Consider the following 56956-nt stretch of genomic DNA (forward strand, 5'->3'; position numbering starts at 1 on the left):
GGCCAGCTTCCAGCGCCAGCTCGGCCAGACGCAGGGCGGAAAACGGTGATTGCTCCGCGGGTTTGAGAATCACCGAATTGCCCGCCGCCAACGCTGGCGCGAGTTTCCACGCGGCCATGTCCAGCGGGAAATTCCAGGGCACCACGGCAGCAACCACGCCCAGCGCTTCGCGGGTGATGGTCGCCAGTACGTTCTGCGCGCTGGGGGCGATCTGGTCGTAGAGTTTATCGAGGCTTTCGGCGTACCAGCGAAACACCCCGGCGGCGCCTGGCACGTCGATGTTGTAGGCGTCCATCACCGGTTTGCCCATGTTCAGCGAATCGAGCAGCGCCAGTTCTTCGCGATGGGTCATGATCAGGTCAGACAGGCGCAGCAATACTTGCTTGCGTTCACCCGGCGAACGGGCCGACCAGGTGCCGGCCTCGAACACCTGCCGCGCATTGCGCACCGCGGCGTCTACGTCTTCATCGCCGCACGCGGCCACGTTGGCCAGGCACTGGCCGTTGGCGGGGTTGATTGCGGCGAAGGTCTGCCCCGACTGCGCCACACAGGGTTTGCCGTCGATCACGGCCTGATCGGGAAACCGCAGCGCAGCGGCTTTGTTTTGCCAGAATGTAAGCTCGAACACGTTCAGATGCTCCATGGGCTTTCTTGTGGATTGGATGGTGGCCCAGGCCTGTGTCGAGGAAAAATAGTAAAAATGTCTTCGCAGACCATGAAAAAACTGGGCAGCCAATCTCCCCGGTGGCGCGGTATGTGGTTATTGTTCAGGCATAACAACACCGTCGTCAGAACGAATGCAGTCGGCGAGAAAATTGCCTGGATGTCGAAATCATCCACCTCGAGGTTTGCCGTGGCTGCCTACAACCTGCGTCAATTGAAGTACTTCATCACCACCGTCGAATGCGGCAGCGTCGCCGAGGCGTCGCGCAAGCTGTACATCGCCCAACCGGCGATTTCCACCGCGATCAAAGGCCTGGAAGACAGCTTCGGCGTGCAACTGTTGATCCGTCATCACGCCCAAGGCGTGTCCTTGACCCCCAGCGGCGCACGCTTCTACCGCAAGGCCCAGGAACTGCTGCGCATGGCCAAGGAGTTCGAACAGAACGCCCTGGCCGACAACGACGTGGTGGCCGGGCAAATCGATATCGGCTGCTTCGAAACGGTCGCGCCGCTGTACCTGCCGCAGTTGATTGCCGGGTTCTCGGCGTTGTATCCGGGGGTGAAAATCCGCATCCGCGACGGCGAACAGCAAGAACTGGTGCAAGGCCTGACCTCCGGCACCTTCGATCTGGCGATCCTGTATGAACACGACCTCGACGCCACCATCCAGACCGAACCACTGATGCCGGCGCAGCGGCCTTATGCGTTGCTGCCGGCGGATCATCGCTTTGCTCAGCTGAAACAAGTGTCGCTACGTGATCTGTGCCTGGAGCCGATGATTTTGCTGGACGTGCAACCGAGCCGGACCTACTTCGTCAGCCTGTTCGAAGAGTTGGGACTGACGCCGAACATTGCCTTCAGCTCACCGTCGATCGAGATGGTCCGGGGAATGGTCGGGCAAGGCTTCGGCTTCTCGATCCTAGTCACCCGGCCGCATTCGGAATGCACCTATGATGGCCAGAAAGTGGTGTGCGTGGACATCGTCGAAGACATCACCGGCTCAGGGCTGGTGGCGGCGTGGCTGAAGCGCGGGCAGTTGACCAAACCGGCGCAGTTGTTTGCGGATTATTGTCGGGAGCAGCTCACCGCGAAGGCCGCCTCTTGAACATCAATGTCAAAAGATCGCAGCCTCGTTTCACTCGACAGCTCCTACATGTACCGCGTATCCCTTGTAGGAGCTGTCGAGTGAAACGAGGCTGCGATCTTTTGATCTTCAGCTTTTACGGGGTTTGATCCGCGCCGTCGCTTCGGCCACCAGCGGGTCATCCGGCCAATAATGTTTCGGGTAGCGCCCTTTCAAATCCTTCTTCACCTCGGCATACGTACTGCGCCAGAAGTTCGCCAGGTCCTGGGTCACCTGCACCGGTCGTCGCGCCGGGGACAGCAAATGCAGCTTGACCACCTGCCGGCCACCGGCAATCCGCGGGGTCTCGGCCAGGCCAAACAACTCCTGCAACCGCACCGCCAGAATCGGCGGCTGCTCGCTGTAGTCCAGACGAATCGACGAGCCCGACGGCACGCTCAAATGATGCGGCGCCAGTTCATCGAGCCGTTGCGGCAGCGGCCACGGCAACAGGTTATGGACGATGCTCGACAGGTCCAGATTGGCGAAGTGACTGAGCCGCGAAACTTTGCCCAGATACGGCATCAGCCAATGTTCGAGGCTTTTGAGCAGGGCGGCGTCGCTGACATCCGGCCATTCACTCTGCTCTTTACTGCCGAGATCCAGCTGCCGCAACAACGCAACCCGCGCTTGCCACTGACGCAGCTCTGGCGTCCATGGCAACAGCTCCAGACCTTTGCGTCGTACCAGATTCACCAGTGCCTGACTGCGAGCAGTTTCGTCGAGTCCGGTCAACGGCTCGCGGCTGAGGATCAACTCGCCAACCTTACGCTGCCGCTCGGCGCGCAACACGCCTTCGCGCTCGTCCCAATCCAGTTGATCGACCACGCGCACTTGCTCGGCCAGCACTGAATCGAACAGCGCCGGATCGAAATCCGCCGCCAGATAAATCCGTTCTTCACGCTGGCCCTGACGACTGCCGAGATCGGCGATCACCAGCCACGGTTGCTTCATCAAACTGTCGGCTTCGGCGAACAGCGCTGCGCGACCGTTGGCCAGGCGATACTCCGCGCCCCCCGCACGACGTTGCTGAGCGACCCTATCCGGATAAGCCAGTGCCAGCAACGCGCCAAGCCAACGCGGATGATCTGGATCGCCGACGGGTTCCGACGCCTTGCCCCGCAGGTAACCGCGATATTGCCGCGCCAGTTGCCGAGCACGTTGCACGCCGCCCTGAGCACCGCGTGCGGCGCGCTCTTCGCCGGACAACAGCACCAATCGACTGTGCAGATCCGCTCCGGCGCCACGCAAAATATCTCGTTCGCCGAGCAAGGCCGCGACATCGCAGGCCATGTCGGCCAAGCCGAGCGCCTGACCGCGCAACAGCAAATGCGCGATGCGCGGATGGGCCGGCAGTTCGGCCATGGCCTGACCGTGGCGGGTCAGCGCTTCGCCGTCCAATGCGCCCAGGCGATCAAGCAAGTCCTGAGCCTGTGCATAAGCGGCCGATGGCGGCACGTCGAGCCACACCAATTGCCCCGGTGTCACGCCCCAGCGACCGAGCTGCAACGCTAATCCGGCAAGATCCGCCGAGAGGATTTCCGCGCTGGCGTAGGCCGCCAGTTGTTCGTGCTGATCCTGCGACCACAAGCGATAACACACGCCCGGTTCCAACCGCCCTGCCCGACCCGCGCGCTGAGTGGCACTGGCTTTGGAAATACGCTGAGTGTCGAGGCGGGCCATGCCGCTGCCCGGGTCGAAACGCGGCACCCGCGCCAACCCGGCATCGATCACCACGCGCACGCCGTTGATGGTCAGGCTGGTCTCGGCGATGTTGGTCGCCAGCACCACTTTGCGTTTGCCGGTGGGGGCCGGATCGATCGCGGCGCGTTGGGCGGCGAGGTCCAGTTCACCGTGCAACGGGCAGAGTAGAACCTGCGTGTTCTCGCCCAGTGCATCGGCGAGTTGCTGATGCACCCGACGGATTTCCGCTTGTCCCGGCAGGAACACCAGCACGCTGCCGGTTTCATCATTCAAGGCTTCAAGGATGGTCTGCACCAGACGCGGTTCGATGAATTCACCGGGCTGGAACGGCCGGCCCCAGCGCATCGCCACCGGGTACATGCGGCCTTCGCTGCGCAGGATCGGCGCGTCATCGAGCAATCCAGCCAGGCGTTCACCTTCCAGCGTTGCCGACATCAACAGGATTTTCAGCGGTTGATCGTCACGAAACAGCTCGCGGCCATTCAGACTCAAGGCCAGCGCCAGATCGGCGTCGAGACTGCGCTCGTGGAATTCGTCGAAAATCAGCAACCCCACGCCTTCGAGCGCCGGGTCGTCCTGCAAGCGTCGGGTGAGGATGCCTTCTGTGACCACTTCGATGCGGGTTTTGGGGCCGACCTTGCTGTCGAGACGAATGCGATAGCCGACGGTTTCGCCGACCTTCTCGCCCAGCTCACTGGCCAGCCGCTCCGCTGCTGCCCGCGCAGCCAAACGGCGCGGTTCAAGCATCAGAATGGTCTGCCCGGCCAACCAGGGCTCGTTGAGCAAGGCCAGTGGCACGCGGGTGGTTTTACCGGCGCCGGGCGGTGCTTCGAGCACGGCTTCGTGGCGTGTAGCCAAGGCTTCACGCAGGGCGGGTAAAACTTCATCAATCGGCAAAGAAATCATGCTGGCTCCAAAACAGAGCGGCGAGTATAACGGCGAACTGCTCGGCGTTAATGACGGTCCTAATTCATACAGGCGTCCTTTCGTTTTGAAATTACCCAGGAGATTTCATATGCGTGTTCCCTTTCGCTTGATTGGCGGTGTATTGGTCGCGACGTTGCTGACCCAGGTGACCGCTTGCGGATCGATTTTCTACCCTGACCGTCGCGGTCAGATTGACGGCAAGATCGACCCGGCCATCGCCGCGCTGGATGCCGTGGGCTTGCTGTTCTACATCATTCCCGGCCTGATCGCGTTTGCCGTGGACTTCGCCACTGGCGCGATTTACTTCGAGCCCGGCAAGACCGCCCAGGTGGCCCCGGAAAAACTCAAGGAAGCCATCGGCGCCGACGGCAAGGTCGATAACCACAAGTTGCAGACTATTCTCGAAACCGAACTGGGCCGCAGCTTCCCGCTGGATGACCCACGCCTTATCCAGCACAAGGGCAGCGCGCAGCAACTGGCCATGTTCGGCCTGCAACCTGCCGCGTAATCCGTGCACTTAAAGGAATAGCCGCACTTATGATCTCCAGCTCCGAACATGCCCGCCTGCTGCGGCTGGCGACCCGTGCCTCGGTGGCGGTGGCATGCACGCTGATCGTCGCCAAAGCCATTGCCTGGTGGTTGAGCGGTTCGGTGAGCATGCTCGCCGGGTTGACCGACTCGACCCTCGACGGCGTCACCTCGCTGCTCAACCTGCTCGCGGTGCATTACGCCTTGCGCCCGGCCGACGATGATCATCGGTACGGGCACGGCAAGGCCGAGTCGCTGGCGGGCATGGCTCAGGCGTTGTTCATTGGCGGCAGTGCGGTGCTGATTGCCTTGCAGGCGATTGATCGACTGAAACACCCAGAACCGGTGGGGGCGCCATGGATCAGTATCGGGGTGATTGTGTTTTCCCTGGCACTGACCCTGGCCCTGCTGATGTTGCAACATCGGGTCGTCAAGGCGACCGGTTCCAACGCGGTGCGCGCCGACTCCCTGCATTACCGCTCGGACCTGCTGCTCAACGGCAGCATTCTGGTAGCGCTGGTGCTCGCCGGGTTTGGCTGGCATCAGGTCGACCCTTGGTTCGGTTTGGGGATTGCCGCCTACATTCTCTGGAGCGCGATTCATATCGCCCGGGAAAGTTTTACGGTGCTGATGGATGAAGAGCTGCCGTCGGACGTCAGCCAGCACATGCTCGAACTGGCCTGCGGTGTACCGGGAGTATTGGGGGCGCACGACCTGCGCACGCGGATTTCCGGCAACCAGTGGTTCGTGCAGTTGCACCTGGAATTGCCGGGGGATTTAACCCTGTCAGTCGCTCACGGTATCAGCGACCAAGCCGCCGATGCGATTCACGCGGCTTATCCGCGAGCCGAAGTGCTGGTGCACGCCGACCCGCAGGAAGTGGTACTGCCAGGCAGGGCTCAGAAAGAAACCTGATACCCGCGACTGCTCAGGCAGTTGCCCTGGGCCTGACGGTAGGCTTGCACCACCGACGGATCTGGCTGGTAGGTGGCTGTTCGCGGATCGAAGCCACTCTGCTGCACCGCGTATTGATAGCACTCGTAACCGTCCTGGTTGACCTGCTCTGGCGACTGACCGTTGGCCGGATACGCCACCACGTCATACCCATTGCTGACCGGTTGCGGCTGCGGTTGTACGGGCGGCTCGACCACCACGTAATCCTGAGTGCTTTCCTGATAGGCGTAATAGGAACCGGCCGCCAGGAACAACAGCGCACCGCCGATCCACACTTCACGGGCGTAATCGGGCAAGTAGCTGACGCGAATCCCGCGTGGCGGCTGCACTACCACGTAGCGCGGGCCTTGTGGGCGATACCAGTAGCCGCCGGAGAAGAAGTAATCCTGACCACGGTATGGCACGCGGTAATCACGGTCCGGGAAGCGATCGATCACATGACCGGGACGGTACTGCGGGCCTGCGCCCCAGCCATTACCGTGCCCGTCCGGGCGACCGGCCCAGCGATGGTCATCGGGACGCGGACCATTGTTCTGCCAATGCTGGTTGTAATCGTTGCGCCGCGGCACGTCCTGGTAGTAGCCACGCTGCGGCTGCTGGGTCTGGCGCACGGTGTCGGGCCGACCCTGAATCGGCAGGTCGTTGGCTGGTAACTGCGGAGGTGGCGGCGGCGAGCGAACCGGATTGTTGTAATCGTGCTGCGGCCGGGGCTGGTTCTGCCACTGGCCGTTGTTCTGATTCTGACCGTTGTGCTCGAACTGGCCACTGTTATCGCCACGAATGATTTCGTTATTCTGCGCACGCGGCTGGTTCTGCTGCGGATTGTTCTGCGGGCGCGGCTGATTATTGCCGCCATGGCCCTGATTGTTTCCCTGATGACCGTCCGAGTCACGTTGTCCGCCATCGGGACCACGATTTTGCGGCTCATCGGCCAGCGATTGCGCAGTGACACTTACACACAGCAAACCAACACCGGCCAAACGCCAGATGCGCGACTTCATGCTTTTCCTCACTGCGGGTTAGGGCCTGTACGTAAGACTGGGAAAGCACAGGCCGGTTCTGCAACAGGTTATCAGTCGCGCAACTTATTTATTGAGGGCAGTCGGCAAATTCCGGGCAAAAGAAAAGGGAGACCCGTCGGCCTCCCTTTGAGAACTTCGTCCGTGCTCGACGCTTTTGACGTCGGCTCACCTCACGCCGTCTTCTGGACAGTGTGTAGCTCGGGGGCCGGCTCATCCCCTGTGGGGGTGGCGACCGCAGCTGGCCTGATTGGGCGAGCCGCTGTGGACTGTTTGTCCGAGCAGTGATTCTGGTGATAAGAATAGGCTCGCGGCGCCGGCAGAGGATTGCGAAGATTGCTCAAATAAACATCACTTGCGCAATTTTTAACCCTGGATAGATAATCCACCGCAATAGTTATGACAAAGGCCTGATTGATGAGCAAACTCGACCGATACGACCTGAGCATTTTGGCGGAATTGCAGCGTGACGCGCGCATCTCCAACCAGGAGCTGGCCGAACGCATCGGCCTGTCCCCCTCGCCATGCTCGCGGCGGGTCAAGCAGCTGGAGGACGACGGTTACATCTCCCGCCAGGTGGCCCTGCTGGACCGCAAGATGCTCGGCCTTAGCCTGACGGCTTACGTGTTGATCGGTATGGACCGCCATACGCCAGAGCGGTTCGAGAACTTCGAAGCGGCGATTCGTACGTTGCCGCAGGTGCTGGAATGCAGCCTGGTGACCGGGATGGATGCCGACTATCAGCTCAAGGTGGTAGTGCCGGATATGGACCATTATCAAAAATTGCTGCTGGGACACCTCACCCGGATTGAAGGGGTGACGAGTGTGCGGTCGAGTTTTGTGCTTAATCAGGTGCTCAACAGTACCGAGTTGCCGTTGACCCATCTGCGCAGCTGATACTGCTTCTGTAGGAGCTGTGTAGGAGCTGTCGAGTGAAACGAGGCTGCGATCTTTTGACTTTGATTTTTAAGAACAAGATCAAAAGATCGCAGCCTCGTTTCACTCGACAGCTCCTACACGCTCCTACACGCTCCTGCAAGTGCGAGCCGGGCGACGAATGACTGCGGCACACCGACGCAGGTCAATGCCCCACCAATCCCTCTGACGTATACTCGCCCCGCCCTTTTAGCCGCGCCCGCGCTGGAGATGTACGATGGATCCTGCAGTATTCGAAGAGTGGATGATGACCGGACTGGTCAGCATTCTGATCATTTTCATGGGTTTCATCGTCTGGGATCTGGCGAAGAAGTCCAAGGCCGGCCGCTTTGGCTCGTTCATCCTGTTCTTCGTACTCGGTCTGGGCGTGGCCGCGTTCGTGATCAAAAGTGTGGTCATCGGCCTGATCGAATCCGGCACGCTATAAACGCGCCGGCACTTCCTTCCACTGGCCCTGATCGAGCCCTTCGATTGACCAGTCGCCGATTCTGACCCGTACCAGACGCAACGTCGGCAACCCGACCGCCGCGGTCATGCGCCGTACCTGACGGTTACGCCCTTCGCGAATCACCAATTCCAGCCAGCTCGTCGGCACGCTTTTGCGAAAGCGTACGGGTGGGTTGCGTGGCCACAGTTCAGGTTCTTCAAGTTGCCGCGCTTCAGCCGGTAGCGTCATGCCGTCATTCAGCTCGACGCCATCGCGCAATCGCTGCAATTGCTCGGCGCTCGGCTCGCCTTCCACCTGCACCCAATAGGTCTTGGCCAGTTTGTGTTTCGGGTCGGCGATCCGCGCTTGAAGCTGGCCATCGTTGGTCAGCAGCAGCAAACCTTCACTGTCGCGGTCCAGCCGCCCGGCCGGATAAATCCCGGGAACATCGATGTAATCCTTGAGCGTCGCCCGCCCTTCGCCGTCGCTGAATTGCGTCAGCACATCGAACGGTTTGTTGAACAGAATCAGCTTCGGCTCGGCCGGCGGCGCTTTGGCGACACGGCGCGGGGCTGAAGACGATGGCGCAGGCTTCACGCCAGGGCGGCGGGAAACGGGACGTTGAGGACGAGACATGGGAAAAGGAACATCTAACGGTCAGGGCTGCTAATGCTAGTGCCCCGACCGCTAAATGACCATGACTGTTAGCGGAACGGCGGTTCGTCAAAGCTGCGCAGTTTGCGCGAGTGCAACGAGTTGAGTTCGGTGCGCAACAAATCCACCGCCTCGATCCCGATCTTCAAGTGCTGGCTGACCGCGCGCTCATAGAAGGCGTTGGCCGAACCCGGCAGTTTGATTTCGCTGTGCAACGGTTTGTCCGACACACAGAGCAACGTGCCGTACGGAACCCGCAAGCGATAACCTTGCGCCGCGATGGTGCCGCTTTCCATGTCCACCGCCACGGCGCGAGACAGGTTGATCAGCGGACGCTCCTGGGCCCAGCGCAATTCCCAGTTACGGTCGTCGTAGGTCAGAACCGTGCCGGTGCGCAGGCGTTTTTTCAGTTCGTCGCCCTTCTCACCGGTGATATTGGCCGCCGCTTGCTGCAACGCCATTTGCACTTCGGCCAGGGCCGGAATCGGAATATTCGGCGGCACAACCCGATCGAGAATCCCGTCGCGGCGCATGTAAGCGTGCGCCAGTACGTAATCGCCAATCGTCTGCGACTGACGCAAACCGCCGCAGTGGCCGATCATCAGCCAGCAATGCGGACGCAGCACCGCCAGGTGGTCGGTGATGTTCTTGGCGTTGGACGGACCCACACCAATGTTCACCAGGGTCACGCCATGGCCGTCGGTGGCGATCAGGTGATAGGCCGGCATCTGATAGCGGTGCCAGACCACACCGGCGGCAATCGCCGAGGCTTCGCCGTGGTCCATGCTCTTTTCGATGATCACGTTGCCCGGCAAGACCATGCGCACGAAACGCGGATCGCTGCGCAACTGTTCCAGGCCATGGACGATGAACTGGTCAACGTAGCGGTGGTAGTTGGTCAGCAGAATCCATGGCTGCACATGACGCCAGTCGCTGCCGGTGTAATGCACCAGGCGGCGCAAGGAGAAATCCACCCGCGCGGCGTCGAACAAGGCCAACGGCAGCGGATCGGTGTTTTCCCAATCGTACAAACCGTCGGCGATGCCATCGGTCGCGGCCGACAGGTCGGTACTCGGGAACACCCGCGCCAGCGTCGCTGCGGTGACGCCGGAGCCGGCCAGCTCATCGCCCTGCTCGACCACGTACGGATAAGGAATGTTTTGCTGGCTGATGCCGACTTCCACCGTCACGGTGAAGTCGTGCATCAACGGCACCAGCTGTTCCAGCAGGTACTTACGGAACGCCGCTGGATGGGTGACGGTGACGCTGTAGGTCCCCGGCAATTGAACCTTGGCATAGGCGCGCGTGGTCTGTGGGACTTCGCCCTGGCAGAGGTAGGTCAGACGCAGTTCGGGATAACGAAACATCGCACGCTGTTCGGCGTCCGGTTCGACACGATCCTTGAGGTAACGCTTGAGCGCCTGGTTCAGCGCGGTGGTTGCACGATTGTGCAAGAGCGCAAGCCGGTCAACGGCTTGCTCGGCGGTTTGAACGACAATAAAAGCTTCGGTCACGATCAGCATCCTGTGTTCTGACTTGCAGGCCTTCATCTTGCCTGCATCGTCGTCTGACGGGAACAGTGGCGTGTTGATACGCAAATGCTTTGGTCACCGCAGATCAAATGTGGGAGCGAGCTTGCTCGCGATAGCGGTCTGTCAGGCGACATCTATGTCGGATGTTAATCAGTCATCGCGAGCAAGCTCGCTCCCACAGGAGTCGGTGTCGATCATAGAAGTGGGGTCGACCGGGCGACAATCGCTTCCACATCCAGCCCACGTGGCAACGCGCCATACACCCGACCAGCGGAACCGAGGCGACTGGCGATGAAGGCATCACTGACGGCGGCGTTGCCCGCCTCCAGCAACAGCTTGGCCTGAAGGCCCAAGGCGATGTCTTCGGTGAGCTGGCGGGCGCGGTATTGAATGTCGCTGGTGTCTTTGAAAGCCGCCTGCAATTGACTGATGTGCGCGGCCAGGCGTTGGTCGCCATGGCCGTCTCCCAACTCGCTGAACAACACATCGAGCACACCCGGCTCCTTCGACAACGCTCGCAACACGTCGAGACATTGCACGTTGCCGGAACCTTCCCACGTCGAATTGACCGGTGCCTCACGGTACAACCGCGGCAGGATGCTGTCTTCGACATAACCGGCGCCGCCCATGCATTCGGCGGCTTCGTTGATCATTCCGGGCGCGCGTTTGCAGATCCAGTACTTGCCCACCGCCGTGACCAGCCGAGCGAATTTGGCTTCATGCTCGTCATCCAGATGATCCAGCGCCTGGCCCATGCGCAGGCTCAAGGCCAGGGCGGCTTCGCTTTCCAGGGCCAGGTCGGCCAGTACGTTCTGCATCAAGGGTTGTTCGCTGAGTAACTTGCCGCCGACCTTGCGGTGAGCGCAGTGATGGCTGGCCTGGGTCAGGGCCTGGCGCATCAGCGAACTGGAACCGACCATGCAATCGAAGCGGGTCATGGCGACCATTTCGATGATGGTCGGAACGCCCCGTCCCTCCTCGCCGACCATCCACGCCAGCGCACCACGGAACTCCACTTCGCTGGAAGCGTTGGAGCAATTGCCGAGTTTGTTCTTCAGACGCTGTATGTAGAACTGATTGCGCGTGTCATCCGGGCGATGGCGCGGCAGCAGGAAACAGGTCAAACCCTTGTCAGTCTGGGCCAGGGTCAGGAACGCATCGCACATCGGCGCGGAACAGAACCACTTGTGGCCCACCAACTCGTACGCCTGGCCCGGACCACTGGCGCCAACCGGAAAAGCCTTGGTGGTGTTGGCCCGCACGTCGGTACCGCCCTGTTTCTCGGTCATGGCCATGCCGATGGTGACCCCGGCCTTGTGGGCCATGCCGACGTTGCGCGGGTCGTATTCGGTAGAGAGGATTTTCGGCAACCACTGCTCCGCCAGATCCGCTTGCAGGCGCATCGCCGGGACGCTGGCGAAGGTCATGGTCAGCGGGCAACCACTACCGGCTTCGGCCTGGCTGTGCAGGTAAGTCATGGAGGCGCGGGCAACGTGGGCGCCGGACTGCGGATGCGCCCAGGGCAATGAGGTCAAACCGTGTTCGACCGCTGTGCGCATCAACTCGTGATACGCCGGGTGAAACTCCACAAGGTCGATGCGATGACCGTAACGGTCATGGCTGCTGAAAACCGGCTTGTTCTGATTGGCCAGGAACCCCGCTTCCATCAGCGGCCCGCCGGCCAGGGCGCCGTAAGCGTCGATCCGCGACTCGGCCCAGCCGGCCCCGAAACGCCGCGACCACTCCTGCAACGGCAGGTCGATGCGATACAGGTTGGCGCCGTCCAGCGACGGTGGCTGGTTGGTGACTTCGTGGGTTTCGGCGAACTGATGCAGGTTCATGACGGGGCTCCTTTGGTCAGCCAAGGAACTCCAGTTAAGCACCGCCCCTTGACCGAACAAAGTGTCATATCTGCCTAACTGCCGGCGCTTTCGCCTTGTCGCGGACACAGCACCCGGCGATAGAGCGCTGCCTGCAGGTCTTCGAATTTCACCGGTTTGTTCAGATAATCGATCAAGGCACCGGTCGGGCAGCGTTCCCGATCAATGCTCAAGGCAATCACAAACACCGGCAGTTCGGCGCAGCCCGGCAACGCGCGGATCTGGCAACAGAGGGACGTGCCGTCCAGCGGAGGAAGCTGGCAGTCGAGCAATACCGCATCGAAGGTTTCGCGCTGCAAGTGATCGAGCGCGGCAGCCCCGTTGTCGACGGAGCGCACCCGGAACCCAAGCTTGAGCAACATGCCGCGCATCACCAACTGATTGATGCTGTTGTCATCAACCAGCAGTACGGTGCAGTCCTGAGGCAGTCGCAGGCGAGGAAATTCCCGGTTCATCAGAGGCACTGGCGGCCGCTCCACCACGGGCAGTTCGAACTCGACGTCGAGCTGGAAGCGGCTGCCACGACCAGGCTCGGAGCGGTGGGTCAGTTTTCCACCGAGCAGTTCGACCAGTTGCCGACAGATCGCCAGGCCGACGCCCAGACCGCCGTATTCACGGGTCATCGAGCCATCGAGCTGGAAGAACCGCTGATACAGTGTCGCCTCCCCCAGATCGGTGAAGCCGATGCCGGTGTCGATCACCGCAAAGGACAGCGCCAGTCGGTCGGGCGCCACGGGTTTACCCGTCACCCGCAGCGCCAGTCCGCCGATCCGTGTGAACTTGATCGCGTTATCCAGCAGGCATTCCAGGCATTGCGCCAACTTGGCGCTGTCGCCGTGCAAGCGATCCGGCAGCCCTGGCGTGACCTCGACTTTGAAGTCCAGCGACTTGCTCAACGCGTTGCCCTCAAACTGCAGGCGCAAAGCCTCGACCACGCCGCGCAAACTGAAAACGGCCGGATAGGTCTTGAGCTTGCCGGCCTGCAACTCGGTCAGGGTGAGGATTCCGTTGACCATACGCATCATGTCTCGCGCCGAACCGGCGGCTGTTTGCTGATATTGCTCCAGCTCCGGGTCCATCTCGACGGTCTGCATCAGCTCAAGCGAACCGATCACACCGTTCATGGGCGTGCGCAGTTCGTGGGTCAAGGTGGCGAGGAATTCGTCCTTGAGCTTGTTACTGCGAGCCAGTTGCTGGTTGAGCACTTCAAGCGTTTGACCTGCATCGAACAGGGTCTGCGCCTGTTGCTCGCGCATGGCGTTGATGCGATCGGCCAGCGCCAGGGACAGCAGCGCCACCTCAATCGCCGAGCCGATCTGGCTGGAATACATGGTCAGGAACACGTTTGGCAGGTAACCCAGCACCATCAGGGTGTTAACGATGCCGCCGAGTAAAAACGCCGACCAGGCAATGATGAAATACCGCGCCACTCGCAGGCCACGCAGCCAGGCGAAAACCCCTGCGGCAAAAATCACTACGGTGAAGGTCAGTGCCAGCGCCGTCGCCAGGCGCAGGGCCAGGGCGTAACTGGTCATCAGCGACAAACCGACCACCACCGCGCTAAACGCAATCAACGCCAGCAGCAAGCGGTCGAGCCAACGACTGTGGGTCGCCGTCTGCAAGAAGCCGCGCGCGAACTGGCTGCCGAACAGGCCTGCGCAACCGATGAAAAACGGCGTCGCTGCGTTCGCCCACCAGGGATTGTTCGGCCAGAAATACTCCACGGCCGCGCCGTTCACTGACAGCTGATACAAGCCGAACGAGGCGATATAGAAGATGTAATAGAGGTAGCTGGTATCGCGCACGCTGAGATAGATGAACAGGTTGTACACCAGCATCCCCAGCAACACGCCGTAGATCACCCCCAGCACATAGAGTCGGATCGGTTGCTCTTCCAGGTAGGCAGTGCTCGACCATAGGGTGACCGGCGCCTGGATCGACCCTTCACTCTGCAGGCGCAGGTACAGGGTTTGCGCTTGATCAGGGGTGAAGTTCAGATCGAACAGGTAGTTGTTCTGGCGGATCTCGCGACTGTCGAACGGCAAGGCATCGCCGGTCTGACGTGCCAGTTGATAGCCACCGGCCGCATCGGGCAAATAGAGATCAAGGTGATCAAGGGGCGGATAGGCCAGTTCGAGCAACCAGGTGCGTTGCACCGCGGGGTTGTTCGGGCGGTAATGCAGGTCGATTTTCAGCCAGAACACTGAACGCGAGTAACCGGCGTTGAGGGTGGCTTTGTCGTGGGGCTTGAAGTTTCCGGCCGCGGCTTGTGCACGGACATCGGCGATGGTCGCCTGACCGCCCGCGTCTTCGAACACTTGCAGGATTCGGCCCAGGGGAAGGCTTTGAGTGAATTCGTCGAATTCGACTGCACTCGCCATGAGGGGCAAGTACAACAGCAACATCAGCAAATAGCGCATTTAAGCCCCAGCGTGGCCTGTCCGGTTATCTCAGGAAGCCCCTCATTCCTTTTGAGTAGACGTAAAACCGGTATTACCTGTTATTGGTTTGGATCCACTCTAGCATAGCCGTTGGTGGCCATTGAACACCATTGAAATTTTTCCTACAAAGGCTCTAGCACGGGCGTTCAAGCTACATGTGTTGGGCTAGAGCTGTTTCGCCGGTCAGTTTGTGACAACGCCCCACTCCGTGTAGCAGCTGCCGAAGGCTGCGTTCGGCTGCGCAGCAGTCGTGAAATCAGGCACAACGGTGTTCAGGTAAATTGTGGATGCCGGTTTGACGACTGCTGCGCAGCCGAACGCAGCCTTCGGCAGCTGCTACATGGACCGTCATGACTCGTCGGTCGACTGGTGGTAAGCTCGCGCACCATGAATATCTACAGCTCTCGCCCCGTTGTCCTCTGTCTCTCCGGCCACGACCCAAGTGGTGGCGCCGGCTTGCAGGCAGATATCGAAGCCCTGCTCGCTCAGGGTTGTCATGCGGCCCCGGCCGTCACCGCCCTGACCGTGCAAGACACGGTCAACGTCACGGACTTCCGCGTCCTCGACCGTGAGTGGGTGTTGGCTCAGGCCAATGCCGTGCTCAACGATTCCGAAGTCGCTGCCGTCAAACTGGGCATGCTCGGTTCCCTGGAAATGGTCGACACCGTAGTCGAACTGCTCTCGGCGCACCCGCATTTGCCGGTGGTCTGCGACCCGGTGCTGCGCGCCGGTGGCGGCGGACGCCTGGGCAAGGACGAAGTCGGCTACGCCATGCGCGAGCGCCTGCTGCCTCTGTCGATCATCGCCACCCCAAACCTTCCCGAAGCCCGCATCCTCGCCGAACTGCCCGAAGGCACCGCGGACGAGTGCGCTGAAAAACTCCTGCCATTCGTCAAACACCTGCTGATCACTGGCGGCCATGGCGATGAACACGAAATCCACAATCGCCTGTATAGCCGCGACGGTCACCGCGAAACCTTCACCTGCCAGCGCTTGCCCGGCAGTTATCACGGCTCCGGTTGCACGCTGGCCAGTGCCCTGGCCGGTCGTCTGGCCCTCGGCGAAAATCTCGCCAGTGCCGTGCAGACCGCGCTTAACTACACGTGGCGCACCCTGCGTGATGCGGAGCAGTTGGGCAAAGGCCAGTTCGTGCCGCGCCGCCTGCCGCTGGATTTCTGTTCGTAACTGTCCATGCGTAAAGCAAAAAGGATTGCCCGATGAAGCTACGTGGCCTGTACGCCATTACCGATAGCCAACTGCTGGCAGGTAAATTTCTTTCGTACGTGGAGGCGGCGCTGGAAGGCGGCGTCACCCTGCTGCAATACCGCGACAAGAGCAGCGACGAGGCCCGCCGTCTGCGCGAGGCCGAAGCCTTGCGCGATCTGTGTGAACGCTACAAGACCCAGCTGATCATCAACGACGATGCCGAACTCGCTGCACGCCTGAACGTCGGCGTGCACCTGGGCCAGACCGATGGCCCGCTGATGCCGGTTCGGGCACTGCTCGGTCGCCAGGCGATCATCGGCTCGACCTGCCACGCGCAACTCGAACTCGCCGAGCAAGCGGCCAAGGAAGGCGCCAGTTACGTCGCCTTCGGTCGTTTCTTCAATTCCAACACCAAACCCGGTGCACCGACTTGCAGCCTCGAATTGCTCGACCAGGCCCGCAGCAAACTGCACCTGCCGATCTGCGCGATTGGCGGCATCACCCTGGAAAACGCCGCGCCACTGGTGGCCCACGGGGTCGATCTGCTGGCGGTGGTCCATGGTCTGTTTGGCGCCGAGAGCACGGCTGAAGTGACACGCCGCGCCCGCGCATTCAACGCCCTGCTTTCTATTTAAGTAGCTTAAAAATCTGATTTGAGAGCCCGATCATGTCTCGTTCCGAAACGTTGTTTGCCAATGCCCAGAAACACATTCCCGGTGGCGTGAACTCGCCTGTTCGCGCATTCAAAAGCGTTGGTGGCACGCCATTGTTCTTCAAACACGCGGAAGGCGCCTACGTCACTGACGAAGACAACAAGCGTTACGTGGATTACGTCGGTTCCTGGGGGCCGATGATTCTCGGCCACAGCCACCCGGACGTGCTGGACGCCGTGCGCAAACAGCTTGAGCACGGATTGTCCTACGGCGCGCCGACCGAGATGGAAACCCAGATGGCGGATCTGGTCTGCTCGATCGTGCCGTCGATGGAAATGGTGCGCATGGTCAGCTCCGGCACCGAAGCAACCATGAGTGCTATCCGTCTGGCCCGTGGTTTCACCGGCCGCGACAGCATCATCAAGTTCGAAGGCTGCTACCACGGTCACTCCGACAGCCTGCTGGTCAAGGCCGGCTCCGGCGCCCTGACCCAAGGCGTGCCGAGCTCGGCCGGTGTGCCGGCGGCCTTCGCCAAACACACCCTGACCCTGCCGTTCAACGACATCGACGCCGTAGAAACCATGCTCGCTGAAGTCGGCCAGGACGTGGCGTGCATCATCGTCGAGCCAGTGGCCGGCAACATGAACTGCGTACCGCCTGCGCCAGGTTTCCTCGAAGGCCTGCGCACCCTGTGCGACAAGCATGGCGTGGTGCTGATTTTCGACGAAGTGATGACTGGTTTCCGTGTCGCCCTTGGCGGCGCACAAGCCCACTACGGCGTGACACCTGACCTGACCACCTTCGGCAAAATCATCGGTGGCGGCATGCCGGTTGGCTGCTTCGGCGGCAAGCGCGAAATCATGTCGCACATCGCGCCACTGGGCCCGGTCTATCAGGCGGGCACCTTGTCGGGTAACCCGCTGGCCATGGCTGCGGGCCTGACGACCCTGCGCCTGATCAGCCGCCCGGGTTTCCACGCAGAGTTGACTGACTACACCAGCCGCCTGCTCGATGGGCTGCAACAACGCGCCGATGCCGCGGGCATTCCGTTCGTTACTACACAGGCCGGCGGCATGTTCGGTCTGTACTTCAGCGGCGCCGACGACATCGTGACCTTCGATGACGTGATGGCCAGCGACGCCGCCCTGTTCGGGCGCTTCTTCCACCTGATGCTCGAAGGCGGCGTGTACCTGGCGCCGAGCGCCTTCGAAGCCGGCTTCACCTCGATCGCTCACGGCGAAACCGAGCTGAAACTGACGCTGGATGCCGCCGAGCGCGCATTTGCTGCATTGAAATAACGCTGTGCCGCTGACGTTGGCGGTTGCCAGCGTCAGCTTTCACCTGCATTTCCGCCCTTATTCCTACGCTTCTGCTCAAAATCCCCAGCAAAGTGGGCGATATATTCCCCGCGCAGCAGAAAAACGAGTAAAGACTTTGTAAGGTTGCCCCTGCTTATTTCATAATGCGCGCTTATTGGATCCCTCGATGGATCCGCGCGCCCTTCAGAGGTAAGTCGATTCCCATGAACCGCACCGGCCGCGCCCTTGCATTGGGCTGCCTGTTGCTCCTTCAGCCCCTGCTCGCGCTCGCACAAGCAGGCGGCAACTCGTTGTTAATCCCAGCGATGGGTCGTTGCACCCTCAATACTCAGCCGCAAGACCTGGCACAGGCTCTCGCCGCCTGCCAGAAAGCGTCGGATGAAGGGGATGCCCAAGCGCAATACGAGTTGGGTGAGTTCTACTACGACGGCAAAAATACGCCGCGCGACCTCAAAAAAGCCCTGAGCTACTTCGAAAAGGCCTCGTTGCAAGGCCATGCTCAGGCGCAATTCAAACTGGGCACCATGTTCTTCCACGGTGAAGGCGTACCGGCCAATAACGTCCAGGCTTATATCGTGCTGAAAATGGCGGCGGTCAATGGCGCTGAAGAAGCATTGGACACCGCCGACGAAGTCGCCGAGAAAATGCCCCGCGAAGAACTTGAGGTGGCTACTCAGGTACTGGGGCAAATCTTCCGCAAGTACCTGATGGAATTGCAGAGCGCCGATGGGCGTACGCCGTTTTCGCCACTGCCTTGAATTCTGCTTCGATCTTTCTGACCCCTTCGCGAGCAAGCCCGCTCCCACATTTGATCTGCGTCGTACACAAATCAAATGTGGGAGCAACTCGGTCTTGAGGCTTACTTCTCAGGCATCGGCATCGGAAACGGCATGACATTGCCGACCGCGCCGCGGGCTTCGCTGATTTTCGGTGTGCCGAGGCGCTCGACTTCGTCGATCCGCACGATCGAATGCATCGGCACAAAGCTGCGCACAACGCCTTCGAACTGAGCCTTGAGCTTCTCTTCGCTCGGATCGACGACCACTTGCGTGCGCTCGCCAAAGACGAACTCTTCCACTTCCAGGAAGCCCCACAGATCACTTTGATAGATCTGTTTGGCATACATTTCGTACACCTGGCCCTGATTGAGGAAAATCACCTTGTAGATTGGAGCTTCACGTTTGGTCATGGTGGGCGAGCAACACATCGGGGATAAAAATGAGGGCGCGAACTATAGCATAGCCGCCGGACGCACAGCGGTAGGAACCTTGGGACATGTTCCCTATAATGCGCGGTTCTTTGAATCACGTGATGACTCTGTCCATGGCCAAGAAGCTTTACATCGAAACCCACGGTTGCCAGATGAACGAGTACGACAGCTCGCGCATGGTCGATCTGCTGGGCGAACATCAGGCCCTGGAAGTCACCACTCGCGCTGAAGATGCTGACGTGATCCTGCTCAACACCTGCTCGATCCGCGAACGCGCCCAGGACCGGGTGTATTCCCAACTCGGCCGCTGGCGCGAACTGAAACTGGCAAACCCGGACATGGTCATCGCCGTTGGCGGTTGCGTGGCCAGCCAGGAAGGCGCGGCTATCCGCGATCGCGCACCGTACGTGGACGTAGTCTTCGGTCCGCAGACCCTGCACCGCCTGCCGGAAATGATCGACGCCGCCCGCGCTACCAAGCTGCCGCAAGTCGACGTCTCGTTTCCGGAAATCGAAAAGTTCGACCACTTGCCCGAACCGCGCATCGATGGCCCAAGCGCCTACGTGTCGGTCATGGAAGGCTGCAGCAAGTACTGCACGTTCTGCGTGGTGCCTTACACCCGCGGCGAAGAAGTCAGCCGACCTTTCGATGACGTGATCGCCGAGATCATGCACCTGGCCGAAAACGGCGTGCGTGAAGTGACCCTGCTGGGGCAGAACGTCAACGGTTACCGTGGGACCACTCACGATGGACGCCTGGCGGATCTCGCCGAGTTGATCCGGGTGGTGGCCGCCGTCGATGGCATCGACCGCATCCGCTACACCACCTCACACCCGCTGGAGTTCTCCGACAGCCTGATCCAGGCTCACGCCGACGTGCCGGAACTGGTCAAACACCTGCACTTGCCGGTGCAGTCGGGTTCGGACCGAATCCTGGCGGCGATGAAGCGCAACCACACCGCGCTGGAATACAAATCCAAACTGCGCAAACTGCGGGCCGCTGTGCCGGGGATTTGCATCAGTTCGGACTTCATCGTCGGCTTCCCGGGTGAGACCGAGAAAGACTTCGAACAGACCATGAAGCTGATCGAAGACGTCGGCTTCGACTTCTCCTACTCGTTCGTCTATAGCCAGCGCCCGGGTACTCCTGCTGCCGATCTGGCCGACGAAACGCCGGAAGAGCTGAAAAAAGAACGCCTGAACGCCCTTCAACATCGCCTGAACCAGCAAGGCTTCGAGATCAGCCGACAAATGGTCGGTTCGATCCAGCGGATCCTGGTGACCGATTATTCGAAAAAAGACCCCGGCGAACTGCAAGGCCGGACCGAGAATAACCGCATCGTCAATTTCCGCTGCGACAATCCGACGTTGATTGGTCAGTTCGCCGATGTGCACATTGATGCCGCTCAGCCGCACTCGCTGCGGGGCTCGCTGATCCAATAATCACCACAAATCAATGTGGGAGCGGGCTTGCTCGCGAAAGCGGAGTGTCAGCCACATCAATGTCGACTGACACGCCCTCTTCGCGAGCAAGTCGAATCGTCGCACCGCCGCTCCCACAGGGACCGCGCCAGACGCTCGAATCAGATTGGTCTGCATAAGACCTTTCGCACCCAGGCCACTGGCGTTATCCTTGATTTCATCTTAATTGCCCCAGGGCGGCTAAATACGACCTTGAACGCACCCATAGAACCACATCGTTTTATCCTCGAGCCTTTTGAAGCTCGCCGCTTCGCCAATCTGTGCGGGCAATTCGACGAGCATCTGCGCTTGATCGAACAGCGCCTGACCATCGAGATCCGCAACCGCGGAAACCAGTTCGAACTGATCGGCGAACCCAAGCACACCACCTCCGCGGAAAACCTCCTGCGCCGCCTGTACCGGGAAACCAAGGGTACCGAGCTGTCGCCGGACATGGTTCACCTGTTCCTGCAGGAATCGGCCGTCGAAGAGCTGGACAACGTCTCCCCCTCCGAACCTTCCGTCGCCCTGCGCACCAAAAAAGGCATGATTCGCCCTCGCGGCTTGAATCAGTTGCGCTATGTGAAGGAAATCCTCGGTAACGACATCAACTTCGGCATCGGCCCGGCCGGTACCGGCAAGACCTATCTGGCCGTTGCCTGCGCGGTAGACGCGCTGGAACGCGAGCAGATTCGCCGCATTCTGCTGGTGCGCCCAGCGGTTGAAGCGGGCGAAAAGCTCGGCTTCCTGCCCGGCGACCTGTCGCAGAAGATCGACCCGTACCTGCGCCCGCTCTACGACGCGCTCTACGAAATGCTCGGCTTCGAGCACGTCGCCAAGTTGATCGAACGTCAGGTGATAGAAGTTGCGCCGCTGGCCTATATGCGCGGTCGCACCTTGAACAACAGTTTCATCATCCTCGACGAAAGCCAGAACACCACCGTCGAGCAGATGAAGATGTTCCTGACCCGGATCGGCTTCGGCTCTACCGCAGTCATCACCGGTGACATCACCCAGGTCGACCTGCCGAAAGGCACCAAGTCCGGGCTGCACCATGTGATCGAAGTGCTCAAGGACGTACCGGGCATCAGCTTCACCCATTTCATGCCCAAAGACGTTGTACGCCATCCACTGGTGCAACGCATCGTCGAAGCCTACGAGCGCTTCGAGAATCGCGTGACCGATGAAGCCCCAAAGGACAGCCGCCGCGATGCTTGAGCTTGATCTGCAACTGGCTACCGAAGCGCCTGCCCCAAGCGAAGCCGAGTTCCGCCAATGGTGCGAACTGGCGCTGCGCCAGCGCACAGCCGACTCCGAAATGACCATCCGTTTGGTCGATGAAGAGGAAGCTCGCGAGCTGAACCACACCTGGCGGCAAAAGGATTACGCCACTAACGTCTTGTCGTTTCCTGCCGATGTGCCCGACGAGTTTCTCGACATCCCGCTGCTGGGCGATCTGGTGATCTGCGTGGCGGTGGTCGAGCGCGAAGCCGCCGAACAAGGCAAGGCACTCAAGGCCCATTGGGCTCATCTGGTCATTCACGGCTGCTTGCATCTGTTGGGTTACGACCACATAGATGACGATGAAGCCGAAGAAATGGAAGCACTGGAACGAACGTTGCTTGCAGAGTTGGGCTATCCCGACCCGTATGCGGACGACGAAACAGACGCATCCCCTATCGTTACAACAAAGGATTCAGAGTAATCGCTATGAGCGAAGATCGATCGAGCAACGGGCAAAAGTCATGGCTGGGTAAGCTCACCCAGGCTTTTGCCCACGAGCCGAAGAACCGCCAGGAGCTGCTGGAGCTGCTGCGCGATGCACACCAAAACAAGTTGCTGGACAGCGAAGCGCTGGCCATCGTCGAAGGCGCCATCCAGGTTGCTGACCTGCAAGTACGGGACATCATGGTCCCGCGCTCGCAGATGATCAGCATCAAGGCGACCCAGACACCCCGCGAGTTCCTGCCTGCCGTGGTCGACTCGGCCCACTCCCGCTACCCGGTGATCGGCGAAAGCCACGATGACGTGATGGGCGTGTTGCTGGCCAAGGACTTGCTGCCGTTGATCCTCAAGGAGAACGGCGACAGCTTCAACATCAAGGACCTGCTGCGCCCGGCCACTTTCGTGCCTGAGTCCAAGCGCCTGAATGTGCTGCTGCGCGAGTTTCGCGCCAACCACAACCACATGGCCATCGTCATTGACGAATACGGCGGTGTGGCGGGCCTGGTGACCATCGAAGACGTGCTGGAACAGATCGTCGGCGACATCGAAGACGAGCATGACGTCGAAGAAGACAGCTACATCAAGCCGCTGCCCAGCGGTGATTTCCTGATCAAGGCCCTGACGCCGATCGAGAACTTCAACGAGTTCTTCGACAGCCAATTCTCCGATGACGAATTCGACACTGTCGGCGGTCTGGTGATGAGCGCGTTCGGGCACCTGCCAAAACGCAACGAAATCACTGAAATCGGCCCTTATCGCTTCCGCATCCTGAACGCCGACAGCCGTCGGATTCACCTGCTGCGCCTGACACCTATCGCCCGGTAACTCTAAGGATTGAAATGCATCGTCTGACCCGCCCCGGCTGGCCCGGTAACCTGCTGGCCGTGGTGGCCGGTGCAATCACCACCCTGGCGTTGGCGCCGTACGATATCTGGCCATTGGCACTGCTGGCGGTCGGTTTCTTCTATGCCGGCTTACGCGAGCTGAACCCCCGTCAGGCCCTGGGCCGTGGCTGGTGTTTCGGTTTCGGCCTTTTTGGCGCTGGCACCAGTTGGATCTACTACAGCATTCACCACTTCGGTGGCGCGTCGGTGCTGCTGGCCGCTTTCCTGATGCTGATCTTCACGGCGGCGATTGCCTGGTTCTTCGCCCTGCCCGCCTGGATCTGGGCACGCTGGCTGCGCCGTAACGAAGCGCCGCTGGCTGATGCCCTGGCGTTTGCGGCGCTGTGGGTCGGCCAGGAAGCCTTTCGCGGCTGGTTCCTGACCGGTTTCCCCTGGCTTTATTCCGGCTACAGCCAGCTCGACGGCCCGTTGGCCGGGCTCGCGCCACTCGGCGGGATGTGGCTGATCTCCTTCACCCTGGCCCTGACGGCCGCGCTGATCTACAACGCTTTGCGCCTGGTGCGCACTGGCCGCAAAGGTTTCATCGCCGCGGGTGTGTTGCTGCTGGTCGGCCCTTGGGTGGCCGGCATGGCGCTCAAGGAACACGCCTGGACAACCCCGGCGGGTGATCCGCTGAGTGTCGCGGCGATTCAGGGCAATATCGAACAGAGCATGAAGTGGGACCCGGCGCAGCTCAACGCGCAGTTGGCGCTGTACCGCGACATGAGCTTCAGCTCGAAACCGGTCGACTTGCTGATCTGGCCGGAAACGGCCATTCCGGTGCTCAAGGAGTCCGCCGAGGGCTACCTGAACATGATGGGAAGCTTCGCAGCAGAGCGTAAGTCCGCGCTGATTACCGGCGTACCGATTCGCGAGGAAGTCCATCACCAGAAGCGTTTCTACAACGGCATCACCGTCGCAGGTGAAGGCGATGGCACTTACCTCAAACAGAAGCTGGTGCCGTTTGGCGAATATGTTCCGTTACAAGACGTGCTTCGCGGACTGATCGCCTTCTTTGACCTGCCGATGTCGGACTTTGCCCGCGGCCCCGCCGATCAGCCGATGCTGCAGGCCAAGGGTTATCAAATTGCGCCGTTTATCTGCTACGAAGTGGTTTACCCGGAATTCGCCGCCAGCCTTGCGGCGCGTAGCGATCTGCTGCTGACCATCAGCAATGACACTTGGTTCGGCACGTCCATCGGCCCGCTGCAACACTTGCAAATGGCGCAGATGCGCGCACTGGAGGCCGGTCGCTGGATGATCCGCGCCACCAACAACGGCGTGACCGGTTTGATCAACCCGTTCGGCCAGATCACTGTCCAGATCCCGCAGTTCGAGCGCGGCATTTTGTACGGTGAAGTGGTGCCCATGCACAACCTGACGCCTTATCTGGAATGGCGTTCGTGGCCGCTGATCATTGTTTGCGTGTTGCTGTCTGGTTGGGCGCTGGTGGCTAGCCGGATGGCCAAGACCGTTTAGGTATTGCGGCGCCAGTAAAAAGATCGCAGCCTCGTTTCACTCGACAGCTCCTACACAGCTCCTACAGAGTACGCAATCCCCTGTAGGAGCTGTCGAGTGAAACGAGGCTGCGATCTTTTGATATTCAGCGGTAAAACAACGAATACCCGATCTGCCCCACCGCCTCATTCAACAACTGCCCGCTCTGCCAGATCGACTTGAATTCCGGCATCCAGCCACCCAGTGGCCGGGCGTTGTCCACGCCTAAAAACCCCACTGGTGCTGGCACCACTTCAAATCCTGCCTTTTTGAAACTCCAGACCGCTCGTGGCATGTGCCAGGCCTGAGTCACGACGACCACGCGCTTGATCCCTTCCGGCAACAACACTTGCGCGCTGAACTGCGCGTTCTCCCAGGTCGTGCGACTGCGCCCTTCTTGCCAGCGCACTGCCATGCCGAAATCATCGTGCAGCGAGTCCGCCATCAACTTCGCTTCGGTTGGCGGGGTGCCGTAATGCAGGCCTCCGCTGGTCAGAATCGGCAAACCGGAGGCCTTGGCCAGCCGCGCCGCATAGCGCTCGCGTTCCAGGCCCACGCCCGTTGGCTGGTCAGCGCCCCATGCCAGATCGCCCCGCTCACGCCCCGAACCGAGCACCACGATCGCGTCGGCGCGCTGACTCAGCGTTGCCCAATCGTCGCGGGCCAACGGCGCTTCACGCTCCAGCGCCTTGGCGCCCCACTGCACCACCACCGGCAAGCTCATCAGCCAGAAGCCGCCCACGCCCAGCGCAAAGCACAACCCTGCAAGGCGCGGTCTTGAGCGACGCAACCACCAGGCAAGCACCAACAGCAGCAAAAGAATGCCGGGCGGCAACAGGAGTTGTTTAACGAAATATCGAAAAGGCATCGAGCATCTCCAAAAAGATGCCCGAAGCCTAAGTGGGTTGACGCAATGCGACAACAAATACGGAAGGACTATGCTTCACAAATACATCAGACATTACTTCCAGTGTCCTTACTTGAATTGCAAAGACCGGACCTTTACCGCGTCCCTGCCGGGAACCTTGTCCTTGAGCCAGATGATCTTGGCCGAACGTGGTGCGTCGAGTTGCTTCACTGCTTCTGACAAGCATCCATGTGTCTCACGTTCACTGCGATCGAGATACGCCTGGACCAGTGCAAACTCTGCGGGGCTCAAGCCACGCAATTCCAGTTCCAGCGGACGCTCATCGCGTAACCGGCCAGCGGTTTTTGCCGCGTCCAGGGCCATTCCCAGACGATCGATCAGTCTTTCGTACAGCTCCGGTTTTGTAACTTTTTGCCGTGACTCAACCATCCCTCACCTCATTGAAGATAAGACTCACTCCCCATTTAGAGCTTAGCTTCCATGAACAAACCGGCTGAATGCTGCGACCAACGGCCCTCGCAGCGGTTTTTGGGCGACCCGCAGCAGTAATCAGGGTTTCCCTCGGTAGAGTGCGGTCATGTATGCTACGGCGCTTCCTGTAACTCCACTTCCAGCTCGTCCGGGCACCGAAACGCCGATTTGGCGTGATGACCGTCCAGCGTTGCATTGAAGAGGATTAGGCCACCCCTATTCAGTTCAAAAGTAGCCATGCACGAACAATATCAGCCCCGTGAAATCGAAGCCGCCGCCCAGTCGTTCTGGGACGAGCAAAAGTCCTTTGAAGTCAGTGAACAGCCAGGCAAGGAGACTTTCTACTGCCTGTCGATGTTCCCTTACCCCAGCGGCAAGCTACACATGGGGCACGTGCGCAACTACACCATCGGCGACGTGATCTCCCGCTACCAGCGCATGCAAGGCAAGAACGTCCTGCAACCCATGGGTTGGGATGCCTTCGGCATGCCGGCGGAAAACGCCGCGATGAAGAACAACGTAGCGCCCGCCAAGTGGACCTACGAAAACATCGCCTACATGAAAACCCAGCTGCGCAGCCTGGGCCTGGCGGTGGACTGGTCCCGCGAAGTCACCACCTGCAAGCCTGATTACTACCGCTGGGAACAATGGCTGTTCACTCGCCTGTTCGAAAAAGGCGTGATCTACAAAAAAAGCGGCACCGTGAACTGGGACCCGGTCGATCAGACCGTTCTGGCCAACGAACAGGTGATCGACGGTCGCGGCTGGCGTTCCGGCGCGCTGATCGAAAAGCGCGAAATCCCGATGTACTACTTCAAGATCACCGCCTACGCGGATGAGCTGCTGGAGAGCCTCGACGAACTGACGGGCTGGCCCGAACAGGTCAAGACCATGCAGCGCAACTGGATCGGTAAATCCCGCGGCATGGAAGTGCAGTTCCCGTACAACGTCGACTCCATCGGCGAAACCGGCGCACTGAAAGTCTTCACCACCCGTCCGGACACCTTGATGGGCGCAACCTACGTTGCCGTGGCCGCCGAACACCATCTGGCCACCCTGGCCGCGCAGAACAACCCTGAGCTGCAAGCGTTCATCGCTGAATGCAAGGGCGGCAGCGTCGCCGAAGCCGACGTCGCCACTCAAGAGAAAAAAGGCCTGCGCACTTCGCTGTTCGTCGAGCACCCGCTGACCGGTGAGAAACTCCCGGTGTGGGTCGCCAACTATGTGCTGATGCACTACGGCGATGGCGCGGTCATGGCAGTACCAGCTCATGACGAACGTGATTTCGAGTTCGCCACCAAGTACAACCTGCCGATCAAGTCCGTGGTGCGCACCAGCTCCGGTGACACCAACCCGGCTCCGTGGCAGGACGCTTATGGCGAGTACGGCACGCTGATCAACTCCGGTGAGTTCGACGGCCTGGACTTCGTTGGTGCGTTCGACGCTATTGAAGTCGCGCTGATCAAGAAGAACCTCGGCGCCTCGCGTACCCAGTTCCGCCTGCGCGACTGGGGCATCAGCCGCCAGCGCTACTGGGGCTGCCCGATCCCGATCATCCACTGCAACACCTGCGGTGATGTGCCGGTCCCGGAAGATCAGTTGCCAGTCTTGCTGCCGGAAGACGTCGTACCGGACGGCGCTGGTTCGCCATTGGCGCGCATGCCTGAGTTCTACGAGTGCAGCTGCCCGAAATGCGGCGCACCGGCCAAGCGTGAAACCGACACCATGGACACCTTCGTCGAGTCCTCGTGGTACTACGCCCGTTACGCCTCGCCGCACTATGAAGGCGGTCTGGTGGAAAAAGCGGCGGCTGACCATTGGTTGCCGGTTGATCAGTACATCGGCGGTATCGAACACGCCATTCTTCACCTGCTCTACGCGCGCTTCTTCCACAAGCTGATGCGCGATGAAGGCCTGGTGAGCTCCAATGAGCCGTTCAAGAACCTGCTGACCCAAGGCATGGTGATCGCCGAGACTTACTATCGTCGCGAAGCCAACGGTGCCTATACGTGGTTCAACCCGGCGGACGTCGAACTCGAACGCGACAGCAAAGCCAAAGTAATTAGCGCCAAGCTGATCGCAGACGGCCTGCCGGTGGAAATCGGTGGCACCGAGAAGATGGCCAAGTCGAAGAACAACGGCGTTGACCCACAGTCGATGATTGACCAGTTCGGCGCAGACACCTGCCGCCTGTTCATGATGTTCGCCTCGCCACCCGACATGAGCGCGGAATGGTCCGACTCCGGAGTAGAAGGTTCGCACCGCTTCCTCAAGCGTGTCTGGCGCCTGGCTCAAGCCCACGTCACTCAGGGCCTGCCGGGCAAACTGGACGTCGCCGGCCTGAATGACGATCAGAAAGCCATTCGCCGTTCGATCCACCAGGCCATCAAGCAGGCCAGCCACGACGTCGGCCAGAACCACAAATTCAACACCGCCATCGCCCAGGTGATGACGCTGATGAACGTGCTGGAAAAAGCCCCGCAAGGCACCGAACAGGATCGCGCGCTGGTTCACGAAGGTCTGGAAACCGTGGTCCTGCTGCTGGCGCCAATCACTCCGCACATCAGCCATGAGCTGTGGCATCGCCTGGGTCACGCCGATCCGGTGATCGACGCCGCTTGGCCGGTGCTGGACGAAAGCGCGTTGGTGCAGGACAGCTTGCAACTGGTCATCCAGGTCAACGGCAAGCTGCGCGGCCACATCGAAATGCCCGCCAGCGCCAGCCGCGAAGAAGTCGAAGCCGCCGCACGGGCCAACGAGAACGTGCTGCGCTTTGTCGACGGTCTGACCATTCGTAAAGTGATCGTAGTGCCCGGGAAACTGGTCAATATCGTCGCCAGCTAATTGGATCAGGCGCCAGGTCATACCTGGCGCCGAGTAAAACCTTTCGGGCCGCAAGATCGGCCCACATGGTTTCAAGGGGAGCAACAAGATGATCAAACGCAATTTGCTGGTGATGGGCCTTGCGGTCCTGTTGAGCGCCTGCGGTTTCCAGCTGCGCGGCACCGGCACCACTGAACTGGCGATCAAGGAACTCGACCTGAGCGCCCGCAACGCCTACGGCGAAACCGTGACTCAACTGCGCCAGGTACTCGAAAGCAGCGGCGTCAAGGTTTACACCGGCGCCCCCTACAAACTGGTGCTGACCGATGAGCAGGAAAGCCAGCGCATTCTCAGCTACGCAGGTGCCGGTCGCACTGGCGAGTACCAGGTCACTACGGTGCTGAACTACGATATCCGTGGTGGGCGCAACCTTTCGCTGCTGAGCGACAAGCTCGAAGTGCAGAAGGTCTTCATGCACGACGGCAACAACCTGGCGGGTTCCGACCAGGAAGCGAGTGATGCGCGCAAAGACACGCGTCGTGAGTTGGTTCAACAGATGATGCTGCGCCTGCAACAGCTCACGCCGACCCAGCTGGATCAGCTGCAACAGACCGCCGAAGCCAGAGCCAAGGCTGAAGCCGATGCACTGGAAGCGGCGCAGAAGGCTGAAGCGCAAACCCCGCGCCAGTCGCCAATCGAACTGCCGCAGCAGTAAGACTTACGGGGCGCTCAGGCGCCCCGTTCGCCCTCGCCTATGAAACTCGCCCCCGCCCAACTCGCCAAACACCTGCAAGGTGCCCTCGCGCCGGTCTACATCATCAGTGGCGATGACCCACTGCTGTGTCAGGAAGCCGCCGATGCCATTCGTGCCGCCGCCCGCCAACAGGGATTCGACGAGCGCCAGGTCTTCGCCGCCGACGCCAGTTTCGACTGGGGAACGTTGCTGCAAGCCGGCGCGAGCATGTCGCTGTTTGCCGAAAAGCGCCTGCTGGAACTGCGTCTGCCGTCCGGCAAACCTGGTGACAAAGGCGCTGCCGCGTTTATCGAGTACTGCTCACGGCCCGCCGAAGACACGGTGTTGCTGATCAGCCTGCCGAAACTTGATGGCAGTGCGCAGAAAACCAAGTGGGGCAAGGCGCTGGTCGAAGGCCAGCAGACCCAGTTCGTGCAAATCTGGCCGATAGAGGCCAACCAGTTGCCGAGCTGGATCCGTCAACGATTGTCCCAGGCCGGGCTTTCCGCCAGTCAGGACGCCGTCGAGCTGATCGCCGCACGGGTCGAGGGCAACCTGCTGGCGGCAGCCCAGGAAATCGAAAAGCTCAAGCTGATGGCCGAAGGTGGTCAGATCACCGTCGAAACCGTGCAAGCGGCGGTGGCCGACAGTGCGCGCTTCGATGTCTTTGGCCTGACCGATGCGATTCTCAACGGCGAAGCGGCTCATGCCCTGCGCATGCTCGAAGGCCTGCGCGGTGAAGGCGTCGAACCACCGGTGATTCTCTGGGCGCTGGCCCGGGAGCTGCGTCTGTTGGCCAACCTGTCGCTGCAGTACAGCCAGGGCGTGCCGCTGGACAAAGCCTTCAGCTCTGCCCGACCGCCGGTCTGGGACAAACGCAAACCATTGATGAGCAAAGCCTTGCAACGCTACTCGGCGCAACGCTGGGCGCAGCTATTACTGGAAGCTCAGCGCATCGACGCACAGATCAAAGGCCAGGCGGCCGGTTCACCGTGGATGAGCCTCAGTCGATTGTCGTTGTTGATGGCCGGCCAAAGATTGTCGTTGCCTGCAGAATAAGATCAAAAGATCGCAGCCTTCGGCAGCTCCTACAGATGTACGCAATCCCATGTAGGAGCTGCCGCAGGCTGCGATCTTTTGATTTTTCTTCCTACAAATCACACCTGCATTTGCCCTATAGACAGAACCCTTGGTTCGGCCGATGATTTGCCCCGCAAAACCCACTCACTTGCGAGAAATCATCATGAGCAAAAAGCCATCGAAACATGGCCCCAACAAGGCCAAATCCATCATCGCCCAGCCACTGTTCCGCAGCCGTCAGGAACCAGCCGGCAAGGGCAAAGGCAGCTACCGCCGCGAAGCCTTCCAGTCTAATAGCTGGGAGGCTTCTTACTTTCTGGCGGCCTGAAAGGCAAGCGCTCGCTCAACATGTTAAGGTCTGCACCTGATTCGTACTCCCTGGACCCGTGCATGCCCCTTTGTATTTCCCGTCGCTGGCCCCTGCGCCAACTGATAGCTGCCTCCAGCCTCGTTTTGCTAGTCGCCTGCGCGGAAAAACCGACCGCAGCCGACGCCAAGCCGCTTCAGACCCTCCCCGTCGCGACAGCCCCTGCGGTCATTCCGCCCGTGGTGCCGACCGGTGAAAACCTCGACATCCAGCCAACCCAGACCTTCGCCGAATGGCAGGCGGGTTTCCGCAAGGACGCTCTGGCCGCCGGTATCCGCGCCGATCTGTTCGACCGCGCCTTCGCCAATGTCAGCCTCGACACCAGCGTGATCCGCGCCGACCGCAGCCAGCCAGAATTCTCCCGCCCGGTGTGGGAATACCTCGACGGTGCGCTTTCGCCGCTGCGGGTACGCAATGGTCAGGCACTGGCCGACCAGTACGCCGACATCCTGCAAAGCATCGAACAGCGCTACGGCGTCGATCGTCAGGCACTGGTCTCGGTGTGGGGCATGGAAAGTAACTTCGGGCAGTTTCAGGGCAACAAGTCGGTGATTAATTCCCTGGCGACCCTGGCCTATGAAGGTCGGCGCCCCGGGTTTGCCCACGCGCAACTGATCGCCGCCCTGCAGATCCTGCAACAGGGTGATATCGAGCCGGAGAAAATGCTTGGCTCCTGGGCTGGTGCCATGGGCCAGACCCAGTTCATCCCGACCACCTACAACACCCACGCCGTAGACTTCGATGGCGACGGCCGCCGCGACATCTGGGGCAGCCCGGCCGACGCGCTGGCCTCGACGGCGCATTACCTGCAAAGCTCGGGCTGGCAGAAAGGCCAGCCGTGGGGCTTTGAAGTACAGCTGCCGGGCAGTTTCAACTACATCCTGGCCGATGGCACGATTCGCAAGAGCGTCGCTGAATGGCTGCAACTGGGCGTCACCCTGCCCAATGGCGGCCAGGTTCCGGCAGGCTCCGAACACCTGTCAGCCGCCCTGCTGCTGCCGGCCGGTTACCGTGGCCCGGCGTTCCTGGTCCTCGACAACTTCCGCGCGATCCTCAAGTACAACAATTCGTCGTCCTACGCCTTGGCCGTTAGCCTGTTGTCCGAGCGTTTCAACGGTGCCGGTCTGATCAACGGCACATGGCCGAAAGATGATTTGCCGCTGAGCCGTACCGAGCGGATCGAACTGCAAAGCCTGCTGAGCGCGCAGAACTATGACGCAGGCAACGCCGACGGCATTATCGGCGCCAATACCCGCAAAGCGATCCGCAGCGCCCAGCAGTCGTTTGGCTGGCCGGCGGATGGGTATCCGACGCACAAGTTGCTCGAAGGACTGCGTAACCGATAGTCAGCCGTATGGCGGATGCCGCCTTCGCGAGCAAACCCGCTCCCACATTGGCACCGCGTATCCCTTGTGGGAGCGGGCTTGCTCGCGAAGACTGACTAATAAGCAACCACTATCTAGCGCCTGACGACCACATCCTGCTCCAACACCAACGCCTTGTTCCCCGCATCTAACCTGACCAGCGCACCCATCGGCAACGTCAGGTTCGGATCGCAATGCCCGCTGCGCCACCCGGACAACACCGGTATCCGCAACGGCGCAAAGGTCTGCTTGAGCAAGCGCTCCAGAGAAACCGTATCAACCCCCGCCACATCCCCCACCAAAACCCCGCGCAGCTTGTGCAGCGTGCCGGCCAGACGCAGATGAGTCAGCAGCCGGTCGATCCGATACAACGGCTCGTTGATGTCCTCGATAAACAGGATGACGCCCTCGGCATCCAACTCATACGGCGTGCCCATGGTCGCTGCAATCAGCGACAAATTGCCCCCCAGCAAACGCCCGTGAGCGATACCAGGCTCGATTGTGGTCAACGGGTAGGCCACCGGGTGCGTTAACACGCTACCGGCCTTCACCTGTCCTCTGAGCATGTTGAAGAATGAAGACTCGGTAGGTTTTTGCTTGTCACCCAGCAGGTCGGCGTTGAGCATCGGGCCATGAAAGGTCACGAAGCCCGCATAACGGCTGATCGCCAAGTGCAGCGCGGTGATGTCGCTGTAGCCGATGAACGGCTTGGCATTGTTGCGCAGCAGTTCAAAGTCGATGCGATCGAGCAACCGCGGCGTACCGTAACCCCCACGCAAGCAAATGATGGCGTCGACCTCACTGTCGGCAAACGCCGCGTGCAGGTCATTGAGCCGAGCATCGTCGCTGCCGGCCAGATAATCATCTTTCTCGTACACGCCAGGGAAAATCCGCAGTGAATATCCGCGAGCGCTCATCCAGGCGATGGCTTTATCGGCGTCCAACGGTGCGGGACCAGCGGGCGCAATAACGCCGATCAGCCCTTGCGACGGTAAAGCCGGAACGGGTGCATGAGGACAAAGCGTGTGGGTCGGTCGAACGGTCATCCATGAATCTCCCTGCGTGAACACTTCAGCACACAGTAGTCAGGAACGGGGACAAACAGAAGAGGGTCAGTCGCCCCGCAGGTTGCAGGAAAAAGCGCTGATTGCCGTGGGCAAGGCAAAAAAACGCCCGCAAGGCGCAATGCCTTGCGGGCGTTTTCATGTCTTGCAGCCGATCAGGACGACATCAGCTCGGCCTTGACCAGTTTCGCCTGCTCGTCGGCGTGGTACGAGGAACGTACCAGAGGGCCGGAAGCGACGTTCTTGAAGCCCATCTTGTAACCTTCCTCGGCGAACCAGGCGAACACGTCCGGGTGCACGAAACGCTGGACCGGCAAGTGGCTGCGGGACGGTTGCAGGTACTGGCCCAGGGTCAGCATGTCGATGTCGTGTTCGCGCATGCGCTTCATGACTTCGATCACTTCTTCGTCAGTCTCGCCAAGACCCAGCATCAGGCCGGACTTGGTCGGAATGTGCGGCATCATCTGCTTGAAACGTTGCAGCAGGGTCAGCGACCACTGGTAATCCGAACCCGGACGCGCGGCCTTGTACAGGCGCGGCACGGTTTCCAGGTTGTGGTTGAACACATCCGGCGGCTCGGCAGCGGTGATTTCCAGTGCAACGTCCATACGACCGCGGTAGTCCGGAACCAGGGTTTCGAGCTGTACGTTCGGCGACAGCTTGCGGATCTCGCGGATGCAATCGGCAAAGTGCTGGGCACCACCGTCACGCAGGTCATCGCGGTCAACCGAGGTGATCACCACGTACTTGAGTTTCAGGTCGGCGATGGCGATGGCCAGGCTTTCCGGCTCGTTAGTGTCCAGTGGCTTCGGACGACCATGGCCAACGTCGCAGAACGGGCAGCGACGGGTGCAGATGTCGCCCATGATCATGAAGGTCGCGGTGCCGCCGGAGAAGCATTCGCCCAGGTTCGGGCAGGACGCCTCTTCGCACACACTGTGTAGCTTGTGTTTGCGCAGCAGGGCCTTGATGCGGTCGACTTCCGGGGAAACCGGGATACGCACGCGAATCCAGTCAGGTTTCTTCGGCAGTTCGGTGGTCGGAATGATCTTCACCGGGATACGTGCAACCTTCTCGGCGCCGCGCAGCTTGACGCCGGCTTCAACCTTGGCACGCGGGGCCGGACGCTCGGTGACATCCAGCGTCGGGATCATGGTTTGCACTGCATCAGTAGTCATATCAGTCGATTCCGCCCGTTAGGGTCGTCTGCTCAGCATAGTCGAGGTGTTTGACGAGCTGCGCGCGCAGCCGGGCACTTACCTCGGCAAATTCAATCGATCCTGCGTGATCGCTCAGCTGGGTCATCGCCAGCCCGGCGTAGCCGCAGGGATTAATCCGTCGAAACGGTTCCAGGTTCATGTCCACGTTCAGGGCCAGGCCATGAAAGGAGCAACCGTGGCGGATCCGCAGACCCAGAGAAGCGATTTTCGCCCCATTGACGTAGACACCCGGTGCATCCGGCTTGGCCACGGCGGTCACGCCGTAGCTGGCCAGCAACTCGATCAGGCATTGTTCCATGCGGCTGACCAGGTCACGCACGCCGAAACCCAGCTTGCGCACATCGAGCAACAGGTAGGCCACCAATTGGCCGGGACCGTGATAAGTCACCTGACCACCGCGATCAACCTTTACTACCGGAATATCCCCCGGGAGCAACAAGTGCTCAGCCTTGCCGGCCTGCCCTTGGGTGAACACCGGTGGATGCTCGACCAGCCAGATCTCGTCCGCGGCATCGCTGCCGCGCTCGTTGGTGAAGCGTTGCATGGCATGCCAGACCGGCTCGTAAGCCATCTGGCCGAGCTCGCGAAAGCCCAGCGTGCCAGACATCACAGCACCATGTGCACGAAACCGGTAGCCCGCAACTCGCTGTTGATGTCGTACAGCTGTTCTTGACCGGTGGCGATGATGTGCAGCTGGATGGTCGTGTACTTGCCGTTGGTACTCTGGCGCTCGGCCAGGGTCTTGTGGTCAACGGTCGCGTGTTTCTCAAGGATTGCGATGATCTTGTCCTTGAAACCCACGCCTGTGTCGCCGATCACCTTGATAGGGTAATCCGCGCAGGGGAATTCGATTTTTGGCGCCTTTACTTCGTTGTCTGTCATGGCGTAACGGCCTCGTAAGCCGTGGCAACGGACATGGCCCCGTTCCGGATTGGAACAGGGCCATGCAAGTCCACACTAATTCAGTTGAACAAGCCGTAGAAGAATAGACGGATGCTATCCCACATGCGGCGGAAGATACCACCCTCGTCGACCGCGTCCAGAGCGATCAGATCAGCGCTATGCACGACTTTGTCGTCCAGCTTCACTTCGACTTTACCGATTACGTCGCCCTTGGCGATTGGCGCAACCAGTTGCGGGTTCATGGTCATGCTGGCGGCGAGCTTTTTCAGCTGGCCTTTTGGCAGGGTCATGGTCAGGTCTTCAGCCAGGCCGGCCTTGACTTGATTGGTGATGCCTTTCCAGACAGGAGCCTGAGCCAGCTCGGCGCCTTTCTGATAGAACGTCTGGGTTTCGAAGAAGCGGAAACCGTAGGTCAACAGCTTCTGGGTTTCGGAGGCGCGAGCCACTTCGCTGCTGGTGCCGAACACCACGGCGATCAGGCGCATGCCATCACGTACAGCCGAAGACACCATGCAATAGCCGGCTTCGTCGGTGTGGCCGGTTTTCAGGCCGTCGACCGTTTTGTCGCGCCACAGCAGCAGGTTACGGTTTGGTTGCTTGATGCCGTTCCAGAAGAACTCTTTCTGCGAGTAGATCGCGTAGTGAGCTGGGTCTTCGTGGATGATCGCGCGAGCCAGCACCGCCATGTCGTGAGCCGACGAGTAGTGCTCAGGGTTCGGCAGACCGGTCGGGTTCATGAAGTGGCTGTTGGTCATGCCCAGATCGGCCACGGTTTTGTTCATCATGTCAGCGAAGGCGTCTTCGCTGCCGGCGATGTGCTCGGAGAGCGCAACACTGGCGTCGTTACCCGACTGAATGATGATGCCGTGCAGCAGGTCGCTGACAGTGACTTGCGAGCCGACCTTGATGAACATCCGCGAACCGCCGGTACGCCAGGCGTTTTCGCTGACGGTCACCGGATCGTTTTCGCCGATCTGGCCACGACGGATTTCCAGGGTCGCGATGTACGCGGTCATCAGCTTGGTCAGGCTGGCCGGCGGCAGACGCTGGTCACCGTTGTTCTCCACCAGCACGTTGCCGCTGCTGGCGTCCATGAGTACGTAGGCTTTGGCGGCCAGTTGCGGTGGCGACGGCATCATCTCGACCGCGAAAGCGGCAGGCGAGAGGAGCAGCGGGACTAGCAGGCACAGGCGTTTGGCAAAGGTGGTGATGTTCATCCGTCTCTCGAAATCGCTAATGGAAACTGCCCGAAGGCAAAACTAATCAGATGACCTTCTAACGGGTCATCGCGTGTTCAGTCGTTCACTCTGTAACCCTTGCCGGGCTTTTGTTCTTTAACGAGCCAACAACCCGGTTCGCCCCCCAAACCGCAAGCGAACCGTCAATCAAGTACTACGTATTACTCGGCAGTGACCAGGCTCGGCGAACCGAGATTGGCCATTCGCACACTGTTCTGCACTTGCTGGATTTCACCCGGCGAGCCGATCGGCCCCATGCGTACCCGATGCAGCGTCTGTTGATTGCGCACGATCGAACTGATGAACACCGGAGCGCTCACCATCCCGCTGAGCTTCGATCTCAGGAGCTCTGCAGCGTCCGGGTTGGCGAACGCGCCCACCTGCAGATACTGGCCAGAGGCTGGTACAGAAGCGTTTTTTTTTGCATCGATCGGCACGGGCACAACGGCCGCGGCGTGTTGCTGCGGCGGTGGCGTCCATTGTTCGACGGTGCCGGCCGACGCCGTAATCGTCGGGGCGCTATTTTGCGCGACTTGCGGCTCGTTAAGCATCAAAGGCGCCGGACGGCCTTTGGCTGCCCACCATTGCTGCGGGTCAATGCCTTCGACCTTGACCCGCGCGGTACCAGTTTCGGCATAGCCGAGCTTCTTGGCGGCCGCGTAGGACAAGTCGATGATTCGGTCCGAGTAGAACGGCCCGCGGTCGTTGACTCGCAGGACTACGCTCTTGTTGTTGTCCAGGTTGGTCACCCGAACGTAACTGGGCAGCGGCAAGGTCTTGTGAGCAGCACTCATGCCGTACAGGTCGTAAACCTCGCCATTGGCGGTGTTCTGACCGTGGAACTTGGTGCCATACCAGGACGCAGTGCCCGAGGCCACGTAGGTCCTGGATTCCTGCAACGGGAAATAAGTCTTGCCCAGCACGGTGTATGGGTTGGCTTTATAAGGACCTGTATGCAGGGTCGGCGTGGCATCCGGGATGCGCGATACATCGACGTCCCACCACGGCGCGCCATCTTTGTGCGCGCGGTTGATGTCCAGGCCTGGCGCTGCGCGCACGGCGGTGGAAGACTTCTGGGTCGGCGCACGGCTGGTCGAACAACTGGCGACCAGCACCGCCAACGCGGCGAATGCCATCAGCTTCAGGGGTTTATTCATAGGCAATGCCCGCATTACTTGACGCCCCGTGCTTGGACCAGCTGTTCAGACAGTTGATGTACGGCCATGGCGTACATCACGCTGCGGTTATAACGCGTGATTGCGTAAAAATTCGTCAGGCCCATCCAGTATTCGGGGCCATTGTCACCTTCCAGGCGGAAAGCCGTGACCGGCATATCATCGCGCAGCGCATCATGACTTGACCACCCCAGCGCCCGCAACTCCCCGACGGTTTTAGTCGGTTCGATGCCCGTGGTCAAACCTTCGTCCACGTGTTCGCCACGCACATCGGCGCGGCTGACCACCGGTTCACCGGCGACCCAGCCGTGACGCTTGAAATAACTGGCGACGCTGCCAATGGCATCGTCCGGATTGGTCCAGATATTAATGTGGCCGTCACCGTCGAAGTCCACCGCGTAGGCGCGAAAACTGCTCGGCATGAACTGCGGCAAACCCATCGCGCCGGCGTAAGAGCCTTTGAGGGTCAGCGGATCGACCTGCTCTTCCCGGGCCAGCAACAGGAACTCACGCAATTCCTTGCGGAAAAATTCGGCACGGGGAGGATAGTCGAAACCCAGGGTCGACAAGGCGTCGATTACTCGAAAATTGCCGGTATTGCGGCCGAAAAAGGTCTCAACGCCGATAATGGAGACGATGACCTGCGCCGGCACGCCGTATTCCTGCTCGGCACGGGCCAGTACCGCCTCATGCTGACGCCAGAAGTCCACGCCACGGGCGATGCGCGCGTCGGTGATGAACATCGGGCGATACTCGTTCCACTGCTTGACCCGCTCGGCCGGTTTCGAGATCGCGTCCAGAATCGACTGCTTGCGCTCGGCTTCGCGGAACACGCCCATCAGCTGTTCACCGGCAAAACCGTAGTCGCGGGTCATTTCACCGACGAATTCGGCCACCTGCGGTGAGCCTTCGTAATCGCCGGCCAACGCTTCCTGCGCTGTGCCAAGGATGCTTACCAGGCCGACCCATGGCGCATATCGAGTCGCCCAGCCACGCATTACTTGCATTGAAATCTTCACCTTATTCAAACCTGAGCGATCCACTTACGATGGGTATGGATCGACATCAAAACCCCAAACGCTGACAGCAGCGTCACCAGCGAAGTTCCTCCGTAGCTAATGAACGGCAACGGCACCCCCACAACCGGCAACAGGCCACTGACCATACCGATGTTGACGAAAACGTAAACAAAAAACGTCATGGTCAGGCTGCCCGCGAGCAATTTGCCGAACAATGTCTGGGCCTGGGCAGTAATCACCAGTCCGCGGCCGATCAACAGCAGGTAAATCAGCAGCAGTGCGCAGATACCCACCAGGCCGAATTCTTCGCCCATGACCGCAATAATGAAGTCGGTGTGGCTTTCCGGCAGGAAGTCCAGGTGCGACTGGGTGCCGAGCAGCCAGCCCTTGCCGAACACACCGCCGGAGCCGATGGCGGCTTTCGATTGAATGATGTTCCAGCCAGTGCCCAGCGGATCGCTTTCCGGATCGAGAAAGGTCAGGATTCGCTGTTTCTGGTAGTCGTGCATGATGAAGAACCACATCGCGACGGCCACCGGCACGGCGGCGGCGATTACGCTGATGATCCAGCGCCAGCGCAAGCCGCCCATGAACAACACGAAAGCGCCACCGGCGAGGATTAGCAGCGAAGTGCCAAGATCGGGCTGACGCACGATCAGGATAAACGGCAAGCCGATCAGAAACAGACTGACGCCCACATGCTTGAGCTGCGGCGGCAAGGTGCGCTTGGACAGATACCAGGCGATGGTCGCCGGCATCAGGATCTTCATGAACTCCGAGGGCTGGAAGCGGATCACCCCGGGAATGTTGATCCAGCGTGTGGCGCCCATGGCGTTGTGGCCCATGACATCCACCACCACCAGCAACAGCACGCCGAGGACATAACCGACTGGCACCCAACGGGCCATGAAGCGCGGCTCGAATTGGGCGATGACGATCATCGACACCAGGCCGATGCCGAACGAGGTGGCCTGCTTGGCCAGCAGATCCCAGCTCTTGCCGCTGGCCGAATACAGCACGAACAGGCTGCCGGCGGCGAGGGTCAGCAGCAGGATCAGCAACGGCCCGTCGATGTGCATGCGTTGCAACAGCGTCGCGCGGCGACGCATCACATCCTCGCTGGAGAGGATGCGATCGAAATTACTCTTCACGGGCCGTAGCCTCCGCACTGATAGGGCTGGCGTATTCGGCCTTCAACCGACCGTCCTGGTCCAGAAGCCAGGCGTCCATGATTTGACGTACCACGGGCGCTGCGACGCCGGAACCGGACTCGCCGTTCTCGACCATCACCGACACCACGATTTGCGGATTGTCGGCTGGTGCGAAGCCGACGAACAAGGCGTGGTCGCGATGGCGTTCCTGAACCTTGGAGCGGTCGTACTTCTCGCCCTGCTTGATCGCGACCACCTGAGCCGTACCACTTTTGCCCGCGATGCGGTATTGAGCGCCGATCGCCGCTTTGCGTGCCGTACCCCGGGCACCGTGCATCACCTGTTGCATGCCGTGGTTGACCTTGGTCCAGTCAGACGGGTCACGCAGGATGATGTCCGGCATCGGGTTTTCATCCTTCGGCCGCTCGCCTTCGACGGTCTTGGCCAGGTGCGGACGGTTCCAGACACCCTTGTTCGCGACCAGCGCCGTGGCCTGGGCCAGTTGCAATGGCGTTGATTGCATGTAGCCCTGACCAATCCCCAGAATCAGCGTTTCGCCCGGGAACCAGGCCTGACGCCGGGTTGCACGCTTCCACTCACGTGTAGGCATCAGCCCCGGCGACTCTTCGAACATGTCCAGCGATACCTTCTGGCCGATGCCGAACTTGCTCATGTACGCCGACAAGCGATCGATTCCCAGTTTGTGGGCCAGGTCGTAGAAGTAGGTGTCGTTGGACCGCATGATCGCCGTGTCCAGATCGACGTAGCCGTCACCGGTACGGTTCCAGTTCCGGTATTTGTGATCGTAGTTGGGCAACTGGTAATAGCCGGGGTCATACACCCGACTCGACGCGTTCACAACGCCAGAATCCAGGCCGGCAATTGCCACTGCCGGTTTGATGGTCGAACCCGGCGGGTACAGGCCGCGCAGCACGCGGTTGAACAGCGGCCGATCAATGGAATCGCGCAGCTCGGAATAGGCCTTGAAACTGATGCCGGTGACGAACAGGTTCGGGTCAAAACTCGGCTGACTGACCATCGCCAGGACTTCGCCGGTTTTCGGGTCCAGCGCCACCACTGCGCCACGGCGACCGCCGAGTGCAGCTTCGGCGGCCTCCTGCAATTTGATGTCCAGGCTCAGGACGATGTCCTTGCCGGAAACCGGTTCGGTACGTTTGAGCACCCGCAGCACGCGGCCACGGGCGTTGGTCTCGACTTCTTCGTAACCGACCTGACCGTGCAATTCGGGCTCGTAGAAGCGCTCGATGCCGGTTTTGCCAATTTGATGGGTGCCGCTGTAACTCACCGGGTCCAGAGACTTGAGCTCTTTCTCGTTGATCCGCCCCATATATCCCACCGAATGCGCAAAGTGCGCGCCCTGCGGATAGTGACGAACCAGCTGCGCGACCACTTCCACGCCCGGCAGACGGAACTGGTTCACCGCGATGCGGGCGATCTGTTCTTCGGTCAGCTCGAACAGGATCGGCACCGGCTCGAACGGCCGACGCCCCTGACGCATGCGCTTCTCGAAGATCACTCGGTCCTCGGGCGTCAGCTCCAGCACTTCGACAATGACGTCGAGTACTTGCTGCCAGTCGCCGGAGCGCTCGCGGGTCATGCTCAGGCTGAAGCTGGGCCGGTTATCCGCCACCACCACGCCATTGCGATCGAAGATCAAGCCCCGAGTCGGCGGAATCGGCTGCACATGGACGCGGTTGTTTTCCGACAGGGTCGAGTGGTACTCGTACTGGATCACCTGAAGGAAATACAGCCGCGCGATCAGCACACCGATCAGCGTCACGACCGCAATTGCCCCGAACACGACGCGGCCACGCACCAGACGGGCGTCTTTTTCGTGGTCCTTGATGCGGATCGGCTGGGGCATGAGGGCAGAACTACTTGTGGTAAGGGTGGCCGGACAGGACTGTCCAGGCACGATACAGCTGTTCGCCGATCAGGATTCGCACCAGCGGGTGCGGCAACGTCAACGGCGAGAGCGACCAGCGCTGATCGGCCCGGGCACAGACTTCCGGCGCCAGCCCTTCGGGGCCGCCGACCATGAAATTCACCGTGCGCGAGTCCAGCCGCCAGCGATCGAGCTCGACCGCCAGCTGCTCGGTGCTCCATGGCTTGCCGTGGACTTCGAGGGTCACAACACGCTCGTTCGGCCCGACCTTGGCCAGCATGGCTTCGCCTTCCTGACGGATGAAGCGCGCCACGTCGGCGTTCTTGCCACGGGTGTTGAGCGGTATTTCCACCAGTTCCAGCGCCAGCTCGGACGGAAGACGCTTGGCATATTCATGCCAGCCTTCTTCCACCCACTTGGGCATGCGTGAACCGACGGCGATCAGTCGCAGTCGCACAGCGGTCCCTTATTGCTGGTCTTTGTTGAGCTTGACGAAGTGCTCATGGGTGTTTTCCGGGCTGTGGTGAGCCGCGTTCAGAGCACGGCTCTGTTCTGCACCGGACCACAGACGCTCCAGGTCGTAAAACTGACGAGCCGAAGCGGTCATCATGTGCACGATGACATCATCCATATCCAGCAGCACCCAGTCGCTGTCGCCCTTGCCTTCTTCACCCAGTGGCTTGACGCCCAGGGCTTTGACGGCTTCGCGGACCTTGTCCAGCATCGCGCCGATCTGGCGGTTGGAGGTACCGGTAGCGATGATCATGAAGTCAGTGATGCTCTGCTTTTCACGAACGTCGATTACCTGAATGTCCTGGCCTTTCACGTCTTCCAGGGCCGCTACGGCAACCTTGACCAGCTCTTCGCCGCGCAGCTCAGGGCCGGTTGGAACCTCTACTGGCAGCGGGGCGCTCTTGAACGTGCCTTTGCGCTTTACTTTAGTTACGTCTTTGTCAGTCATATAAAACTCGTTTTGCTCGTATGTTCGGGCGCTTCGGTACACGCGTTCACGTGTTTGAAGCGCTCCCTTTTTCAGTTCGACGCACGGTAGAGTCCGTGCGCATCGATGTAGGCCAGGACCGCGTCGGGCACCAGGAAACGTACCGACTTACCGCTGGCCAGCAGTTGACGGATCTGGGTGGCGGATACCGCGAGCGGTGTCTGCCAGACGAATGCAATCTGTCCGCTCGGCCCTTTGAGGGCCAGCGGGTCGCTCACCGAGCGTGCCGCCAACAGATTGCGCAAGGCATCCGGCGGTTCGCTGTCGGCATCCGGGCGTTGCAGCACCAGGATGTGGCAATGCTGGAGCAACTCTTCCCAGCGGTGCCAAGTGGGCAGGCCGCAAAATGCGTCCCAGCCCAAAAGTAGAAAAACCTGGTCGGAGGCGGCAAGTTCTGCGCGCATCAGTTCCAGGGTGTCGATGGTGTAGGACGGTTTGTCCCGCTGCAGTTCGCGGGCGTCCACCACCAACGGCGCCACACCGGCCACCGCGCACTCGACCATCGCCAGACGGTCTTTCGCCGACACCTGCGGCGTACCGCGATGAGGTGGTCTGGCACTGGGTGTCAGACGCAGCTCATCGAGCGCCAGCGATTCGGCGACTTCCAGCGCACTGCGCAAATGGCCGATGTGCACCGGGTCGAAGGTTCCGCCCAGCATGCCAATGCGTCGAGGCGCAGGCTCGCTGGCGGTGACCGGGGCTGACAAGTCGAGGTCGCCCAAGTCAGTCCGACGCCTGGCCGCGCAACTGGCCATCACCGACCACGATGTACTTCTCGCAGGTCAGACCTTCGAGGCCCACCGGGCCGCGGGCGTGCAGCTTATCAGTAGAAATGCCAATCTCGGCACCCAATCCGTATTCGAAGCCATCGGCGAAGCACGTCGGGGTATTGATCATCACCGACGACGAATCGACTTCCGCGACGAAACGCCGGGTGTCAGCAAGGTTTTCGCTGACGATCGAATCGGTGTGATGGGAGCCGTACTTATTAATGTGTTCGATGGCCTGGTCCAGCCCGTCGACCACACGGATCGAGAGAATCGGCGCCAGGTACTCGGTGTTCCAGTCGTCTTCGCTAGCGGCAACAGCCTCGATGATCGCCCGGGTGCGCTCGCAGCCGCGCAGCTCGACGCCTTTTTCGCGGAACTGTGCAGCCATCGACGGCAGGAAATCCTTGGCGACCGATTGGTCCACCAGCAGGGTTTCCATCGCACCGCAGATGCCATAGCGGTAGGTCTTGGCATTGAAGGCAATGCGCTGGGCTTTCGGCAGGTCGGCGTGGGCACTGACATAAACGTGACAGATGCCGTCCAGATGCTTGATCACCGGCACGCGGGCGTCACGGCTAACGCGCTCGATCAGGCCACGGCCGCCACGGGGCACGATAACGTCGACGTATTCTGGCATGGTGATCAGTGCGCCAACGGCGGCACGATCGGTGGTTTCGACCACTTGCACCACGGCGGCAGGCAAATCGGCTTCGGCCAGACCGCGCTGGATGCAGGCGGCAATGGCACGATTGGAATGAATCGCCTCGGAGCCGCCACGCAGGATGGTCGCGTTGCCGGACTTCAGGCACAGGCTGGCGGCATCGATGGTCACGTTCGGCCGGGATTCGTAGATGATCCCGATCACGCCCAACGGCACGCGCATCTTGCCGACCTGAATGCCCGACGGCCGAAAGCTCATGTCGCGGATCGCGCCGACCGGGTCCGGCAAAGCCGCTACCTGACGCAAACCGACGATCATGCCGTCGATGCGTTCCGGGGTCAGCGCCAGACGCTCAAGCAATGCAGGTTCAAGACCATTGGCACGGCCAGCAGCCAAATCCAGTTCATTGGCAGCCGTCAGCTCGGCGCGTGCAGCGTCCAACGCATTGGCAGCAGCCTGCAAGGCGCGGTTTTTCTGCGCGGTGCTGGCACGGCCGATGACGCGAGAAGCCTCGCGGGCAGCGCGACCCAGGCGGGTCATGTAGTCAAGAACGGACTCAGTCATGGTCTGGCGTGGACTTGGTAAAGAGGAAAGCGGCAGATTATAGCTGTCACGTCTCCCGACTAACAGCGGTGACGGGCGGATGGTCGAAATGGAGGGCAATTTGCCGACGTTCAGCCGTGATTAAGCTGCAAATTGTTATCATCGCGACTCAATCAGCCCTGATAAACGCCGTTCATCATGACCAACCTGACTGTTCGCACGTCCGCGACGAGCCTGCCCAAGGGGCTCGCGGATGCATTTTTCGACAGAGACGCCCAAACGCTGGCGCGGGATTTACTCGGTAAAGTCATCCGTCACCGGGTCGGCGACCTGTGGCTCAGCGCCCGGATTATCGAGACCGAAGCCTATTACTTCGAAGAAAAAGGCAGCCACGCCTCCCTCGGCTACACAGAAAAACGTAAGGCTTTGTTTCTGGATGGTGGCCACATCTATATGTACTACGCCCGGGGCGGCGATTCCCTGAACTTCAGCGCCCAGGGTCCGGGCAATGCTGTGCTGATCAAATCCGCCTATCCGTGGGTCGATGACTTGAGCGGGCCGGCGAGCCTGGCTCAGATGCTGCTGAACAATCCCGACGCCCAAGGTCGCCCTCGCCCCTCGCAAAAGCTTTGCGCCGGACAGACTTTGCTCTGCAAGGCGCTGGGCCTGAAGGTGCCGGTCTGGGACGCCAAGCGCTTCGACCATGAAGTGCTGCTGGTGGAAGATGTCGGCCCGGCGCCCGTTCACATCATACAAACCACGCGTTTGGGCATTCCCCACGGCCGCGATGAGCATTTGATGTACCGTTTCGTCGATGCGGCTTACGCGCCGTATTGCACGCGAAACCCGCTGCGACGGGGGCAGGTCGAAGGTCGTGATTATTTTTTGCTGTGAACACAGTTCCCTGTAGGAGCTGCCGTAGGCTGCGATCTTTTGCCCTTAAAGGATCAAGATCAAAAGATCGCAGCCTGCGGCAGCTCCTACGCCGGGGGTCAATTAATAAGAGGGAGTTGTTTTTATGGGCCCATGGCTCGATAGCGTGACCGGTTGGTTGACGGTCAACCCGCAATGGCTGGCCGCGGCGGTGTTCATAGTGGCCTTCGTGGAATGCTTGGCGATTGCCGGGCTGATCGTGCCCGGCACGGTGCTGCTGTTTGCCGTGGCGGTACTGGCCGGCAGTGGCGCGCTGTCATTGAGCGAAACGCTATTACTGGGATTCGTCGCCGGCGTTCTGGGCGATATCGTCTCTTACTTCATCGGACGACATTTCCACCAGAACATCCGGCGCCTGCCAGGGTTGCGCCATCATCCGGAATGGATCGCCGGGGCCGAGGCGTATTTCCAGCGCTACGGCATCGCCAGCCTGCTGGTCGGGCGCTTCATCGGTCCGCTGCGGCCGATGCTGCCGATGGTCGCCGGGATGTTCGACATGCCCTTCCCGCGCTTCGCCGCCGTCAGCTTGCTGGCCGCCGCCGGCTGGAGCGTCGCGTACCTGCTGCCCGGCTGGGCCACGGGGGCGGCAATTCGCTTGCCGTTGCCGGAGGGATTCTGGCCTGAGGCCGGCATCGTCGCCGGCAGCATCGCCCTCATGGTGGGCTTGAGCATCACCAGCAGCATGCGCCGTCATCGCAAAGCGACGATGCTGATTACCGGAATGAGCTTCCTGATTTTGGCCGGACTGTTTATCGGCTATCCGCACCTGACCGCCCTCGATCAGGGCGTGATGACCCTGGTGCAGGAACACCGCAGCCCGCTGCTCGATGAAGTGGCGGTGACGTTCACGCTGATCGGCGAATTCCGCAACATGCTGGTGTTCAGCGCCCTGCTGACGGGTTTGCTGTTGCTCACCCGGCAATGGCGCCAGGCGATTTTCGCCGGTAGCACCCTGCTGTGCACCGCTCTGGGCAACACCGTGACCAAACACTTTTTCGCCCGCGTACGCCCGGAAGTGTTGAGCGATCCTCTGACCAGCTACAGCATGCCGAGCGGCCACGCCTCGGGCTCTTTTGCGCTGTTTCTGACGCTGGCCGTGCTGGCCGGCCGCGGACAACCGCCGCGCATGCGTCTGACCTGGCTGCTATTGGGTTGCTTGCCCGCGCTGGCGATTGCCCTGTCGCGGGTGTACCTGGGCGCGCACTGGCCGACGGATGTGCTGGCCGGCGCGATGCTGGCGGCGTGCGTGTGTGCGGCGAGTTTGTGGCTGAATCAGCGCCCGGCACCGCTGAACGCCATGCCACCAAAGGTCTGGTGGCTGGTGTTGCCGGCGCTGGTGGCGCTGTTCGGTTTCTTTGCGTTGCGGCATTTGCCGCATGCGATGTTGCGGTATGCGTATTAAAGATGCCGATAAAACGCGCCATTCATTGCACGAATGAATGGCGCGAGTTCACTCATCCACCGCGGCGGACGTCGGAATAACCTTGAGTACAAAGGTGGCTGGCTTGTTGTTAAAGGCGTCATGCCCCGTGCGGTTGGGGTCTACATTTTTAAAGATTATCTTCCCGCTCTCTTCGGCACGATATAACGCTCGCCCATTCACCTCACTCACGATGTAAACATAAGAGGGCCCTGGGTCAAGATCAGCAAACCTGGCTTTAGGCGCGCCGTGTTTACTGATTGAAAAAAAATCAGAATCCGCATTATCACTTACGGACACATGGTGAGTATCGGCCTCTATTTTCAAGCGCCATCCTTCATAAGCACCTCGCGAAACGACTGTGACAGCATAATCGTCACCGCGCGGAACAAACTTGAATAACAAAGGAGTATCATCCTCATGATCGGCGAGCGTAATAATACTCGAAGCGCCCCTGTCGGCCAGGGCCACTTCAACATCCAGTTGTTCGCGTCTGGTGATTCGCGGATCACTGAGTCTTGTCTTCAGGCGCTGCTGGTTCAGGACCAACGGCAAACCGTTAACGTAAAGGTTCGCTGTAAACGTTTTATTTTCTTCCATGACCATAAAAACACCTTGATTTTATTAGATGCGGCACTACTTACTCCCCACCAACATAGTGAGAGTACCGTTAACAAAAATAACGAAATACAAAAATACTGACTAAACCGTAGGCATAGCGGCCACGGACACTTCCTTCAACAAAGGTTTTAGGCGCTTGCGCTTACGACGTTCAACCACCATCAAGTCAGCATAAACGCCCGCCGCATCTATTACCTTATCGACGTTATGATCGGCCGCTGCATGCTTCAGAATATATTTGCCAGCGACATCATCCCAAAACGCCCATTCGTCTTCATAAATATTCATGACTTCATCCTTGTTATTAATCAGATCGCCCACTCCTTGCGGGCAACTTGAAATTAAGACAAAGACAAAATCAAAACAATACTGGCAGACAAACCAAGTTAATACAAAGTACAACTAAGCAAACAACTCACCCTGCAACTCATCCAGCAGCGCCTGAATCGCATCCAGCCGCTGCTGCGGATCATCGAGTTGCAGCAGGTCGATCTTGTCCACTTCGGCAAACGGCAACAGGTACGCCAACTGATTGGCCAACGACTGCTGCCCGGTTGCTTCGGTGCCCATGTTCAATGCTTCGACCATCGGGTGTTCGGCCAAGGCTTTGAGCAGCGCAACCAGGTCGGCGTCTTCGTCCTGCAGCGGTTGCTCAGGTTCGTCCTCCAGCCACTCGACCTCGGCGACGGTCAGCTGATCGCGCTGAATCTCGGTACGCAACACGTGGAAACGCCGCCCGCCCTGCACCCGAATGCCCAGCAAGCCATTGTCCTGCTGTTTGAAATCAGTGATCAGCGCCTCGCATCCGACCAGCGCGTAGCCCGCCGGGGCGATGCCGACTTCTTCGCCGTCGAGGATGCACACCACGCCGAAGCCGCCGCCCTGTTTCATGCAGCGACTGATCATGTCCAGGTAGCGCGCCTCGAAGATCTGCAAATCGAGGATGCAACCAGGAAACAACACCGTGTTCAGCGGAAAAAGCGGCAAGCTCATAGACATTTCCTTACACCACCATCGACACCGCCAACGGCAGGAAAACTGCCGTGGCCACGCCCATCAGACTCATCGCCAGCGCCGCGAAGGCGCCGCATTCTTCACTTTCCTGCATCGCCACCGCCGTGCCGACCGCGTGCGCTGTCATACCCAGTGCCATACCGCGCGCCTCAGGGCTGTGCACACCCAGCCTGGTCAAAAGACTCGGCCCGAAGATCGCCCCGATCACCCCGGTGATCAACACGAACACTGCCGCCAGCGCCGCGACGCCACCGATCTGCTCCGCCACCAGCATGGCAATCGGCGACGTCACCGACTTCGGCGCCATGGTCATCAGGATCATGTGTTCGGCACCAAACGACCAGCCTAGCAATACGCCCATGCCGGTGGCGACGACGCCACCTATCACCAGCGTAGTAAATATCGGCCAGAACAACTGCCGAATGCGTCGCAGATTGAGGTACAGCGGCACAGCCAGCGCGACGGTCGCAGGGCCGAGCAGGATGCTGAGGATCTCGGTGCTCTTGCGGTATTCGGCATAGGTCAGGCCGCAACCCACCAATACGCCGATCACCAGCAGCATCGAGACCAGTACCGGTTGCAGAAAGATCCAGCGGGTTTTCTCGAACGCCGCCAGCACCAACTGATAAGCACCCAGCGTAATGCCAATACCGAACAACGGATGATGAATCACCGACGTCCAGGCGCCGTGCCAGTCGAGGATCATTGGCCGTCCTCACGATGAGCGTGACGCTTGACCATGCGCTGCATCAGCACGCCAGCGAAGGCCAAGGACAACAACAGTGACAACACCAGCGCACCGACGATGGCCCAGAAATCCGCGGCAATGTCTTTGGCGTAAACCATCACACCCACGGCTGGCGGTACCAGCAGCAAGGGCAGATAACGCAGCAGACTGCTGGCCGCGAGGTTCAGCGGTTCGCCGACCTGGCCACGGCTGATCAGGAACACCAGCAGCAACAGCAGGCCGACAATCGGCCCCGGCAGCACCGGTAAAAACAAGTGGTTGATGGCTGTGCCCAGCAATTGGAACAGCACCAGCCAGGTCAGGCCACGTAACAACATTCGTCATCTCCCGCCAATACCATCCCGCACAAGCGGGCCGAGCATTATAAGCACGTCAACGCTATAGACCGGCATTCGCCAAAATCATGGTCAGTTGACCGGAGCCATTTGCCATGTTGATCTAAAGTGGTAATCCGGGAGGTCAAATCCCCCCACCTCAAAACTATAAAACCGATGAACCCAAGGAGAGTCTCAATGCCCTATGTTCCAGTTGCAGAGCTCAAAGATTATGTCGGCAAGGAACTCGGACGTTCCGAATGGCTCACCATCGATCAGGAGCGCATCAACCTGTTCGCCGAAGCCACAGGGGACTATCAGTTCATCCACGTCGACCCGGTCAAAGCCGCGCAAACGCCATTTGGCAGCACCATTGCACACGGTTTCCTGTCGCTGTCGCTGATCCCCAAACTGATGGAAGACATCCTGATCCTCCCTGAAGGGGCGAAGATGGTGGTCAACTACGGCTTGGATACCGTGCGTTTCATCCAGCCAGTGAAGGTCAATTCCAGGGTACGACTCAAGGTCGACATGAACGAAGTCATCGAGAAAAAGCCCGGTCAATGGCTGCTCAAGGCCACCGCCACGCTTGAAATCGAAGGCTCGGATAAACCGGCCTACATCGCCGAGCCACTGTCTCTCTGCTTCGTGTAACCCATCCCGGATGCGAAGCAGCTCACGCTGTTTCGCGCCCTCTCCTGTTTCCTGGCTATATAAGGTCAAACAGCTGCGGCATACTCGGTCGCCTAATTGCCCGGATCCCGCTATGCGCCCACTTGCACTCCTCGCTCTGACCCTATTGCTCACCGCTTGCGGCGACGGCGAATCGCTGTTGCCCCCCGACGCCCGGTTGCCGGACGGCGGACGCTATCGTGGTGAACTGGTCAACGGATTGCTGCAAGGCCAGGGCCGTATCGATTACCCGAACGGCAGCTGGTACGCCGGCGACTTCGACAAGGGCCAATGGCATGGCCAGGGCGAATGGCACGGCAGCAACGGCGAAGTCTATCGCGGGGGATTCAATCTAGGGCTGTTCGACGGCAAGGGCATACTGACCACCAGCGGCAGCAGCTTCACCGGCAGTTTCAAAGCCGGTCGACGGGACGGTGAAGGCACCCTCAAAGAAAACGGTATGACCTACCGCGGTGAATTCAAGGCCGATCAATATTCAGGGCTCGGTCGTCTCGAACTCGAAGACGGCAGCTCGTATCAGGGCCAGTTCGCCCACGGCAAACCCAACGGCGAAGGCCAACGGGGCGACGCCAGCGGCAATCAGTTCACCGGGCATTTCGTCGACGGTCAGCTCGAAGGCAATGGGACGTTCAACAGCGCCGATGGCGATATCTATGTCGGCGGTTTCAAGAACAACCAACTGCACGGCAAGGGCCGCTACGAGAACGCCGACGGTGATGTCTGGCTTGGTCAATTCAAGGAAGGGTCGCTGAACGGCAAGGGCGAGTTGATCGGCGCCGACGGCAGCCATTACATCGGCCAGTTCAGCGACTGGCGCTTTACCGGCCAAGGTCGATTGAACCTGTCCGACGGCAGCTTCTACATCGGCCAGTTCGACGGTGACAGTTACTCGGGGCGCGGCACCCTGGTGCTGACTGACGGCACAGTGCAAAGCGGTACGTGGATCAATGGCCAGCGTGTTCGCGATGCCGATGGTAAATTGCTGCCCGATAGCCTGGAACTCGGTTTGCTGGCCCAGGGCCGCTTGCTGAACGATGCACTGTCCAACGTGCCGGCTTCGACCCCGGCGGTCGAGTTGTACACCCTGACAGTCGGCGGTGACGGCAAGCAAAGCGTGTTCCTGCGCGAATCCGATTACGTCAGCAACATGCTCAGCAGCCGCTTTGGTGCGTTTGGCCAGATCCGCCTGGTGAACCATCGCGACCACCTCGTCGACCGGCCGATGGCCACCCGGGAAAACCTGCGCCGCGCCGCCGCCGCCCTGGCCGAACGCAGTGGCCCGGAAGACTTGATCTTCATTTACATGACCAGCCACGGCACCAGCGAACACGAACTGGTGCTCGACCAGCCGCGCATGGAACTGTCCGATCTGCCGGCCGACGAACTCGCCGCGGTTCTCTCACCGCTGAAAAGCCGCGACAAGATCATTGTGATTTCGTCCTGCTACTCCGGTGGCTTCATTCCGGCTCTCAAGGATGAACGCACCCTGATCATGACCGCCTCGCGGGCTGACCGCGTGTCCTTTGGCTGCTCGGAGGAAGCCAACTTCACCTACTTCGGCGATGCGCTGTTCGCCCAGGCACTGAACCAGACCGATGATCTGGAGCAAGCCTTCAAACTGGCCAAGGCCACCGTTGCGGAACGCGAACTGGCGGACAGCTTCGAAGCCTCTGAACCGCAGATCTGGGCGCCGAAAACCGTTCTCTCTCACTGGCAGCTGTTACGCAAGCAGCAGGCACGAAAGGCGTTGCAAAGTGTCTCTATCAGCAGCAAGGATGCAAAGAGCAACTAAGCTGAATAGTATCAAGGGGGAAACACTATGTACTTGACGCCTCAGCACGTATTGCTCGCCGGAGCTACCGGTTTGACCGGTGAACATTTACTTGATCGCCTGCTCAATGAGCCCACGATCTCACGAGTATTGGCGCCCTCACGCCGGCCATTGGCCGAGCATCCCCATTTGGAAAACCCGGTCGGCGACCCGGCGGTGTTTCTGCCGCAATTGAATGGTCGCGTCGACATCGCCTACTGCTGCCTCGGTACCACCATCAAACAGGCCGGCTCGGAGCAGGCGTTTCGCGCGGTGGACCTGGACATGGTGGTGGCGTTCGCCAAACGCGCACGGGAGATGGGCGCACGGCACCTGATCGTGATCAGTGCCCTGGGGGCCGATCGCAGGTCCTCTATTTTCTACAACCGCGTCAAAGGCGAGATGGAATATGCATTGCGCGCACAGGACTGGCCGCAACTGACCATTTGTCGACCTTCGCTGCTGCTGGGCGAGCGTATGGAACCGCGTATGGCTGAGCAATTCGTCGGGCCCTTGTCCCGTTTGATCCCCGGTAAATACCGCGGCATCGAAGCCTGCCAACTGGCCCGCGCCATGTGGCGACTGGCGCTGGAAGAGCAGGATGGGGTGCGGATTGTGGAGTCGGATGAGTTGCGCAAGTTAGGTAAATAATTCTGCGGCGCCCAGGAAGACGCCTTCGCGAGCAAGCTCGCTCCCACATTGGATTTGTGAACGACACAGATCAAATGTGGGGGCGAGCTTGCTCGCGATTAGAGCGCATAGAGCTCTCCTACAACCCGCCCGTCGCCTGAAAACTTACCCCAATAACCGTAAGCACCGACAGCGGCAACAGCAGCGTGTCGAGCAACGCACTGGCCGGCAGGTCGATGCCGGGGTAGCTCGGGGCTTCGGCGCCGAAGTGGTCCATGGCGCAGCAACCGCCGTTCATGGCATACAAATCCAGACGCGTCCCCGAATACACCACTGGCGCCCCGGGCTTGGCGGCATCAAGCGTTCGCGCCGTGGCGCAGCCAGCCAATTGCAGCGCCAGCACAATTGCCAATAGCTTATTCATCGCTGGTCAGATGGTGTTCGCCCCAACGCGGCAGCATGTCCTGGGGAATGTTCAGCAGATTGAGAATTCGCGCCACGACAAAATCGATCAAGTCGTCGATGGTTTGCGGCTGATGATAAAAGCCTGGCGACGCCGGCAAAATCGTCACGCCCATGTTCGACAACTTGAGCATGTTCTCCAGATGGATGCTCGAATACGGCGCCTCACGCGGCACCAGAATCAGCTGACGACGTTCCTTCAAGGTGACGTCGGCAGCACGCTCGATCAGGTTGTTGCAAGCCCCCGTCGCAATAGCCGACAAAGTCCCGGTGGAACACGGCACCACCACCATCGCTGCCGGCGCGCCGGAGCCCGAGGCCACTGGCGACATCCAGTCTTCCTTGCCATACACCCGAATCTGCCCGGCGGCAGCCCCGGTGTATTCGGTGAGGAAGGCCTGCATCATCTGTGTTTTCGGCGGCAGCGTAACGTCAGTCTCGGTGGCCATCACCAGTTGCGCGGCCTTGGAGATCATGAAGTGCACCTCGCGGTCTTCACGAATCAGGCAGTCAAGCAGGCGCAAACCATATTGGGCGCCCGAAGCGCCGGTCATCGCCAGCGTGATGCGTTCCGGGCCGTTGTTCATTGCAGCGCCTCGGCGAGTTTGCCGTGCAGGCCGCCGAAGCCGCCGTTGCTCATGATCACCACGTGAGTGCCTGGCTGGGCCTGGCTCTTCACACGCTCGATAATGCCTTCAAGCGAATCGCTGACGATCGACGGCACCGTGCACAACGCAGCAGTAGCCCCCAGATCCCAACCGAGGTTGGCCGGCGCATACCAGATCACCTGATCGGCATCGACCACGCTTTCCGGCAAGCCGTCGCGGTGAGCACCGAGCTTCATGGAGTTGGAGCGCGGCTCGATGATCGCAATCAACGGTGCATCGCCGATGCGCTTGCGCAGACCGTCGAGGGTCGTCGCAATCGCCGTCGGATGGTGAGCGAAGTCGTCGTAGATGGTAATGCCACGGACCTCCGCGACTTTCTCCATCCGGCGCTTGACGCTTTTGAATGCGCTCAGAGCAGCGATGCCCATGGACGGCACAACACCGACGTGGCGCGCCGCAGCCAACGTGGCCAGGGCGTTGGCGACGTTGTGTTGGCCGGTCATGTCCCACTCGACCACACCTTGGGCAACACCTTCGAACATCACTTCAAACTTCGAACCGTCTTCGCTGAGCAGTTTGACCTGCCACTGACCGCCGGCACCGGTGGTTTGCACCGGGGTCCAGCAGCCCATCTCGATTACCCGCTTCAACGCAGGTTCGGTGGTCGGGTGGATCACCAGGCCTTCGCTCGGGATAGTCCGCACCAAATGGTGGAACTGGCGCTCGATGGCGGGTAGATCGGGGAAGATGTCGGCGTGATCGTATTCCAGGTTGTTCAGGATCGCCGTGCGCGGGCGGTAGTGAACGAACTTGGAGCGCTTGTCGAAGAACGCGCTGTCGTACTCGTCGGCTTCGATCACGAAGAATGGGGTGTCACCCAGACGAGCGGACACCGAGAAGTTTTGCGGCACGCCGCCGATCAGGAAACCCGGGCTCATGCCCGCGTGTTCCAGCACCCAGGCGAGCATGCTGCTGGTGGTGGTTTTGCCGTGAGTACCGGCGACGGCCAGCACCCAGCGACCTTGCAACACGTGATCCGCCAGCCATTGCGGGCCGGAGACGTACGGCAGGCCTTTATTCAGCACGTATTCGACAGCCGGGTTGCCGCGGGACATGGCATTGCCGATCACCACCAGATCCGGTGCCGGATCGAGCTGCGCCGGGTCATAGCCTTGGGTCAACTCAATGCCCTGAGCCTCAAGCTGAGTGCTCATCGGCGGATAGACGTTGGCATCGGAGCCCGTCACGTGATGGCCAAGCTCTTTGGCCAGAACCGCCATCGAACCCATAAAAGTGCCGCAGATACCAAGAATGTGAATGTGCATTAGTCGACCTCGTAAAACATGGCCGCAGGTTAGCTTAGGGTGGGAAAATTCGCACCTTGTGTTTCGGACTTGAGGACGCCTTCGTCGGAACGCCGCCCGGAGCAAGCCCGCTTGGGTTTGTGAACGACTCAGATCAACTGTGGGAGCGGGCTTGCTCGCGAATGGCCGCGACGCGGTTTATCGGGCAATCCCGTGCTTGCGCAGCTTCCGATAAAGCGTATTGCGACTAACCCCAAGTTGTTCAGCCGTGTGAGTCATATGCCAACGCGTCTGTTCCAGCGCATTCAGCAACGCCAGCCGCTCAGCGTCATCCAGCGGGTAGTCCGACGGCTCCTCAACGGCAACAACCGGAACTGGCCGAGCCTGACGAATCATCGCCGGCAAATCCTCCAGCCCGATCCGCCCACCGTCGCACAACGCCGCTAACGTGCGCAGCACATTACGCAACTGCCGCACGTTCCCCGGCCAGGCGAAGGCCAGCAACGCCTGGCGTGCCGGACCGTCGATCAATACGGTTTCCCCGCCCGCCTCTTCGGCCAGCAAAAAATCGAGCAGTTGGGATTTATCACTGCGATCACGCAACGCCGGCAATGCAACTTCCAGCCCATTGAGTCGGTAATACAAATCCTCGCGGAAGCTGCCGTCCTGCACCCGCTCCAGCAGATTGCGGTGAGTGGCGCTGATGATCCGTACGTTGACCGACTCCGGCTCGCCGCCGATCGGCACCACCTGACGGTCTTCCAGCACCCTTAATAGCCGGGTCTGCAAGGCCAGGGGCATGTCACCGATTTCATCGAGGAACAGAGTCCCGCCATCAGCCTGCTGCAACTTGCCGCGCATGCCTTCCTTGCGTGCACCAGTAAAGCTGCCGCCGCGATAACCAAACAGTTCGCTCTCGATCAGGCTTTCGGGGATGGCGGCGCAGTTGAGGGCGACGAAGGCTTTTTCTGCTCGCTGGCTGGCCTGGTGGACGGCTTTGGCAAACGCTTCTTTACCGGATCCGGTTTCGCCGTTGATCAGTAGCGGTACGTCCCGCTCGAACACGCGCAAGGATTTGCGGAAATCTTCCTGCAACCCCGTGTCACCCAGACAAATACCCGACAAGCGCGAAGATTCGGCGATCACCGCACTTTGCACCACCGGCACCGGAATGCTGCGTGGCTGCCCGCGCAACAGCGCAAACAGACTCCGTCCGTCGCGCGTGCGCAACGGCCAACTGGCGCTGGCATTGACGCTGGCGCGGCCGAGCAATTCATCCAGCGAGCAGTCGAAAAACGCCT

The 56956-nt window shown here is 60.3% G+C and carries 56 protein-coding genes (2 of these 56 only partly in view); 24 read left to right on the forward strand and 32 right to left on the reverse strand.

Annotated features, from left to right (window positions below; genetic code table 11):
• Positions 1-628: the beginning of an aldehyde dehydrogenase gene (locus tag E3W21_RS26205; RefSeq protein ID WP_134422432.1), read on the reverse strand. 866 nt of this gene lie to the left of the window's left edge; only the first 628 of its 1494 coding nucleotides appear in the window; the start codon lies at positions 626-628; its stop codon lies off the left edge, out of view.
• 225 nt (positions 629-853) lie between these two features.
• Between E3W21_RS26205 and E3W21_RS26210 the strand changes: the two genes are divergently transcribed.
• The gene (locus E3W21_RS26210; protein ID WP_046048823.1) at positions 854-1768 is read left to right on the forward strand and encodes a LysR substrate-binding domain-containing protein; all 915 of its coding nucleotides are present in this window, start codon (positions 854-856) and stop codon (positions 1766-1768) included.
• A 108-nt stretch (positions 1769-1876) separates the two neighbouring features.
• Here E3W21_RS26210 and hrpB read toward each other — a convergent pair whose 3' ends face one another.
• A complete protein-coding gene (hrpB, locus tag E3W21_RS26215; RefSeq protein ID WP_134422434.1) occupies positions 1877-4396 on the reverse strand; it encodes an ATP-dependent helicase HrpB in 2520 nt (839 codons plus the stop codon).
• 109 nt (positions 4397-4505) lie between these two features.
• Between hrpB and E3W21_RS26220 the strand changes: the two genes are divergently transcribed.
• Positions 4506-4925 (forward strand): hypothetical protein, encoded by a 420-nt coding sequence (locus E3W21_RS26220; protein ID WP_046056587.1) that lies wholly within the window; start codon positions 4506-4508, stop codon positions 4923-4925.
• A gap of 29 nt (positions 4926-4954) precedes the next feature.
• Entirely contained in the window at positions 4955-5860 is a 906-nt protein-coding gene (locus E3W21_RS26225; protein WP_134422436.1) for a cation diffusion facilitator family transporter, read from the forward strand.
• On the opposite strand, the gene E3W21_RS26230 is transcribed toward E3W21_RS26225, so the two are convergent.
• A complete protein-coding gene (locus E3W21_RS26230) occupies positions 5845-6900 on the reverse strand; it encodes a DUF6515 family protein (protein WP_134422438.1) in 1056 nt (351 codons plus the stop codon). The genes E3W21_RS26225 and E3W21_RS26230 overlap by 16 nt on opposite strands.
• A gap of 435 nt (positions 6901-7335) precedes the next feature.
• Between E3W21_RS26230 and E3W21_RS26235 the strand changes: the two genes are divergently transcribed.
• Positions 7336-7815, forward strand: a complete 480-nt coding sequence (locus tag E3W21_RS26235) for an Lrp/AsnC family transcriptional regulator (RefSeq protein WP_007937367.1) — start codon at positions 7336-7338, stop codon at positions 7813-7815.
• A 256-nt stretch (positions 7816-8071) separates the two neighbouring features.
• A complete protein-coding gene (locus E3W21_RS26240; protein ID WP_007937369.1) occupies positions 8072-8281 on the forward strand; it encodes a DUF2788 domain-containing protein in 210 nt (69 codons plus the stop codon).
• Here the strand turns inward: E3W21_RS26240 and E3W21_RS26245 are convergent.
• The 4 genes from E3W21_RS26245 to E3W21_RS26265 all read right to left on the reverse strand — a co-directional run bounded on the left by E3W21_RS26245 (position 8276) and on the right by E3W21_RS26265 (position 14767).
• A complete protein-coding gene (locus E3W21_RS26245) occupies positions 8276-8917 on the reverse strand; it encodes a pseudouridine synthase (protein WP_129440927.1) in 642 nt (213 codons plus the stop codon). The genes E3W21_RS26240 and E3W21_RS26245 overlap by 6 nt on opposite strands.
• Before the next feature lie 68 nt (positions 8918-8985).
• The gene (gene amn, locus E3W21_RS26250; protein ID WP_178082705.1) at positions 8986-10485 is read right to left on the reverse strand and encodes an AMP nucleosidase; all 1500 of its coding nucleotides are present in this window, start codon (positions 10483-10485) and stop codon (positions 8986-8988) included.
• A 176-nt stretch (positions 10486-10661) separates the two neighbouring features.
• Positions 10662-12308 carry an acyl-CoA dehydrogenase family protein gene (locus E3W21_RS26260; RefSeq protein WP_134422442.1) on the reverse strand — a complete coding sequence of 549 codons (1647 nt, stop codon included), beginning with the start codon at positions 12306-12308 and terminating at the stop codon, positions 10662-10664.
• A gap of 74 nt (positions 12309-12382) precedes the next feature.
• Positions 12383-14767 (reverse strand): hybrid sensor histidine kinase/response regulator, encoded by a 2385-nt coding sequence (locus tag E3W21_RS26265; protein ID WP_134422444.1) that lies wholly within the window; start codon positions 14765-14767, stop codon positions 12383-12385.
• A gap of 408 nt (positions 14768-15175) precedes the next feature.
• Between E3W21_RS26265 and E3W21_RS26270 the strand changes: the two genes are divergently transcribed.
• The 4 genes from E3W21_RS26270 (at position 15176) to E3W21_RS26285 (ending at position 18724) form a co-directional block, all read left to right on the forward strand.
• Entirely contained in the window at positions 15176-15973 is a 798-nt protein-coding gene (locus tag E3W21_RS26270) for a hydroxymethylpyrimidine/phosphomethylpyrimidine kinase (protein WP_033054181.1), read from the forward strand.
• A gap of 32 nt (positions 15974-16005) precedes the next feature.
• Complete coding sequence (thiE, locus tag E3W21_RS26275; RefSeq protein WP_056744592.1) at positions 16006-16629, forward strand: thiamine phosphate synthase; 624 nt, start codon at positions 16006-16008, stop codon at positions 16627-16629.
• Between the two features lie 32 nt (positions 16630-16661).
• Entirely contained in the window at positions 16662-17945 is a 1284-nt protein-coding gene (gene hemL / locus E3W21_RS26280; protein WP_134422446.1) for a glutamate-1-semialdehyde 2,1-aminomutase, read from the forward strand.
• A 224-nt stretch (positions 17946-18169) separates the two neighbouring features.
• Positions 18170-18724, forward strand: coding sequence for a tetratricopeptide repeat protein (locus tag E3W21_RS26285; RefSeq protein WP_111451157.1), 555 nt, complete (start codon positions 18170-18172; stop codon positions 18722-18724).
• 101 nt (positions 18725-18825) lie between these two features.
• Here the strand turns inward: E3W21_RS26285 and E3W21_RS26290 are convergent, their stop codons facing one another.
• On the reverse strand, positions 18826-19155 hold the full coding sequence (locus tag E3W21_RS26290; RefSeq protein WP_007894425.1) for a DUF1820 family protein: 330 nt from the start codon (positions 19153-19155) through the stop codon (positions 18826-18828).
• A gap of 134 nt (positions 19156-19289) precedes the next feature.
• On the opposite strand from E3W21_RS26290, the gene miaB reads away from it, so the two are divergent.
• The 5 genes from miaB (at position 19290) to lnt (ending at position 24724) form a co-directional block, all read left to right on the forward strand.
• A complete protein-coding gene (miaB, locus tag E3W21_RS26295; RefSeq protein WP_166793872.1) occupies positions 19290-20618 on the forward strand; it encodes a tRNA (N6-isopentenyl adenosine(37)-C2)-methylthiotransferase MiaB in 1329 nt (442 codons plus the stop codon).
• 231 nt (positions 20619-20849) lie between these two features.
• Positions 20850-21854, forward strand: coding sequence for a PhoH family protein (locus E3W21_RS26305; protein ID WP_134422450.1), 1005 nt, complete (start codon positions 20850-20852; stop codon positions 21852-21854).
• On the forward strand, positions 21847-22341 hold the full coding sequence (ybeY, locus tag E3W21_RS26310) for an rRNA maturation RNase YbeY (protein WP_134422452.1): 495 nt from the start codon (positions 21847-21849) through the stop codon (positions 22339-22341). Before E3W21_RS26305 ends, ybeY begins: the two co-directional genes overlap by 8 nt.
• Before the next feature lie 5 nt (positions 22342-22346).
• Positions 22347-23186: an HlyC/CorC family transporter gene (locus E3W21_RS26315; RefSeq protein WP_008152854.1), complete on the forward strand. Its 840-nt coding sequence runs from the start codon at positions 22347-22349 to the stop codon at positions 23184-23186.
• A 14-nt stretch (positions 23187-23200) separates the two neighbouring features.
• Positions 23201-24724, forward strand: coding sequence for an apolipoprotein N-acyltransferase (gene lnt, locus E3W21_RS26320; protein WP_134422454.1), 1524 nt, complete (start codon positions 23201-23203; stop codon positions 24722-24724).
• Positions 24725-24848: 124 nt separating this feature from the next.
• On the opposite strand, the gene E3W21_RS26325 is transcribed toward lnt, so the two are convergent.
• Both E3W21_RS26325 and E3W21_RS26330 read right to left on the reverse strand, forming a co-directional pair.
• The gene (locus tag E3W21_RS26325) at positions 24849-25610 is read right to left on the reverse strand and encodes a YdcF family protein (protein ID WP_134422456.1); all 762 of its coding nucleotides are present in this window, start codon (positions 25608-25610) and stop codon (positions 24849-24851) included.
• Positions 25611-25718: 108 nt separating this feature from the next.
• Positions 25719-26039 (reverse strand): hypothetical protein, encoded by a 321-nt coding sequence (locus E3W21_RS26330; RefSeq protein WP_129440912.1) that lies wholly within the window; start codon positions 26037-26039, stop codon positions 25719-25721.
• A gap of 279 nt (positions 26040-26318) precedes the next feature.
• On the opposite strand from E3W21_RS26330, the gene leuS reads away from it, so the two are divergent.
• The 5 genes from leuS (at position 26319) to E3W21_RS26355 (ending at position 32430) form a co-directional block, all read left to right on the forward strand.
• Positions 26319-28925: a leucine--tRNA ligase gene (leuS, locus tag E3W21_RS26335; protein ID WP_134422458.1), complete on the forward strand. Its 2607-nt coding sequence runs from the start codon at positions 26319-26321 to the stop codon at positions 28923-28925.
• Between the two features lie 88 nt (positions 28926-29013).
• A complete protein-coding gene (gene lptE, locus E3W21_RS26340; RefSeq protein WP_134422460.1) occupies positions 29014-29619 on the forward strand; it encodes an LPS assembly lipoprotein LptE in 606 nt (201 codons plus the stop codon).
• A gap of 39 nt (positions 29620-29658) precedes the next feature.
• On the forward strand, positions 29659-30696 hold the full coding sequence (holA, locus tag E3W21_RS26345; RefSeq protein ID WP_008152842.1) for a DNA polymerase III subunit delta: 1038 nt from the start codon (positions 29659-29661) through the stop codon (positions 30694-30696).
• 184 nt (positions 30697-30880) lie between these two features.
• A complete protein-coding gene (gene arfA, locus E3W21_RS26350) occupies positions 30881-31045 on the forward strand; it encodes an alternative ribosome rescue factor ArfA (RefSeq protein WP_056744572.1) in 165 nt (54 codons plus the stop codon).
• 62 nt (positions 31046-31107) lie between these two features.
• Positions 31108-32430 (forward strand): lytic murein transglycosylase, encoded by a 1323-nt coding sequence (locus E3W21_RS26355; protein ID WP_134422462.1) that lies wholly within the window; start codon positions 31108-31110, stop codon positions 32428-32430.
• A gap of 113 nt (positions 32431-32543) precedes the next feature.
• On the opposite strand, the gene E3W21_RS26360 is transcribed toward E3W21_RS26355, so the two are convergent.
• The 13 genes from E3W21_RS26360 to E3W21_RS26420 form a co-directional block, all read right to left on the reverse strand.
• Positions 32544-33494: an LD-carboxypeptidase gene (locus tag E3W21_RS26360; protein WP_134422464.1), complete on the reverse strand. Its 951-nt coding sequence runs from the start codon at positions 33492-33494 to the stop codon at positions 32544-32546.
• Positions 33495-33667: 173 nt separating this feature from the next.
• Positions 33668-34690, reverse strand: coding sequence for a lipoyl synthase (lipA, locus tag E3W21_RS26365; protein ID WP_008152832.1), 1023 nt, complete (start codon positions 34688-34690; stop codon positions 33668-33670).
• 1 nt (position 34691) lies between these two features.
• The gene (gene lipB / locus E3W21_RS26370) at positions 34692-35339 is read right to left on the reverse strand and encodes a lipoyl(octanoyl) transferase LipB (RefSeq protein ID WP_008152829.1); all 648 of its coding nucleotides are present in this window, start codon (positions 35337-35339) and stop codon (positions 34692-34694) included.
• Positions 35339-35614: a DUF493 domain-containing protein gene (locus E3W21_RS26375; RefSeq protein ID WP_129440902.1), complete on the reverse strand. Its 276-nt coding sequence runs from the start codon at positions 35612-35614 to the stop codon at positions 35339-35341. Before E3W21_RS26375 ends, lipB begins: the two co-directional genes overlap by 1 nt.
• An 80-nt stretch (positions 35615-35694) precedes the next feature.
• Positions 35695-36852 carry a D-alanyl-D-alanine carboxypeptidase family protein gene (locus E3W21_RS26380; protein WP_134422466.1) on the reverse strand — a complete coding sequence of 386 codons (1158 nt, stop codon included), beginning with the start codon at positions 36850-36852 and terminating at the stop codon, positions 35695-35697.
• Between the two features lie 182 nt (positions 36853-37034).
• On the reverse strand, positions 37035-38045 hold the full coding sequence (locus E3W21_RS26385) for a septal ring lytic transglycosylase RlpA family protein (protein WP_134422468.1): 1011 nt from the start codon (positions 38043-38045) through the stop codon (positions 37035-37037).
• Positions 38045-39055, reverse strand: a complete 1011-nt coding sequence (gene mltB, locus E3W21_RS26390) for a lytic murein transglycosylase B (RefSeq protein ID WP_129440896.1) — start codon at positions 39053-39055, stop codon at positions 38045-38047. The genes E3W21_RS26385 and mltB overlap by 1 nt, the downstream gene beginning before the upstream one ends.
• A gap of 17 nt (positions 39056-39072) precedes the next feature.
• A complete protein-coding gene (gene rodA, locus E3W21_RS26395) occupies positions 39073-40176 on the reverse strand; it encodes a rod shape-determining protein RodA (protein WP_046055582.1) in 1104 nt (367 codons plus the stop codon).
• A gap of 31 nt (positions 40177-40207) precedes the next feature.
• Positions 40208-42103 carry a penicillin-binding protein 2 gene (mrdA, locus tag E3W21_RS26400; RefSeq protein ID WP_134422470.1) on the reverse strand — a complete coding sequence of 632 codons (1896 nt, stop codon included), beginning with the start codon at positions 42101-42103 and terminating at the stop codon, positions 40208-40210.
• A 10-nt stretch (positions 42104-42113) separates the two neighbouring features.
• Positions 42114-42581 carry a 23S rRNA (pseudouridine(1915)-N(3))-methyltransferase RlmH gene (gene rlmH, locus E3W21_RS26405; RefSeq protein WP_007937439.1) on the reverse strand — a complete coding sequence of 156 codons (468 nt, stop codon included), beginning with the start codon at positions 42579-42581 and terminating at the stop codon, positions 42114-42116.
• 9 nt (positions 42582-42590) lie between these two features.
• The gene (rsfS, locus tag E3W21_RS26410) at positions 42591-43085 is read right to left on the reverse strand and encodes a ribosome silencing factor (protein WP_046055550.1); all 495 of its coding nucleotides are present in this window, start codon (positions 43083-43085) and stop codon (positions 42591-42593) included.
• 71 nt (positions 43086-43156) lie between these two features.
• The gene (gene nadD / locus E3W21_RS26415; RefSeq protein ID WP_256657754.1) at positions 43157-43846 is read right to left on the reverse strand and encodes a nicotinate-nucleotide adenylyltransferase; all 690 of its coding nucleotides are present in this window, start codon (positions 43844-43846) and stop codon (positions 43157-43159) included.
• A gap of 1 nt (position 43847) precedes the next feature.
• The gene (locus E3W21_RS26420) at positions 43848-45119 is read right to left on the reverse strand and encodes a glutamate-5-semialdehyde dehydrogenase (protein ID WP_134422474.1); all 1272 of its coding nucleotides are present in this window, start codon (positions 45117-45119) and stop codon (positions 43848-43850) included.
• 177 nt (positions 45120-45296) lie between these two features.
• Here E3W21_RS26420 and E3W21_RS26425 point away from each other — a divergent pair, with 177 nt between their 5' ends.
• Both E3W21_RS26425 and E3W21_RS26430 read left to right on the forward strand, forming a co-directional pair.
• Complete coding sequence (locus E3W21_RS26425) at positions 45297-45992, forward strand: DNA-3-methyladenine glycosylase (protein ID WP_134422476.1); 696 nt, start codon at positions 45297-45299, stop codon at positions 45990-45992.
• Between the two features lie 124 nt (positions 45993-46116).
• Entirely contained in the window at positions 46117-47433 is a 1317-nt protein-coding gene (locus E3W21_RS26430; protein WP_134422478.1) for a bifunctional DedA family/phosphatase PAP2 family protein, read from the forward strand.
• 48 nt (positions 47434-47481) lie between these two features.
• On the opposite strand, the gene E3W21_RS26435 is transcribed toward E3W21_RS26430, so the two are convergent.
• The 5 genes from E3W21_RS26435 to E3W21_RS26455 all read right to left on the reverse strand — a co-directional run bounded on the left by E3W21_RS26435 (position 47482) and on the right by E3W21_RS26455 (position 50151).
• On the reverse strand, positions 47482-48051 hold the full coding sequence (locus tag E3W21_RS26435; RefSeq protein ID WP_178084151.1) for a hypothetical protein: 570 nt from the start codon (positions 48049-48051) through the stop codon (positions 47482-47484).
• Positions 48052-48153: 102 nt separating this feature from the next.
• Positions 48154-48360, reverse strand: coding sequence for a hypothetical protein (locus tag E3W21_RS26440; protein ID WP_129440880.1), 207 nt, complete (start codon positions 48358-48360; stop codon positions 48154-48156).
• 114 nt (positions 48361-48474) lie between these two features.
• The gene (locus E3W21_RS26445) at positions 48475-49065 is read right to left on the reverse strand and encodes an LON peptidase substrate-binding domain-containing protein (protein ID WP_008152802.1); all 591 of its coding nucleotides are present in this window, start codon (positions 49063-49065) and stop codon (positions 48475-48477) included.
• Between the two features lie 10 nt (positions 49066-49075).
• Positions 49076-49792, reverse strand: coding sequence for an LrgB family protein (locus E3W21_RS26450; protein WP_134422482.1), 717 nt, complete (start codon positions 49790-49792; stop codon positions 49076-49078).
• Positions 49789-50151, reverse strand: coding sequence for a CidA/LrgA family protein (locus tag E3W21_RS26455; RefSeq protein WP_129440876.1), 363 nt, complete (start codon positions 50149-50151; stop codon positions 49789-49791). Before E3W21_RS26455 ends, E3W21_RS26450 begins: the two co-directional genes overlap by 4 nt.
• Before the next feature lie 195 nt (positions 50152-50346).
• Here E3W21_RS26455 and E3W21_RS26460 point away from each other — a divergent pair, with 195 nt between their 5' ends.
• From E3W21_RS26460 to E3W21_RS26470, 3 genes are all read left to right on the forward strand, one after another.
• Complete coding sequence (locus E3W21_RS26460) at positions 50347-50802, forward strand: MaoC family dehydratase (RefSeq protein ID WP_123367685.1); 456 nt, start codon at positions 50347-50349, stop codon at positions 50800-50802.
• A gap of 112 nt (positions 50803-50914) precedes the next feature.
• Complete coding sequence (locus E3W21_RS26465) at positions 50915-52633, forward strand: C13 family peptidase (protein WP_134422484.1); 1719 nt, start codon at positions 50915-50917, stop codon at positions 52631-52633.
• Between the two features lie 27 nt (positions 52634-52660).
• Positions 52661-53302 (forward strand): oxidoreductase, encoded by a 642-nt coding sequence (locus E3W21_RS26470; RefSeq protein ID WP_134422486.1) that lies wholly within the window; start codon positions 52661-52663, stop codon positions 53300-53302.
• 118 nt (positions 53303-53420) lie between these two features.
• On the opposite strand, the gene E3W21_RS26475 is transcribed toward E3W21_RS26470, so the two are convergent.
• The 4 genes from E3W21_RS26475 to E3W21_RS26490 form a co-directional block, all read right to left on the reverse strand.
• Complete coding sequence (locus E3W21_RS26475; RefSeq protein WP_129440870.1) at positions 53421-53705, reverse strand: YceK/YidQ family lipoprotein; 285 nt, start codon at positions 53703-53705, stop codon at positions 53421-53423.
• A complete protein-coding gene (gene ubiX / locus E3W21_RS26480; RefSeq protein WP_046048695.1) occupies positions 53698-54330 on the reverse strand; it encodes a flavin prenyltransferase UbiX in 633 nt (210 codons plus the stop codon). Before ubiX ends, E3W21_RS26475 begins: the two co-directional genes overlap by 8 nt.
• Positions 54327-55676, reverse strand: coding sequence for a UDP-N-acetylmuramate:L-alanyl-gamma-D-glutamyl-meso-diaminopimelate ligase (gene mpl / locus E3W21_RS26485; protein WP_134422488.1), 1350 nt, complete (start codon positions 55674-55676; stop codon positions 54327-54329). Before mpl ends, ubiX begins: the two co-directional genes overlap by 4 nt.
• A 177-nt stretch (positions 55677-55853) precedes the next feature.
• A protein-coding gene (locus tag E3W21_RS26490) for a sigma-54-dependent Fis family transcriptional regulator (protein WP_129440864.1) crosses the window boundary here: on the reverse strand, positions 55854-56956 show its 3' portion. The gene runs 811 nt beyond the window's last position; only the last 1103 of its 1914 coding nucleotides appear in the window; its start codon lies off the right edge, out of view — the gene reads right to left on this strand; the stop codon is at positions 55854-55856.

Origin of the sequence: Pseudomonas sp. F01002 (assembly GCF_004402115.1) — a bacterium.
GTDB classification, from domain to species: Bacteria; Pseudomonadota; Gammaproteobacteria; order Pseudomonadales; family Pseudomonadaceae; genus Aquipseudomonas; species Aquipseudomonas frigoris.

Excerpts from the sequence above, each read along its gene's own strand:
- thiE (WP_056744592.1), top strand. The coding sequence starts at position 16,006 with ATGAAGCTACGTGGCCTGTACGCCATTACCGATAGCCAACTGCTGGCA.
- mpl (WP_134422488.1), bottom strand. The coding sequence starts at position 55,676 with ATGCACATTCACATTCTTGGTATCTGCGGCACTTTTATGGGTTCGATG.
- E3W21_RS26460 (WP_123367685.1), top strand. The coding sequence starts at position 50,347 with ATGCCCTATGTTCCAGTTGCAGAGCTCAAAGATTATGTCGGCAAGGAA.
- rodA (WP_046055582.1), bottom strand. The coding sequence starts at position 40,176 with ATGCGTCGCCGCGCGACGCTGTTGCAACGCATGCACATCGACGGGCCG.
- E3W21_RS26425 (WP_134422476.1), top strand. The coding sequence starts at position 45,297 with ATGACCAACCTGACTGTTCGCACGTCCGCGACGAGCCTGCCCAAGGGG.
- E3W21_RS26360 (WP_134422464.1), bottom strand. The coding sequence starts at position 33,494 with ATGACCGTTCGACCGACCCACACGCTTTGTCCTCATGCACCCGTTCCG.
- E3W21_RS26285 (WP_111451157.1), top strand. The coding sequence starts at position 18,170 with ATGAACCGCACCGGCCGCGCCCTTGCATTGGGCTGCCTGTTGCTCCTT.
- E3W21_RS26290 (WP_007894425.1), bottom strand. The coding sequence starts at position 19,155 with ATGACCAAACGTGAAGCTCCAATCTACAAGGTGATTTTCCTCAATCAG.
- E3W21_RS26355 (WP_134422462.1), top strand. The coding sequence starts at position 31,108 with ATGCCCCTTTGTATTTCCCGTCGCTGGCCCCTGCGCCAACTGATAGCT.
- lptE (WP_134422460.1), top strand. The coding sequence starts at position 29,014 with ATGATCAAACGCAATTTGCTGGTGATGGGCCTTGCGGTCCTGTTGAGC.
- E3W21_RS26270 (WP_033054181.1), top strand. The coding sequence starts at position 15,176 with ATGAATATCTACAGCTCTCGCCCCGTTGTCCTCTGTCTCTCCGGCCAC.
- E3W21_RS26375 (WP_129440902.1), bottom strand. The coding sequence starts at position 35,614 with ATGACAGACAACGAAGTAAAGGCGCCAAAAATCGAATTCCCCTGCGCG.
- E3W21_RS26235 (WP_007937367.1), top strand. The coding sequence starts at position 7,336 with ATGAGCAAACTCGACCGATACGACCTGAGCATTTTGGCGGAATTGCAG.
- E3W21_RS26380 (WP_134422466.1), bottom strand. The coding sequence starts at position 36,852 with ATGAACATCACCACCTTTGCCAAACGCCTGTGCCTGCTAGTCCCGCTG.
- E3W21_RS26475 (WP_129440870.1), bottom strand. The coding sequence starts at position 53,705 with ATGAATAAGCTATTGGCAATTGTGCTGGCGCTGCAATTGGCTGGCTGC.
- E3W21_RS26265 (WP_134422444.1), bottom strand. The coding sequence starts at position 14,767 with ATGCGCTATTTGCTGATGTTGCTGTTGTACTTGCCCCTCATGGCGAGT.
- E3W21_RS26260 (WP_134422442.1), bottom strand. The coding sequence starts at position 12,308 with ATGAACCTGCATCAGTTCGCCGAAACCCACGAAGTCACCAACCAGCCA.
- E3W21_RS26330 (WP_129440912.1), bottom strand. The coding sequence starts at position 26,039 with ATGGTTGAGTCACGGCAAAAAGTTACAAAACCGGAGCTGTACGAAAGA.
- ybeY (WP_134422452.1), top strand. The coding sequence starts at position 21,847 with ATGCTTGAGCTTGATCTGCAACTGGCTACCGAAGCGCCTGCCCCAAGC.
- lnt (WP_134422454.1), top strand. The coding sequence starts at position 23,201 with ATGCATCGTCTGACCCGCCCCGGCTGGCCCGGTAACCTGCTGGCCGTG.
- E3W21_RS26240 (WP_007937369.1), top strand. The coding sequence starts at position 8,072 with ATGGATCCTGCAGTATTCGAAGAGTGGATGATGACCGGACTGGTCAGC.
- E3W21_RS26470 (WP_134422486.1), top strand. The coding sequence starts at position 52,661 with ATGTACTTGACGCCTCAGCACGTATTGCTCGCCGGAGCTACCGGTTTG.
- E3W21_RS26430 (WP_134422478.1), top strand. The coding sequence starts at position 46,117 with ATGGGCCCATGGCTCGATAGCGTGACCGGTTGGTTGACGGTCAACCCG.
- mrdA (WP_134422470.1), bottom strand. The coding sequence starts at position 42,103 with ATGCCCCAGCCGATCCGCATCAAGGACCACGAAAAAGACGCCCGTCTG.
- E3W21_RS26450 (WP_134422482.1), bottom strand. The coding sequence starts at position 49,792 with ATGATCCTCGACTGGCACGGCGCCTGGACGTCGGTGATTCATCATCCG.
- ubiX (WP_046048695.1), bottom strand. The coding sequence starts at position 54,330 with ATGAACAACGGCCCGGAACGCATCACGCTGGCGATGACCGGCGCTTCG.
- E3W21_RS26445 (WP_008152802.1), bottom strand. The coding sequence starts at position 49,065 with ATGAGCTTGCCGCTTTTTCCGCTGAACACGGTGTTGTTTCCTGGTTGC.
- miaB (WP_166793872.1), top strand. The coding sequence starts at position 19,290 with ATGGCCAAGAAGCTTTACATCGAAACCCACGGTTGCCAGATGAACGAG.
- hemL (WP_134422446.1), top strand. The coding sequence starts at position 16,662 with ATGTCTCGTTCCGAAACGTTGTTTGCCAATGCCCAGAAACACATTCCC.
- mltB (WP_129440896.1), bottom strand. The coding sequence starts at position 39,055 with ATGCAAGTAATGCGTGGCTGGGCGACTCGATATGCGCCATGGGTCGGC.
- E3W21_RS26440 (WP_129440880.1), bottom strand. The coding sequence starts at position 48,360 with ATGAATATTTATGAAGACGAATGGGCGTTTTGGGATGATGTCGCTGGC.
- E3W21_RS26420 (WP_134422474.1), bottom strand. The coding sequence starts at position 45,119 with ATGACTGAGTCCGTTCTTGACTACATGACCCGCCTGGGTCGCGCTGCC.
- E3W21_RS26455 (WP_129440876.1), bottom strand. The coding sequence starts at position 50,151 with ATGTTGTTACGTGGCCTGACCTGGCTGGTGCTGTTCCAATTGCTGGGC.
- amn (WP_178082705.1), bottom strand. The coding sequence starts at position 10,485 with ATGAAGGCCTGCAAGTCAGAACACAGGATGCTGATCGTGACCGAAGCT.
- holA (WP_008152842.1), top strand. The coding sequence starts at position 29,659 with ATGAAACTCGCCCCCGCCCAACTCGCCAAACACCTGCAAGGTGCCCTC.
- hrpB (WP_134422434.1), bottom strand. The coding sequence starts at position 4,396 with ATGATTTCTTTGCCGATTGATGAAGTTTTACCCGCCCTGCGTGAAGCC.
- lipA (WP_008152832.1), bottom strand. The coding sequence starts at position 34,690 with ATGACTACTGATGCAGTGCAAACCATGATCCCGACGCTGGATGTCACC.
- E3W21_RS26325 (WP_134422456.1), bottom strand. The coding sequence starts at position 25,610 with ATGCCTTTTCGATATTTCGTTAAACAACTCCTGTTGCCGCCCGGCATT.
- E3W21_RS26465 (WP_134422484.1), top strand. The coding sequence starts at position 50,915 with ATGCGCCCACTTGCACTCCTCGCTCTGACCCTATTGCTCACCGCTTGC.
- rsfS (WP_046055550.1), bottom strand. The coding sequence starts at position 43,085 with ATGACTGACAAAGACGTAACTAAAGTAAAGCGCAAAGGCACGTTCAAG.
- E3W21_RS26225 (WP_134422436.1), top strand. The coding sequence starts at position 4,955 with ATGATCTCCAGCTCCGAACATGCCCGCCTGCTGCGGCTGGCGACCCGT.
- E3W21_RS26385 (WP_134422468.1), bottom strand. The coding sequence starts at position 38,045 with ATGCGGGCATTGCCTATGAATAAACCCCTGAAGCTGATGGCATTCGCC.
- E3W21_RS26315 (WP_008152854.1), top strand. The coding sequence starts at position 22,347 with ATGAGCGAAGATCGATCGAGCAACGGGCAAAAGTCATGGCTGGGTAAG.
- arfA (WP_056744572.1), top strand. The coding sequence starts at position 30,881 with ATGAGCAAAAAGCCATCGAAACATGGCCCCAACAAGGCCAAATCCATC.
- E3W21_RS26435 (WP_178084151.1), bottom strand. The coding sequence starts at position 48,051 with ATGGAAGAAAATAAAACGTTTACAGCGAACCTTTACGTTAACGGTTTG.
- E3W21_RS26230 (WP_134422438.1), bottom strand. The coding sequence starts at position 6,900 with ATGAAGTCGCGCATCTGGCGTTTGGCCGGTGTTGGTTTGCTGTGTGTA.
- E3W21_RS26220 (WP_046056587.1), top strand. The coding sequence starts at position 4,506 with ATGCGTGTTCCCTTTCGCTTGATTGGCGGTGTATTGGTCGCGACGTTG.
- E3W21_RS26245 (WP_129440927.1), bottom strand. The coding sequence starts at position 8,917 with ATGTCTCGTCCTCAACGTCCCGTTTCCCGCCGCCCTGGCGTGAAGCCT.
- leuS (WP_134422458.1), top strand. The coding sequence starts at position 26,319 with ATGCACGAACAATATCAGCCCCGTGAAATCGAAGCCGCCGCCCAGTCG.
- lipB (WP_008152829.1), bottom strand. The coding sequence starts at position 35,339 with ATGTCTGGCACGCTGGGCTTTCGCGAGCTCGGCCAGATGGCTTACGAG.